Raw genomic sequence first — 57,671 nt, 5'->3', positions numbered from 1 at the left:
TTTACATATAGAGGGAGTTTTCCCCTGCGATGAGCTAAATGAAATTTACCAAGAAATTTTTTTCACAGATTGATTTGCACTTTCGTATTTAACATAAAATTCAATTTTCGATCACTATTTTCAGAAAAATCAAGAAATTAACAGAAAACATTAGAATGACCTACTTATTGTGGACGATATGGCTCTATAAACATCTGTATTTGGATCTATGTAAAGATTTGAACATTGAGCAAAATCTGTATTAGAACTATGATAATTCTGGTTTTAATTTCCAGAAAGGAAAGAAGGCGATCGGACCGTCATACTCACTGTCTTAGGCACCATGATATGCCCGCATGTAAATGTATCTTGCAGTTTTTACGTTTCGTAGGTTAGGACCGGAATTACGAATGGAAGTGCAGTCATGGATGTAGTGTGTCCTTGAACACAGCGAAAGGAATGTGAGTTTTTATGAAAAAAGTAGCTATAGTAAGCCCGTTGAGAACAGCGGTCGGTTCATTTAATAAAGCTCTTGCCCCCCTGAGCGCTCCTGAACTGGGAGCAACCGTGATGACAGCATGCCTTCAGCAAAGTAAATTAGAGCCTTCTTTGATTGATCAAATTTTTATGGGAAATGTTCTTCAAGCGGGCAATGGTCAAAATCCTGCCAGACAGGCGGCACTAAAAGCCGGTATCCCCATTGATGTACCCGAATCAACGATAAACACGGTTTGCGGTTCAGGACTTCATGCCGTCGCGTTAGCTTACGATTCCATATTGGCAGAACAAGGAAACATCGTCTTGGCCGGTGGCATGGAGAGCATGTCGAACGCCCCTTATCTGCTAAAAAATGCTAGAAACGGCTACAAGCTCGGTAACGGTGAATTGGTAGACTCCTTGGTGGCCGATGGCCTAACATGCCCGATCAACCATTACCATATGGGAATTACCGCCGAAAATGTTGCCGAAAAATATGGAATTTCAAGACTTGAGCAAGATGCATTTGCTTATGAAAGCCAGATAAAGGCTGTCGAAGCAAAAAACAACAAGGTTTTTGAAGAGCAAATTGTTCCGGTCATGATCAAAAACAAAAAAGAAACTACTTATTTCACAGAGGACGAACACATAAGAGGAAATACGACGAAAGAAAAACTTTCTCAGTTAAAACCTGCGTTTAAAGAAAACGGAACGGTTACTGCGGGAAACGCTTCGGGCATCAATGATGGTGCGGCGGCTATGCTAGTCGTGTCGGAAGACAAATGTAAGGAACATGCGTTAAAGCCGTTGGCATATATCAAAGGTTACTCGCTTGTTGGTGTTGACCCTGCATATATGGGAATGGGACCGGTAAAAGCCATTTCGTCACTGCTGAAGAAACAGGGAATGTCTATAGATGACATTGATCTCTTTGAAATTAACGAAGCGTTCGCTGCACAAGCTCTAGCGGTGCAAAAAGAGCTTGGAGTTAATCCAGAGAAAGTCAATGTCAATGGCGGCGCGATCGCAATTGGTCACCCTGTTGGTGCAAGCGGTGCTAGGGTATTGGTTACGTTGGTTCATGAAATGGTACGCAGATCTTCACGTTATGGCGTAGTCTCGTTATGCATTGGAACGGGAATGGGAATAGCCATGCTGGTTGAAAATGCTCTCATTTAAAGTGCTTGTTCAAGATAATTGTTGAAATACCTCTTAAAAAGGAAGGGAGATCGCTATGAATCAAAAAGATGTACTTTCACTCCAATCCATGCCTGCGGCCAGTGGTAGTTATGGACGTCCGCCATGCCGGTTCATCAACCGGGAATTCTTTATTATTACCTATGAATCCGATCCCGCAGCGATTAGACAGGCGGTCCCTGAACCTCTTCAGCCGGATGGAAGTAATACGGTTTCCTATGAATGGATCAAAATGCCCGATTCATCCGGTTTAGGAAGCTATGAGGAAAGCGGCATTGTCATTCCGTGTACTTATAATGGAGAACCGTGTAATTTTGTTGCCCAAATGTATCTGGATAACGCACCTGCTATTCTGGGGGGACGTGAAATCTGGGGATTTCCGAAAAAATGGGCGAAACCTCGCCTGATCGTTGAGGATACAGAGACGCTGACGGGTACCTTGCATTATAATAACGCCCTGGTAGCCATGGGAACCACCCCTTTCAAATATAACGTTCTTGATGAAAAGGAAACGGCTAAAGCCATTGCAAAAACGCAAGTTAATCTGAAATTAATTCCTGATGTGGACGGTACCCCTAAAATTGCTCAGTTAGTGGCGTATAATCTCGAAGATATTACTGTAAAAGGCGCCTGGTCAGGACCTGCCAGATTAAGCCTGATCCCCCATGTCAACGCTCCGGTGGCAGATTTGCCGGTTAGAGCTTATGTTGGCGGAAAACATTTTATTGCCGACCTAACACTTCCATATGGAAGAGTCCTATACGATTATCTCCAATAAAGCTTGCTTCCTAAAAAATAGATAAGGAGACAGAACCATGAATAAAAAAGTAAACTCCGCTGAAGAAGCAGTTAAGAAAATTAAAGACGGAGACACAGTGATGGTTGGAGGTTTTATGCAAGGAGGCATTCCGGAGGAGCTGGTGCGTGCGCTTGTCGACACCAATTCCGCTGATAATCTTACGATTATTTCCAATGACACAGGCACACCGGAATTATCTATTTATAGACTTGTAAAAAGTGGAAGAGTCAAGCGAATTTTCGCATCCTATATTGGCTCCAATCCCGAAACAGGAAGGCTCTTGATGACAAAAGAAGCGGACGTTCAACTCTTCCCGCAAGGAACGCTTGCTGAAAAAATACGCGCAGGTGGTGCTGGTTTGGGTGGTATTTTAACCCCTGTGGGTGTAGGCACCATTGTAGAGGAAGGAAAAAAGAAAATCAAAATTGACGAAAGAGAATATCTGCTCGAACTGCCGCTGAAAGCCGATGTGGCGCTTATCAGAGCCCATAAAGCTGATGAAGCAGGGAACCTTGTCATCAACGGCTCTTCACGCAACTTCAATTTGGTGATGGCTACCGCAGCCGAGTATGTAGTTGCTCAGACCGATGAATACGTTAAGGCCGGTGAAATTGACCCCAATCATATCAATGTTCCTGGAATATTTGTCGATGCGATTGTAAAGGTAGGTGGAGACAATGAATAACAGAGAATTGATTATTAGAAGAATAGCCCAGGAATTCAAAGACGGCGAAGTGGTCAACCTGGGTATAGGATTGCCTACCATGGCAGTGGACTATATCCCCGAAAACGTTAATATTATGCTGCAGGCGGAGAACGGAATTGTCGGCGTTGGTCCCAAAGCAGCTCCGGGAAAAGAAAGACTCGATTGTATCGATTCAGGCGGAAACTACGTTACAACCGTGAAAGGAGCCTGCTTTATTGACAGTGCGCTTTCGTTTTCCATTATACGTGGAGGGCATGTGGACGTTACCGTTCTGGGTGCCCTGGAGGTCGATGAGAAAGGCAACCTTGCAAACTGGATGATCCCAGGGAAAAAGGTGCCAGGCATGGGCGGAGCCATGGATTTGGTGGTTGGAGCCAAGAGAGTGATTGTAGCCATGGAGCATGTGAACAAAAATGGGGCGCCGAAAATACTGAAACAATGCAAGCTGCCCCTAACCGCTGTAAATGTGGTAAAGACCATCGTAACCGAAAAGGGTGTCATCGATGTTATTCCGGGTAAAGGGCTGATGCTCAAGGAGATTGCTCCAGGTTTGTCGGTGGAAGATGTTCAAATGGCAACAGAGGCTGAGTTGATGGTTTCTCCACATTTGAAGACCATTGCAGTGTAAAAACCAGTTCCACCTTCAAATTAACTTGTCTTGCGTTTAACTTGTCTCCCCAATCGCACTTATTATATAAAATAAGGTTCGCTAATTGCTCATTGAGCAATTGCGAGCCTTTTTAGGTTGGATTCCCTCTCCTATTGTTCTTCCAATCGATCCACACGAACGGTTTGTGTATTGCCGGGTCTGCTGCCGATCTGTATCGTTGCCATACCGTTCGCTTCATCTACATGCTCAATCCAAATCGGTTTGCCATCCAATTGGACGGCAATCGTTTCGGATGAATCATAAATGGCTTTTGCTCGTTCCACATTCATACTGTGCTCCTCCTGCTCCTTGTTTTTGTGCAATATTTAGAAAGGTCACTAGTCTTCGTCTATAATCCGTTCAACATCCAATGAAGGAAAGCTATGAGAAGGCGAAGTTGAAACTACAGCCTCCAAGTCCACATGAGCGACAGCTACAGGAAAAGGCGGCGGCGTTCCATGTGAAAGGGCAAACTCGGGTGGCAATGCATCCTGTTCGCCTGCAGCAGGCCCTCGAAAGGCAATCTGACTTTGCCCCACACGATGACTGATCTGCTGAGGATAAGGTTTTCTAGGCATCAATGGTGTACCTCCTTTTGAATCGGATATAACTTAACATTCACCAATAAAACCGAAACCATGCGCAAGTGAAGGCAATTCGTAGCCTACATTTGCACCTCATACATTCCTTTGTGCGAAGCATACTAAGTGAAAAAGGAAATGCTCACAGCCCGGGTGTCCGGAATCGAAATATGAAATATGCGGGTAAAAAAGGAGGACTGGCGGTATGCATACAGTCTGGAAAGGCGCGATCAGCTTTGGGCTGGTTCATGTGCCAGTTAAAATGTTTTCAGCTACTGAGGACAAGGATATTTCCATGCGTTATATTCACAAGGAATGTGGGAGTCCACTGAGCTATGTACGGAAGTGCCCTGTTTGTGATAAGGAGGTTGAATGGGAGGAAATTGGAAAAGGCTACGAATATGAAAAAGGAAGATTTGTCATGTTCGACAAGGAGGAACTGGAGCAAGTTAGCGGACAAGCCGATAAAAATATCGTGATTTTGGACTTTGTGGATTTACAGGAAATTGATCCGATCTACTTTCAGAAAACGTATTATTTGTCCCCGGATCAGGCCGGCTCCAATGCGTATAAGCTGCTCATGAATGCAATGAAGGATACCGGAAAAATCGGGATTGCCCAAATCTCCATCCGCTCGAAAAGCAGTCTGGCAGCCATTCGCGTGCTGGATGAATGCTTGGCGGTGGAGACCATGTTTTACCCGGACGAAATCCGTCCCATCTCTCAAGTTCCCAACTTACCTGGACAGGAGGAGGTTAAAGAGAAAGAGCTGACCATGGCAAAAATGTTGATTGAACAGCTATCTACCCCTTTTGATGCAGCAAAGTATACGGATCAGTACCGCGAGCGTCTGCTGGATCTTATCCAGCATAAAGTAGCTGGCGAAGAGGTGCGAATTGCCCCAACACAGCCTCAGACCAATGTGGTTGATTTAATGGCTGCCCTCCAAGCCAGTATTGAGGCAGTGAAGCCTGTCGTTACCGATCCTGGTCCTGCTGCGAAAAAACGTCCTGCGCGTAAACCAGCAGCCGTGACAGCACAACAAGCTGTGGCAGGCGACGCCATCTCTCCTGCTCCAGTCAAAAAGAAAAGGAGCCCTGCTAAACGAAAAGAAACTTGAGCTTTATAGAAAAGGCTGACTAAGGGGCGGCGCTGACAGTGCTTTGATACGAAAGTAGCTGACTGAACGCCCCCCGCTCCTCTTCTACCAGTTGGTGGTAGTTCCCCTGCTGTATGACCTCGCCTTGATCCAGAACAACAATTTGATCTGCATGTCTGATCGTTGACAGACGGTGAGCGATCACGATCAACGTCATTTGACCTTTCATCCGTTCCAATGCTGCCTGAATTGCAGCCTCGTGCTCACCATCCAGCGCACTTGTCGCTTCATCCAGGATGAGTACAGGAGGATGATGCAAAATAGCCCGCGCTAATACCAGCCGTTGACGCTCTCCCCCGGACAGACGAATCCCGCGATCACCAATGACTGTGTCCAGCCCTTCAGGCAGTCTGGATATAAAATTGTCTGCGGCTGCAAAATGCAACGCCTCCCATAGCTGTTGTTCACTAGCATCCTTATCGGCCAGCTTCAAATTTTCGCGGACGGTCGCATGGAACAAAAATGGGTCCTGTGACACGTAGCCAAACGACTGCCGCCACAGCGGCAGCAATTTGTCGTCCAACACATGACCATCGATTTTAATCTGTCCCCCAGTTGGGCGTAAAAATCCCATCAGGACATCGACCAAGGTGCTTTTGCCTGCTCCTGATTTTCCTACAATGGCGGTCATTCCCCGCGCGGGTATCAACAAATTAATATGACGTAGTGCAGGCACTGCTGCACCCTCGTAGCAATAATCCAAATGGCAGCATTCTATTCCCTTACGAAAGGATAGGGGTTGCCGTGCAGATGTAGATGACAAATGATTTACCGATGAATCGAATGGGACATGATTCTCAGAGGATGTAAGCCCAATTAAAGAAGGATCTGAGAAAGTCTCGCATTCCCGTTGCACTTTAGTTACACTCTCAAAAGCAGAGATCATAGACATGATATACTCGAGGCTCGCTTGAATGAGGGCAAACCTGGGCCATAAGCGGGAAAATATAAGGATGAGCACGATCAGTTTTTCAGGTGCAACATGCAGCCACTGGAGCGACACAAATAGGACACTAACGACAAAAACAGCTGCCGCTATGCGATGAAAAAACTGTGTGGTCGCATTTTGCCGAACAAACTGAGTTGTATTATCCTCCATGCGCTGCGTCAGGGAGCGAAACCAATGAATATTCGCTACTTCCAGCAGATTGCTTTTAATATCTTTCATCCCGTTCATATGATCCGTAATTCCAGCAAAATAAATCTGTGACAGCTCAGTGGTACGATCCCCTAATTGTTTGGCATTTCGGATAGAGCGACGGAACACGACAAACAACACCAATCCACTCAGAAACACCAGCCCGGTTAAAGAAGGGGATAACCAAAAAGCCAGCGCAATCTGGATTAGCGTAAACATGGCGGCCGTGGTCAGTTGAAGAAGCAAATTCGTTCCCTGACTGACACGCGCCAGCTCGGTCGTCATCACGTGGCTAAAATCAGATTTACGCTGACGCAAATAAAAAGCCCACTGCGCCTTCATAAAGGAAGTGTATACGTCTATTCGAAGGGAACGCATAAAACGCTGCTGAATCCGTGAGTTAAGAATGGATTGGTAACGCTGAAGCCAAGCCTGCCCGGTAAGCAGCATGACGAAAAACATTAACATTCCCGGCAACAGCCAACTTTTAGGAATGTACGGCAAAAAATAATCAAATCCATCCGACAGAAATGGCATCTCTGAATGACCGCCAAATACGCCGATGGCCGCCAGCATAGGAACAAGCATATAAATACCGACACCCTCCAGTAGGCTGACGATCATCATACATCCAATATTAAGAAATAACGCCGCGCCGTTCACGCTATACAGCTTGGTTATATATAATCGCAGGTGTGTCATCATGTACACTCCTTATCAGGTCAGTGCTTTGAAAATCGACGTTTTAGCCAAAGAAATGGACGTAAAGGAATATACAAAAAATGCAGCTGGCGAGGCAGTGGGCAAATGACTGAATCCCTCGTAGAAGGAAACAAACGGCTGATGAGATACCATAGTCTGTGTCTTGGCTCCTTTAAGGAAAGCAGGTAAGCGCGGCTAACCGGTTGAGGAGTAAACGCTGTTGTTGTAGCTCCAGCAATGGCTGGACTGGAGGCGACTGTAGCAGCACCTACAGGCTTGGCAAGGCTACTTACAGCAGTGTTCACTGTATTCACCGGGTCACCAAGGATGCTGCTGGCATCTTTCGATATGCCAGCAGCACTACTGACGGCGTACAGAACAGCTTCGCCCGAGGTTCCGTTAGCTGAAATACCGCCATCCGAAGGGGCGGTATTCATTGACTCGGTTAAAGCTACGTTAGGCAATAGCTCTGGCCGAACGAGTCTGCCTGTACCCGCCCCATTGGCAACCGGGTACGGCGCAGGGACGCTGGCCTGCATAAAGGCCAGCGCGCTCAGCGCAAGCCTGTGCGCCTGCCGGGTAGCCGATATCGGACGCATCGGCTCCGGGGTTGGCGTACCCAACAGCGCAGCGGCCAGTGCCCAAGCCTGCCCGCCCGCGGGCAGGCCCCCGTAACGGCGCATTAGCGGCAGTAGCGCCCCCCAATCGACAGCGCGTACCGCAAGCCTGTCGATGTCAACCAACCAGCGCAGCCTGAACCAGCCGTGACGCGCTCCGTGTGCGCTGAGGTACAGAAATTGATGCTCGCTGCCAAGCGTATACATGCAGGATGTCGTCACATTCCTGCTGTCGGCAGAAGTCGCTGGTGCCATCTGACTGGCTCGAACTGCTGGGGCTTTACCCATTTGCCGGCAGCCCCAAAGCTCATCAAAGGAGGGCTCCCGCCCCCCATCCGGGTGAAGCCGCCAGTGCAACTCGACTTCGACCCTCTTTTGCGGATGTAAGAAGGAGGCATGATGATCCTTCCACTTCCAGCTGCCAAGGACGCGCACTTCTCCGCTTTTGGACGCATACCCAGCTTCCTTCATCCAGTGCTCCGCTTCATCCATGTCATCCGGGGCAATAAGTAAATCAATGTCTTTAGAGGTACGCAGGGAAACATCCCCGTACAATTGCTGCGCCAGAGCAGGACCCTTCAACATCAGCACACGAATTCCATGAGCTGTGAGCAGCCTGGTCAGACGCTCGGCTTCTGCTTGAAGATGGAGCATGCGCAGCGTGTTTCGATGATATTGCGCCTGAAGGTTTCGCAGCAATTCTGCGGGAATGAACGGGTGATTCAACGTTTTCAGCTGGAGATACACCGTAGGTATCACACGATGGTGTTCTGTCAGACGCAGCAAGCGGGACCAATCGATCTCCTGCAACTGGGAAACAGTCATCGTATTCTGCCATAGATTGACGTCTTTACGAAGTAGAGAGAGTAACAACTTTAATTCTTGATCCTCATTCCAATTCGCAAGTTCCAAAATAGACTTGGTGGTCATGGATTCTTCTCCTTCGATTCTTTGAACGTTCTTTGTTCCTTTTATATCGCACTAAAACTAAAACAGAGAACTGCCTTTATCCGCTGTCCTCGTATTTGTAGCTGTCCCAGCACGTCTCCCGAATATTCCCACCACGGTAAACGCTCCCATCTCCCGTTCTCCCGTAACATAGATCGGCCCACTCCGTACCCATGCATGTGCTGCCAATTGTCCCGCAGCATTTTTGGCTGTGCCCAGATACAGTGTACAGTCCAGTTTTCTCCGTACCAGCAACGTCATAGCGGCAGCGGCTTGTACAAGACAGCTACTGCGCCAAGGAGTATAACGGCTGGCTACATCCACAGCTTGTGAAATGTGACGGATAGACTTCTCCTGCCCGATCTCGCACTGCCAAGAAGTTTCTTCCATACATGTCCCCCAAGCCCCTGAGTAATCTCCAAAAGAACGACGCTGGCGAAATCTCGCGCATCCCAGCTCCAGCCAGGCTTCCGGCAACAATCTCCCGACCTCTGGAGACAAGAGAAGAAGCCGTTGTATCCGCATGTTAGTCCAACTCCCGTAGGAGCCTCAGCAATCCTTCCCGCTCCAATTCAGCTACAAAGGTATGTACCTGCTGTCTGCACTGTTCCTCGTCCACTTCATATTCATTCGTCAGGACAGTTACAATATCTCCAAGTGAAGGACTGGATTCAGCTAGTTCCCAGATCCGTCCTCCTGTGAAGCCTAAATTATAATACTTTCCCGTATGAATACTCATCATCACTTTTTCTCCGTCCATATCACTTACATAGACTTCTTCACCATACGTGATGCGATAATGATCCTTAGCTGGATTAATGGCTGCCATAACTCTTTTCCTCCTTATGAATGAGTTCAAGTACGCGTTGTACAACCTCGGACGCCGTAAAGAAGGAGCTATCCCTCAGCAGCCGCCAGCCTTCCACTTTCCGAGCCATCCGGGCCGCTGTATCAAAATACCATTCACCCAAACCCATTCGCGAAATGATCGCCCTACGATATGTATGCTGTAGTAATGTATGCAAGCACTCCAGTTTGTTCAAGGGCTGTTCCGTAACCACCACTGGCTCCCCTTCACGCATCGACTCACGGTTGGGAGAATCGCTCACAAGCTCGAATACACCGCCCAGGGGAAGCGGATCGTTATAAAATTCGTCCACAGCAGGCACGGCATATTTATTGAGCTCACCTGCAATCCTACGCAAATCTTGGTATTGTGCCCTTACAGGATTACCGTCAGTTAGGGAAAGAACATGCTTTCTTTGCCGTACATGCTTGTTCTCCCGTAATGCCTCCAATTGAAGCAAGCTTTCCAGTCCCAGCTTCTGCTGCGGATATGCCGGATATACGATGGCTGCGGAAGCTGTCACGTTTATAGCAATCACATCATCACTGATCATCTGATAGCCAGCCTGTCTAAAGGCAGCAGCCAGCGTCGATTTTCCCGTGCCGGATTCACCTACAAATGCATAGACCCGACCTCCGATGACGACCGCACTTCCGTGAATAGGTAAAACCCGTTTTTGCAACAGTAGAACACCCATGCATGTGCCCAGTACAAACAACCGCACGGTGTCAGGATCAGCCCCAGGCAACATACTTACCTCGATTTCCTTGCCTCCCCTGATGGCATAAATGGCCGTGTCCGGTATTAGGAACATAAAGCGTTCACCCTGCATTACAAAATTGGCCTGCTCCAGTTGGTCCCTCCATGCTGACAAATCAACCTGCCGGATGACCACATCCTCTACCAATCCCGCTTCTGCTGGGATCAGCTCAGGCAGAGTCAGCTCACTGGCAATCCTGAGTCCAAAGGCTGTATATTTCACCCAACTGTTATGGGCACTCCTGTCATGCGCGATAGGACTCACTCCCTGTTCTTAAAATTCCGTCTTTATTTCTTCCGGTCCAACCTAACCCGAATGAAATAAAGACGGCTCGTGATCAGTAAGCTATCTGGATCTCAGCCCAACATCGGCTCATGTATAATTATCTTCCGTTAGCTCGGATTATACAGATCGGCATCATGGTCTGACACCCAATCAATCTGTTTCCAGCCTTTACCCGCCATAGTCTGGTTAATATCCAGCACCTCAATCGTCGGTTCCTGCCATTCTTTTTTACTCATCTCATCACCTCCCCTCCCACGAATGGCACGCCGTCTGATCGGTTAGATCCAAATCAGTTCAAACCACAGAGAAAACGGTACACGATCAGGCTGTGCATGAATAGTCGTATATTCGGATCGGATGCCTGGTCCGGACGGGGATGTCGGTATTTCGCCATAGCCGTCTTAATGTAGTCCATATTGAGATATTCGGCAGCTCGTAAATCATGACACATCACTTGCAGCTCTCCCATAAACGTGTCCCAGCAAGGAAGCATACGATGTAGCCAATCCGCAGGCTGTACGCCGCGTACTCGCTGGTTCAACCGAACATCATCGGGGAGATGATCACGCATAGCTTTACGAATGAGGGCACGGTCCCGGCCATTTTGTACATATTGTTCAAAAGGTACCGATAAGCAAAAGCGAATGACACGGCTGTCCCCGGTCGGATCACGTTCCCACAGGCCATAACGGAGTGAAAGTTTGGTCGCCATGACACCATTTTTGTTGGCAATCGCCAAATTTGAAAACTTCTCTTTTCTTGTCTGATCGGCATTTTTTCTCCAGCCAGTTCCACTCAATACGGGAATATCTTCTACATTCATCCGCTTGGCAAACTCCGGGTGAATCAGTGAAGGAATCGGACTTTGCTTGCCACGTCCCCACCATGTGCGAGCGTCAAGTGAGGTGGCTTTTTTCAACATCACGGGCAGTAAATGAGACATACGACTGCCTGTAAGCTTGCTATACTGCCTCACTCCCTGCCAAGATTGCAGCCAATGCAAACGGCGAAACTGACGGGCATAATAGTCCAGTGCAGGCCCCCACGATACGGTAAAATTGCCCCGTGCCCCAGTCAACAGAACTCCGACATTATGTTCCTGTGCTTTCTCATAAAAACCTCTAATCCAGAAGGAGTTTTCAAAATATTTGTAGGGAGCCTCCATCAACTCCAGCCAAATATCAATTTCAGAAAACGGACTTTTCCCCTCAAAATCCATATAATTTTCACGAATGTTGCCCACATAGCGAGCCGTGGACTGAATATAGCTGCGTTCATTTGCCAGCAATGTAGGCGGTGTCCAATCTGTAAAATCTTGAACAGGTACATAGCTGTAGGCATGTAGCGGCTTGTGTTGTAAGTGCAGCGATGGCGCGGCAAAGCTGGCAACCGCTCCGGAATCCAATCCCCCACTCAGGGCAGCCCCTACAGCGCGATGCGTCCGTAATCGGGCAGTTACCGCCTGGGAGAATACCTCGCGGAAAGCTTCTATGTATTCGCCGCCTGTTTTGAGCCGCAACGGCTCTACCTCATCCAGACATGCATATTTACAGAGCGATTGCTTTCCCTCTTCCATAGTGAACCAATGTGCAGGAGGCAGCTGGTTGATATGCTTGTAGGCGGTTGTCCCGATATCGACGGATTCCTGCATTGCACGGATAGATAAGAATTCGGCCAGCCATGGTTCATGCAGTTCTTTTCGCAGAGAGGAAAGAACCAATAGCGGAGCGACTACCGTGCTAAACGCAAATCCTCCGTCATGTTGGTAGGTGTACAGCGTACGATTGCCTGTCATATCTCTAGCACCATATAACCGATGTTTCTTGGCATCCCAAATGACAAAGGCAAAATCACCTATCAGATAACCTGCTGCATCAACACCCCATTTGTCGTATGCCAGTAAAATCAGCTCGCTGTCCGTGATATCTATCCGCCGCCCCTGCTCAACTGCTAGTCGTTCAAACAGCTCAGAACGGTTGTCAATGATCGCATCGGCCGTGATGGCCAAGTCTCTTAGCTCATCATAAAAGGGAAGACGCTCATGAACAGATTCTGGGGTCACATGCTGGGCATGACATCCCAAAAAAATCGAACCTTCACACCAAGCGCACACGCGGTCAGCGGGATATTTTTGCAGAGTTTGCATCATTTTTTCGCCTTCTTCAGCATATACAGACTCATGCCCAAATCTATAGATTCCGGCAATTGCACTCACGTTCTCCCCCCTTTTCTTTTCCGATACTTGATAATACTTCAGACGCCCAGCGCCCGAACTTACGGGCCAATAAATGGGACCGGAATCCTTGGCTTGGGCGCTGATAGCTTTGGAGCTGCGCGATCAGCCGGTTCCGTTCCTCAAAGCTATGTGCCAGTCTGTTTTCCAGTGATTGAATTCGTCGATCACTCACGATCTGTGCCATATCCATCCTTGCCGGGTTGTGAGGTGCAGCATGACAGGTTGCATTTGTCATGAATTCTTTGTTATCTGCATCCTGTTCTTCCAGCATTCGATAAGCTGCCTTCCATTCAAAGCCACTTTGTTGGAGGAACTGGTGTGTACGTCGACTCAACAGCTCTACATCCGGGTCATCCTCAAACCGGACTCCCGTCAACTGCTCAGCCTGTTCCAGCGCTTCTCCGTAACCAAGCTGCCTAAACAAGCGAGCTCCAATACTTCTGCAATACAGTTCAATTTCCATTGTACTCAACAGATGTTGCCAGCTATGTATCGAATTCTGATGCGCCTGTTCATGCTCCATGACAAACGGATCACCCGCTCCCATGCTATAAAAAAGATTGGATTGGGGCGTATCCGCAAAGTTCCCGTACCTTTCCATCCCCGGCTCATAATGGATCTCCAGAAAATGACACAGCTTCTCAATCTCCATCCTTGGATTGGCTACGAGCTGTTCATACATCAGCGGGTATGCAAGTGGATGAGGTGTGGCAAAATAATGAGCGTACCGGAACAAACCAACCGTAATATCTGTCATTTTCATATTAAAATGCGGACTTCCCAGTTCCTTCAGCAGGTGAAAGTTCCCATTTCGGAGCTGATTGACCTTTTTAAACGAGGCCACGATGGACAAAGGATTGCGGATAAGCCACACTCGACGGGCAGCCGGGAACAAACGGTCTACAAATTCAAGCACTGTATAGTAACGCGGTGATTTGTCGATAAGCATATCAGCGGTCGTCCCTTGAAGCAGGCCATTATATATTTCAAGTGCATACGAACGAGCGGCCTGCTCCAATACATGTGGAGGGACCATACCTTTAAAAAATTGCCGGAGTATTCCTGTTCCTCCATATGGCCGTGCATGTGACTGAGGAAGATCATATAAACTGAGCAGAAACCACATTTCCTGCGTGGCAAACAGACGGGAATGGTTTTGCAAAATGGCGGTTAGCATCGAGCTTCCACTTCGAGGGACACTCAACAGAAATACTAGCTTTCCGCCCTGCTTTTCAATCAAGCACACTCCTCCTCTACCTCTGCTCAAGACGTTTTAATAGATACATATCGTATTTTTATTATAATTTATGATACATAATGTATCTTGTCAATCCCTTTGATGGATAAATTCTGTGCTGCACGCTCATGTTAAACCTTATGTAGATGTAGAAATGCTGCCAGTTGTCTGTAAATAATGATCTTGCTGCATGTTAACCAAAGGAGCATAGCACTATGGGACGAGCTGTTAAAGGTACGATTACGATTGAAGGTCATGAAATTGCAATCACAAACCCGGATAAACCGCTGTGGCCCGAAGCAGGTGTAACTAAGGCGCTATATCTTCGCAAGCTTGCGGTATTGGCCCCCTACCTGCTCAAATATTGTCATCAGCGTCTATTGACTGTCATCCGTTGGCCACATGGTATCCATGGAGATTTTTTTTATCAGAAAAATGCCCCACATCCTCGGCCAGACTATATTGAAACCGCTCTGCATGATGGCATTGAGTATATCGTGCTTGGCAAGCTGCCCCAACTACTCTGGCTCGGTAATCAAGCTGCGTTGGAATTTCATCCCTCTCTGCACAGAACAGGAAGCCAACTACCCTGTGAATGGATGATTGATCTGGATCCATCCAGAGAAGTCGAGCCACGTATTATGGAGGCCGCCTCCATTGTAGGCGAAGTATTGGCTTCGCTTGGGTTGGACTCTGTCCCCAAAACCTCCGGGGCCACAGGTGTACAAATTATCGTCCCGATCCGTACAGGCATCACCTTTGACGAGCTACGCAGCATCGGACTGTTGGTTGGACAATTTGTGACGGAAAAGCACCCGCATCTGTTCACACTGGAACGGTTAAAGAAGGATCGTGGAACAGCCATCTATTTTGATTACTTGCAGCATTATCAGGGAAAAACCCTAGCCGCTCCTTATACTCCACGGGCACGTCCCGGTGCTACGGTCTCGACTCCGCTAACCTGGGAAGAGGTACGGCAAGATGTGTCACCACTTGATTACCATTTGCTAAATATTGAGGAACGGTTAAACCAGGTAGGCGACTTGATCGACAAGGTGCCTCCCCAGCCCGTAGAGGACCTCCTCAAACATATGCGCTCCAAAACACACCCAACCTGATCCATGCTTTGAAGCACAAAAAAGGGGACGAACCCCGCAGCCATAGGCTGAGAAATTGTCCCCTTGCGCTAGTGTATTCCTTTTTTCTTAAAACGTCCGCCCTTCACATCGTGAATATTACCAATTGCAATGAAGGCGTGCGGGTCCCAATCCTCAACGATGCTCTTGAGTTTCGCTTCCTCCAGTCGGGTAATGACGACGAAAATCACTTTTTTGCTCTCACCTGTAAAGCCGCCTTCACCTTCCAGGTAAGTTACCCCCCGTCCAAGACGGTCCGTCAGGGCATCTCCGATATCACGGTATTTATCACTAATAATCCAGACCGATTTGGACTGATCCAGACCCTCAATTGTAATATCAATCATTTTCATAGCAATATAATAAGCAATCATGGAATACAGGGCATTCGGCCAACCGAATACAAAACCCGCACTTCCCAGAATGAAAATATTAACGAACAATACGATCTCACCGACCGAAAAGGGAGTTTTTTCACTGACGAGAATAGCCACGATCTCTGTCCCATCCAGCGAGCCGCCGGACCGAATCACAAGACCCACTCCCACGCCGAGAATGACACCCCCGAAGATAGCGCCAAGCAGCGGTTCCCCAGGCGTCAATGCACTTACATTGTGAAGTAACGCAGTTCCGATGGACATAACGACGATGCCGAATAATGTGGATAAAGCGAAGGTTTTACCGATTTGTTTGTAGCCGATAAGTAAAAATGGAAGGTTCAACAGGGTCAGGAAAATACCGAGCGGATAACCAGTAATCTTGGAGGCCATAATGGAAATACCTGTAACGCCGCCGTCAATAACGCCGTTAGGAACCAGGAATATTTCCAATCCCACGGCCATCAGCGCTGCACCAACCACGATCATGGCTGCACGCTGCAATAAGCGTTTTACTTTGTTCTTTGGATTAGCTGGAATTTTGCTGATCTTGGTCAACTCTCCGGTTACATCTGTGATCTCAGACAGATTTTGGACTTCCTTGCTCACTACACTCATATATAAATCCCCCCGTTACAGTATGGTATATTGGACCGAAAAAGGGGCTGCTCTCCGCAGTCCCCTCTCCTTTACGGCGCTTAGTTATGTGATTAGTATATCATAAAACTGTGATTTTGCGCAAAAAAGTTAGCAAAGAGCACATAAATCACAATAAAGCGGGATTATATTGATAAAAACGGCGAAAACCGCCTCTAAAGGAGGGGAGAGAGCATGCGAGTTAGAATTTCAGCTATTTTTTGAGATCGAGGGCGTCTGCGGAACACGTTCAAATCTATTTTGGAAGAGTTGGAAATGTCCTCTACAAAATCTGCCGAAAGCCGTTCCAACGCCGAAGTTGCAAAAAGTACAGCGGTCAACTCAAAATTATAGAAAAAGCTACGCATGTCCATATTGGCGGTCCCAACCGAGCCGAGCAAATCATCCACAATCACCACTTTAGCGTGAATAAATCCTTTTCGATATTGGTAGAACTCCACTCCTGCCTCCAGCAGTTCTTGCACATAGGAAAGTGACGCCAGGTGGACCAGTTTCGAATCTGATTGGTAGGGAATAATAATTTTCACATCTATGCCGCTGACGGCCGCCAGCTTCAGTGCCTCATAAATCCCCGGATCGGGAATAAAATACGGCGTCGTTATCCAAATCCGCTTTTTGGCAACCGTAAGCGCTCCAAAGCACAATTCCTGAATCGTATCCCATACCTGATCGGGCCCACTGCTCAAAATCTGTACTTCCTCATCCCCTGTGCAGGTATGTGGAGGAAATAAATTCACGTCCATTAGCCTCTCTCCCGAAGCCAGCTTCCAATCGCTAAGAAACACATTTTGCAGAAAATAAACGCCATCTCCTTCAATCTGCAAATGCGTATCCCTCCAAAATCCCACTTTGGGGTACTTTCCGAGATAATCGTCGCCTACATTGATTCCCCCCACAAATCCGATCGTGCCATCCACCACCACGATTTTCCGGTGATTGCGATAGTTAATCCGGCGGTCCAGCGTGGCGAAAAACGGCGGTAGAAAATAATGAAATTCGACCCCAGCCTCATTGCAGGTGCGAATAAATGAATAGGGTAAATGGTAGCTCCCTACGCCGTCCACAATGAATCGTACCTTAACTCCCTCGCGTGCCTTACGGATCATGACCTCCTGAAATTTTTTCCCGATTTCGTCTGCCCGAAATATGTAAAACTCCACATGGATATGATGTTGTGCCTGTTCCATCGCTTTCAGCATGGCGTCGAAAGTCTCTTCCCCGTTCGTCAGCACACGTGTACGGTTGCAGCCAGTCAACGGGTTTTCCGACATACGAATCAACTGGTTAAACAGACGCTCCTGATGCTTGAAATGGGGATTGTGCATTTGCTCTACATTTTCAATCACCTTGGTTTGCGCCCACAGATGTTCACGGAATTCACGAAATAGCTGCGATCCTGCTTTACGAACCACTTTACGCTTCTGGTAATCCTGAGCAACAAAATAGTACACCACAAAACCAATAAGCGGGAAGCAAAACAAAATAAAGAGCCAGGCTACCGCTTTGGACGGCTTGCGAAATTCAAAGAGCAGAATCGTCCCGGTCTGAAAAATAAAAATAATTAAAACCAACAGCAACCACAGCATGTCTAAGCCTCCTTATATATCTACGTTTTATACAAAGCCCCAATTTTTTTGACATGTTTGCCTCTTAAGCTGAATAGATAGTAACCAAGCACTATAGGAGCGATGTCCGGAAAGGAGCGATTATGAAAAAAGGAAGCCTAAATCGCCGGATGACCCTGCTTGTCATTCGGGATGCACAGCAACCGCCCAAGCAGCTACAATGCTCCGTAGCCGCTGTCATTCTCGTCCCGACCCTTGTGATCGCATCAATCTCTACGCTCGTGATCGGGCTGCAAATCCGTTCTTCCCATATTATTTCCCAAATGGAAACCAATCTTGCTGTCCAGAGTTTGCAGATGGAGGTCACGGTAGCAGACAAAGACGCAGCCATTGGGCGACTGCGGCAGGAAGTCATGGAGCTGACGAATCAAGCCACCAGTATTCGCGAACGTCTCCAGCGTGTAACTGAGCTGGAACAACAAATGCAGCAATTCATTCGTAAACACGGAAATTCCTCCAGCGCCAGCAGTAATAAATCAACCATCACCCCCCTCTCCTGGGATGCTTCCGGCCATACCGGGGGTGAATTGATCGCAGTGCATGAAAATACAGCTCTTCTAGCCCGCCAGGCCATGGATGATTTTCAGGAAATCGAAGCTCTGCTGGACACAGTGGAGCGCACGGTTCCGCGCTCTATTCAACAGGCAAACGCCGTACAGCAGAACCTGGAGCGCCAACAAGCCGCGCAGCTGCTCCAGACCCGAAGACTGGCACTTGCTGAACAAGGCAGGCCCTCCATTTGGCCTGTTGGTTCGCGGCGCATGACCTCCAGTTTCGGCTATCGCAGCGACCCATTTACAGGGAAATCCGCTTTTCACTCAGGCGTGGACATTGCCGGTCAATCCGGTGATCCTGTCTATGCAGCAGGGGCAGGCACTGTGCTGGAGGCCGCTTCCAGCGGAGCACGCGGCAAGTGCATCATCATTCAGCATCCTGACGGACTCCAAAGCTGGTATATGCACCTAAGCGGTATGCAGGTGGCTCCGGGGGACCGTGTTCACAAAGGACAGACCATTGGCCTGCTGGGAAGTACCGGGAGAAGCACAGGACCTCATCTTCATTTTCAGATCGTCAAGCATAACCAACCTGTCGATCCATTGCTGTATGTACAATAAGGTTTTTGCAAAATACCGACAATAAAGGATTGGAGGAAAACGATCATGTTCAAGGAATCCAAAAAAAAGCTCTCCACCCCGGCGACGGATACACTGCTCGCGAACGGCACCAGCTTTGAAGGTACGATTGAGGCAGAGGCCAACATTCGCATTGACGGTCATTTTCAGGGCGATATCTACAGCACTCGCACTGTCGTCATTGGAGAATCAGCAGTTGTACGTTCGGACATTATTGCACGGGACGTCATTCTTGCCGGCAAGGTATTCGGCAGCATCACCACAGAAGGACGGCTGACCATTACATCGACAGGCGAACTGTACGGAAATACGGCGACCCCTACATTGGTCATTTCTGAAGGCGGCGTACTGAACGGCACAAGTCAAATGAACCAAACTATGGATGCAGAGTCGCCAGCTGCTATAGAGAAATCAGAGGATGAAAATCAATCCAGTTTCAGCCAAGACATAGAGGACAGCCAAGCCTCCCTACAACCTGAAGCGGGATAGGGCCGGCTTATACTCCTATATATCCAGTACATCCTCCAATCACTCCATAATATCCTCCACTCTGCGTTCCAAAAATAAATGGTACACCTTGCGTATGACGATTTTGCCGCACATATATAATGGAATAACCAAAATGATACCCAAGATCCCGAGCAGGTCGCCACCAACTAGCAATAAAATGACGACAGTCAACGGATGAATGTCCAGCTGCTTGCCAAAGACAATCGGCGACAGCCAATTATCCTGAATTTGCTGTGCAACGATCACCACCACCAGCGACCAGAGCGCCATGGAAGGCGATTCGAGAAATCCAATGATAACCACAGGTATAGAAGCAGCTACTGCCCCCACATAGGGAATAAAATTAAGGAAAATCGAAATAACGGCAAGCAGCAAGGCATAAGGCAAACCAATAATCAAAAATCCAAGGAACATCATCAAGCCCAACGCGACATTGATCAGCACTCGACTGACGATAAAGCTGCTGAGCGCATTATCAATATCCTCCATAACTTCCAGCGCGTCCTTATGATACTTTTTAGGAAAGAAGTTAAGCATTTTTGGACCAAACTTGCTCCCTTCCTTCAACATGTAATAGAGCAATATGGGAAAGGTAGCCAATACGATAAAAAAGTAGGATACGAACGATACCAGCTTTACCGAGTAATCTGACAGCGTTGAAAAAGCTTCGTTTAACGTATCTGACAGTTGTGACAGCGGGTCTTCACCCGGAGGCAGTACTTGTCTCAAGGATTGATTATGCCGCCATTGGCTCAATTGATCAACCAGACTTTTAATAAGCTTCGGCGCGTTCTCAAATAAATTGGTTACCTGATCACGGAGCGTAGGCCACACTCCCCATGAGAAGAGGAACAGTAACACGCCAATAACCAAATAAATCAGCAATATGGAAATTGATCGTTTGATTTTTCTCCGTTCCATGACATCTACGATCGGTCTCAATAAATAATAGAGGAAAAAAGATAGCATCAACGGTACAACCAGCAAGCTGACCAAGGATACAAGAGGACTGAATATAAAGCTTACTTTGGTGCCCAAGTAAATAATGAGCAATAGCATGACGATTCCTGAAGTCAGGCGAAAAAAACGATTATTTTGCAGCATATCATACGCCCCCCTGTTCTGTTTCTCTCTACTTCTTTAAACGCAAACCGACCCTATTGATTGATTCTTGCTGAAAATAGATTACAATATCCCCACACTTACAGAATATGTAGCAAAAATGACATAGATACTGAATAAAACAGTGCCAACATAGCAAAAAAGGAAGTCCAAATGGCTAGGCATTGGACTTCCTTTTTGTGATCTCAGCATTTTGCCAAAATCCTCGTGTCATTCAATCACACATGCTAAGAGATACGTGTTTAGGTGGAGACATCGCGTTTTACGAAAACCACCCAGGCAATCGCGATAAAAACCACATAATAAGCGGCCAGCACGGCGAGCGAAAAGGTTAGATTGGAACTTACTGTACCCGGCGGCATATCTAGATATTTTTTCAGATCCATATGCGTAAAGAGTACGTATTTGGTCCATTCAAAACGATCTGTGCTGAACAAGCCAATAGAGTTATAAATCGTTTTGGTGAACATCATAAACAAGGACAAACCAATCGCCAAGGCGCTCGAACGAAACACCGCGGATAACATAAATGCAAAAGCCATGGTCACGAATAAGGCGATATAGCTATACAAGAAGTTCAGCGTTACGTAAGATATCGGATCACTGAACAGCGGAACAGAGCCCGCTGGTGCGTCCTTAGATAACATCAGCCAGGAGGACAGCGTAACCATCAAGACCAAAACGATTGTTCCGAGCAAGCTGAACAAAATCACCGATATATACTTGGACAACAGAATTTTGCTGCGAGTCCAAGGGCGAATGAGCAGCAACTTAATCGTTCCCCATGTAAATTCGCCAGCCACCGAATCAGCAGCTACAATGACCGTAAACGTCGTATTGAGGAAAAATGTAAACAACGTTGTCAATGCGATGCCATCCCACACACTAACCTGATCAGAAACTAGAGAAATCAGCATCGGAATCACAGCGGTGATGACCGCCAGCAGCCCCAGCATGATCCATGTGCGCACACGCAAGTAGATTTTAAGATTTTCATTATGTACCAGCTTGAAGAAATCAGCCAATGGACCCGCCTCCCGTCACTTCCAAAAATTGATCTTCCAACGTACGGGCAACCGGACGAATCGCATACACCTTGACTCCATTTGCAGCCAGCAGACTGTTCATCTCTGCAATCTGTTCCCGCTCCAGGTGAAGCAGTAGTTGATTGCCTTCGACGCGTCCGGCTCCAGCAAGCGTATAAGCTTGCTCAGCATCATTGACTTCAAAAGCAATTTCCGCCGTCTGCACTTCTCCCTCTGTATACTTCAACTGCTTAATATCAACCAATCGCCCGCTCTGAATAATGGCCACGCGATCGCACATCAGCTCCATTTCGGACAACAAATGGCTTGATACAAACACGGTAATTCCTTCGGTACGGGTCAATTGACGCAAATAATCCCGCAGTTCACGAATACCCTGCGGGTCCAAGCCATTGGTCGGCTCATCCAGCACAAGCAGCTTCGGTCGATGTAAAATCGCCTGAGCTACCCCGAGTCGCTGCCGCATCCCGAGCGAGTAGGTTTTGACTTTATCATGAATTCGGTTTCCGAGTCCCACCAGACGAATCGCTTCATCTATACGTTCTTGGGTCACCCCAGGCGACATGCGCGCAAAATGCTGCAAATTTTGATAGCCTGTCAAAAACTTGTACATCTCCGGGTTCTCAACAATCGCACCGACATGGGAAACAGCCTTTTCGAAATCGGTATTGATGCTGTCTCCGCATATATGAATATCACCCTTGCTGATCGAAATCAGGCCAACCATCATACGAATGGTGGTCGTTTTTCCTGCACCGTTCGGTCCGAGGAAACCAAATACCTGTCCTGCCGGAACCTCCAGTGTCAGATTGTCCACGATCGCTTTTGAGGAAATGATTTTACTCACACCCTCCATCCGTATGACGGGAACCTGCCCTGTCGCTTGCTGCATGCTATGAAACTCCTTCCACCCGGAGTGAAGCTGTCATCCATTTTACTGTACATTTCCGGTTTTGGAAGTATTGTACCATATTTATCCTGCCAGAAACACCTTTGGGAGCACCTTATCACGTCTGTTCCTTCTCCTTGTATATCCAAAGCACTCTCCACTCCTCATCTTCCTGCGTCACATAACAAGGCTGTACGATATCAAAAGTACCGAATCGGGTCTTGTAGTGCTGAGTGACCGTAATACGGTAGACCTTCCCTAAATCTTCCCCATTCGAATCGGTACGAATGTCATATTCAGCCTGCGGCTCCCCCAGTTCAAACGTAAACGTATCCGTCCCCATATCCTGCATAAAAACGTGCGCACGCTGCTGCACATACGTGGACTTCTCGAATTTCTTCTTCATTTGTGAATGAAAAAGCTCCCATGAGCCGCCAAAATTCCCCGATTGCTCCATCGTGTAGAACTCGTTCAGCGCTTCTACGGCTTGATCCCCTTCCCCTGTAGACATCACCCCACGTAGACCCATCCACAGCAGCCATAGCAATCCACATATGATTGCAAAATACAGTAGCTTACGGACGAACGCCGAAGCCGCTCTCCTTCTAAGCAGCACACCTGTCCCTCCTTCTGTCGGACTGTACCGAATACTCTACAGATGTATGTGGGACAAGAGGAGTTTAGAAGAGAATAACAGGGTCTCCCTAAAGGACATTCGCCTATATAAGGGATGCCTAAGGTGATGCGGGAGTGGTGAGCAAATGCTTCTCCAGCACTCCATGGATACGTTGGCGTTCCTGCTCATCTACGATGTAATAATAAACACCGTTGATTTTGCTCCCATGTCCCTTTATCTCAACGGTATCCGTCTGCTTAAGAGACGGGCCGATCCGGGTCAGGAAGGTCTTCATATCGTCAAAGCTAATGTCTGTGCGAATCTGCTCCCCCGCTGCCTCCAGTATCGGTTTTACTCGCAATAGCCCTTCCTTGCTGATGGACTGGGCAAGAATTTGCTTGAGCAGCTCTCGCTGGCGGGCGTTTCTTCCGAGATCCCCACGCGGATCATCAAATCGCATACGGGCATAGGCCAATGCTTCAGTTCCGTTCAAGTTCAAATTCCCCTGCGCAAAATGATGCCCCTCATACTGAAAATCAAGTGGATTGTAGACCTCCACTCCTCCCACAAGGTCCACCATTTTCGCAAACCCTTCCATATTCATTTGTACATAGTAATCTATCGGATGGTTCAAAAAATGCTCTACCGTACGGATCGACATATCCACGCCCCCAAAAGCAAACGCGTGATTGATTTTGTCCTCACGCCCTCTACCGACCAACTCTGTTCGCGTATCACGCGGAATGTTGAACATCAACATCGAACCATTGGCGGGATTCACAGATAGAACGATCATCGTATCCGATCGTCCTGGATCGTGCGGTCGCCGATCAACACCCAGCACCAGCACGGTGAACGGCTTGAACTGAGAGATGGATGCCGGATTGGGTGTACTTGATCCAGTGTCTGTACCTACGGAGCGCCCTGCTCCGCCCGTTGCAAGGGTAGAGACCGCTCCGGGCTGCACGATGCTGCGCGGATGATACATCGCATTTGCCGCTGTTTTAAAGGAATGATACACATAGACGGTATAGGCGGCACCTCCTACAACCAATAACGCCACAGCCCCCAATGTCACCTTCAGCCATCGTTTCATACGCAGCCTCCCTTTACGGATTCACTACAGACTGATGACGATCTATATCCAGATTGTTCATCTGTGGCCTGCCGACAGAATAGTATGCAAAGGCAGATTGTCTGATTTGTTCTTCGCTGTACACATTGCGCCCGTCAATCATAATGGGATACTTCATCAGCTCGTTCAGCTCACCCAGTCCGACCTCACCAAACTCCTCCCATTCCGTCAAGAGACATAATGCATCGCATCCTTCTGCTGCTTCTCGTGCGCTATCGGCCCACTTTATTTCCGAGCTGTCCAGTAATCGGCGGAAGTTAGCGGTAGCGATCGGGTCATATGCACGAATGTGTGCCCCTGCCTCCAGCAGCGACTGTATGATATCCAGCGCCGGGGCATCTCTTACGTCATCTGTATTTGGTTTAAAGGCCAGCCCCCATATGCCAATCGTAGCCCCTTCCAGCTCACCCAGTGCCTCTTTCAGCTTGCGAATCACGTTAAAACGTTGTCCCTGATTCACCTCTACCACGGATTTCAGCAGCTTAAATTCATAATCCACGTTGCCTGCAATTTGAATTAAAGCCTGCGTATCCTTGGGAAAACACGAACCACCATAGCCGATACCAGCAGACAAAAAGGAGGAACCGATCCGCTGATCCAGTCCCATACCGTGTGCCACGCGTGTAACGTCTGCACCCACCTTTTCACAAATATTCGCAATCTCATTAATGAACGAAATTTTGGTCGCCAAAAAAGCATTCGAGGCATACTTAATCATCTCGGCCGAATGGATATCCGTGGTTAAAATATTCGTTGTCAGCGGCTCATGCAGAGTAGTTAGCACTGCGGATACATGCGGATCGGAAGCTCCAATGACGATTCGATCAGGCTGTAGGGTGTCCATGACCGCCGAGCCTTCTCGTAAAAATTCAGGAACCGAAGCGACACCAAAAGGATAGTTCGTGCGGCTAGCGATCCAATTTTGAATACGCTCGTTCGTTCCGACAGGCACCGTGCTTTTGGTAACTATGATCTTGTAGCCATTCATGGCAGTTGCCACCTCGCACGCTGCTTCTTCAATATAAGACAAGTTGGCTTCACCGCTCGGCAATGAAGGCGTACCCACCGCCAAAATAACAATTTCAGCTGCCTGCACTGAAGCTGCGGTATCTGTTGTGAAGCTTAGCCGGCCCTGCTCGACATTATCTTTAATTAGAGCCTTTAAGCCTGGTTCATAAATCGGTACTCCGCCTGCACGCAGCTGACGAATTTTGTCTTCATTCTGATCGATACAGACGACGTTATTGCCAAGCGCGGCAAAACAGACCCCTGACACCAGTCCGACATACCCGGCACCTATAACACATAGTTTCAAACCAATTCCCCCTTTTACATGCTGTCTCATTTCACTGTACTTTTGCCCTGCTTCACTTCTCTACGCCTCTCCCTGTATGCCGATTATGATAGAGCGTGAGCCTTTTATTATGCCGATAGGATTTGAGAAAACGATATATATACATTGGATTGTTATAGGCATACCTCTTCCATAAACGCTTTGGCTCACAGAGCAGACGGTACAGCCACTCCAGTCCCAACCTTTGTATCATTAGCGGCGGTCTGCGAACCTTGCCTGTAATATAGTCAAAGGCAGCCCCTACTCCAACCATCACGCCACGGATACGATCCTTGTTGCGATGCATCCAGATTTCCTGCTTCGGACAGCCCAGACTGACGAATATGAGATGCGCACCTGAAGCATTGATTTCCTCAATGATCCGTTTCTCCTCCTCTGGCTGAAGTTCACGAAATGGCGGTGAAAAGCTGCCCGCGATACGAATTCCAGGGTAATCCTGTCCTACCCTGTCTTTTAAGCTATCCAGCGTATCCGGCGTACTGCCGTAAAAATATACGCTCACCTCCGTTTGTGGCGCACGTTCGCACAGCGTGAGCATCAAACTGGGACCATCTACTCGATCCTGACGCTCGAACCCGTACAGCTTAAGGGCCCAAACCAGTGGCATACCATCTGGAGTACACAAATCAGCCTGAGTGAGCGCTTCGTGGAACTCGGGATGATTCCCGGCCGTGACAATGGAATGGGTGTTGCAAATACATACATAGCTGTCCTTTCGTCCGACTGCCCATTGTTCCAGCGTATGTACCGTCTCCTGAAACGTCAGCGCTGCAACATCTGTGCTCGCAATCCTTCCGACTCTATACTGGGGCAGCTGCTTCATCATCACATTCCTCCATGGCCTCGCTATATATCGCCAGCAGTTGCTTCACATTCACTTCTTCCGTATAGTGTGCTGCATAGTTTTCCGCCACTTTCTGTCTCATAGCTGCATAGTTCTCATAGGCTACTGCACGGCGAATCACGGTCTTTATATTTTCCAGATCATCATGTTGAAAATGGAAACCCGTCACTCCGTCCTCCACGACTTCCTCCAATGCGCCAATTCGGCTGCACAATACCGGCGTTCCCACGGAATAGGACTCTACAATCGTCATCGGAAAACCTTCATACCAAATGGAAGGCACCATCACATACATGGCTCGGCTCATACAATCCAGCACCGTGTCTCCATCCTGCTTGCCGAGAAACTGAATGTCTTCCTGCGAATAAGCAGCAGCCAGTTCAGCCTTTTCCGGACCATCGCCAATGATGACCAGTCTCAATCCACCTCGATCTTCCAGCTGTGACCAGGCTTGCAACAGATTGCGAACCCCTTTTTCAGCTGAAATCCGGCCCACGAACAACAAATAACGATCATTGGGGTCATACTTGGCTTTGGCTGTTTGATGATGGATAAAATTCGGTTTTACTGCGATGCGATCCAGCGGAATGCCGCTTTCGGCAAATTTGTCCCGTGCAAACTCCGTCAGCGCAATATAGCGACTTACCTTGTGCTGCCATGTGCCGATCAGCTCGTTGAACTTAATCATCGCCGCCACCGGAATCGTCTGCAGCTGTGAGCCTCGGTAACATCCATGACGGATGGAGTGCAGCAGCGTGCCGTGCAGGCATTTTTCACAAACTTCATTCCCTCGCATAAAGGTTGCCGCCGGACAAATCAGCCTGTAATTATGCAGTGTCTGGACAACCGGAACCCCCAGCCGTTCACAGGCATGATAGACCGATGGGGATATGACCGGGAAAAAATTATGCACATGTACCACATCCGGTTTCACCCGCAAAAGCAGCTCTTTGATCCTTTTGAATTCTGGGAAGGACCAGGCTGCCTCTACCGCCAGCTTGGCCATGTTGGCCAATCCTTTGCTTTGAATGCTGTCGTTATGCACATAGTAATGCTCCGTCTCTATTCCTCTGGAACGCAGCATAGCCGATTCCTGCTCGACAACCTTGTCTTCTCCCCCTCTTTGCTGATAAAAGTTATGGATGATCAGTACTTTGCTTACAGGCGGGGTCATTCGTCTGCTAACCTGTTGACTCACGTGGCCGCCCCACTTTCCTGTGTTGATTGCATAGCGTGATTGGAGCTTATGGGTTTGATCCGCTGCTGGCTTATGATTTCATCCGCAATCCGATCCCACGACATACGCTCGAGCGTAAGAAACGCTTTCTCGGCCAGACTTCGTCTAAGCCCAGCATCATCCAGCAATGTGCCTATACGACCAGCCCATTCCTCCTCCGAAAAGCTTCTCAGCATCACTCCGCTCACTCCGTCCTCAATCAAGGTAACCGAGCCACCGTTCACCGAAGAAATAATCGGGACACGGAACAGCATGCTTTCCAGCAGCACCATGCCAAAAATATCGTATTGGGTCGGAAACAGCATCACATCCGCTGCTCCGTAAATCTGCCACAGATGACGTTGCTCCACTCTTGGAAAATGTATAATACTATCCGTCAACCCCAGTTGCTCAGCATAAGCCCAATAACGATCCGTATCTATCTTTCGTCCATCCCCAACCATTAACAAAAGGCAGCCGGGATGCTTTTGGAGTACTCTTTTGAACGTATTCAGCATAAAACGTATATTTCTCCGTTCCTCCAGCACACCGACATACAGCAACACCGGGCGATTACCGATCCGACGCAGTTCATTCGCAACCTCACGGTTTTCCTCACGCTCTCCGCTTTGGTCGTCACTGTTGAATTCTCTCTCTACATTGCTGCGATCCAGTCCGACCCCAATCGTTATCACGTTGTCAAAGCCTTTATTCTCCAGATAGCGCTTGGCAAGATCGGATTTGACATAGGTTCGGCGTAGAGACTTTGTCACCTTAGGCAGCAGCATAACATCGTACAGTTTGCGGATCAGCGCATGCGTATTATCCCGGTATGGACCGTGATACAGCGCCAGCTTATCGGGACATTTGCGGGAAAGCAGGTAGGTCATGATCTGGTTGTATTCTGTAGTAATAACCAGATCATAAGCTGCCAGAAAAGAATCTTTGAGAACATCTCTGTAGATGCTGTTGCTTAAGAACTTGAAACCGTGCAGCCAGATAATGCGCAAGGTGCAGCCTGCGTGACGATAGACTTGTTCCAGATGGGTCTCCTTACGATCGTTGTAGTAAACAATATCGCAATCGTAACCTTTACGGACGAGCGCTTTGCCCAAGCCGACTTCCTGCAAATTGTATGAGGCTCCATTCACCTTGCTGGCAAAGTTGCGAAGATACAATATTTTTGGAATCATCATCAGTACTCCTGCCATTTCATATTGGGTGAGTTATGGCACGCGGGGGTTAGAGTCCGCTACGCGGATGGATCATTCTTCCGATCGCTGTTATCCCCGGATTTCATCTGATTTATATAAACCCTTTAAAGGGTAAAATCCGGGGATAAAGGCGAACGCTATCGCTTCTTCAGAACGATTCCATCCACTCCGCTGCTGACCGCCGTTTCCATAAAGTCACCCCATCTTAAAAAAGGGAATGCTGTGCATGAAGTGCCATCGCTGCGGATATACGCGTGCGAATGCATGCAGGGCGTTGACTTCGTCAAACAACTTGTAAGCATGGCTATACTCTGCTGGGCTGACCAAGATGCCTTATCTAGGCTTGATTGTTGCTTACCGTAAGTACTATTCATCAAGCTCTTTCGCCTTGAGAGAGAACTATGCAGAGCATTAATTACACCGGTTGCATGCTCGGTGTGAAGTTCGCGGCGATAGGGCGCAGCTATCGCCAGGCGGCCCTTACCTCCCCCACCTTATAGGCAGGGAGAAATTCTTTTTGGCGGCGGTGAAACGTAGCGGAGGGTAAGGATTTGAATCTGAAGAAGCGTTAGCGTTCGCCTCAAAGCTTTCCGAAGGAAAGCTCGCTTCGAAAGCATATTCCCCGTGGGATTCCGCCCGCTTACAGAGCTTATTTAATCTAGGGAATCCCTCGTCAACAGCGATCGGAAGATCAAACCCGCCCCGAAGCGGCCTCTCCCCTCCAACTTGAATGTTCCCCCTGCCGCTGTCTTTCCTCCATCATCTGCATATTAAAATGGTCTGCCCCTTTGATCTGGGCAGCTGCCATATCCGCTACCAGTGTCACGCTCGATTCCATCGGTACAAAGCGATATTTGTAGGCTGTAAGCCGATGGTCCGTTTCATGAAATAAAATGTCCTGGGCATAATTGCCCCATCGGTCCTTAGGCATCAAATCAATCGTCATACCTGCATGTGCAGAAGGCAGCAGCATATTGGAGCCATGAATACCAATGACTAATCGGCTGGCTGCGTATACCTCGCATACCCGCTTTTCACTATCCCGATCGAAGCGTGAGACGCGCTCGTCAGCAATCCATGCTGGGAAGCTTCCCGTGCGCCCAAGTCCCGCAACTGTAAAGCAATGATCAGGGAAGCTTTCTCTCAGTCTGCGGAACAGTCCAATGATTTTGCTGCGTTGATGATAAATTAGCGGTTTCAGGCCACGTTTGAGCTTCGGAAATTTTTGCACTGCTCTGGCAATATGATGGCTGCCGCTCCACAAGCGGTCTTCCCTCCATACAAAGGTAATGCGTGGCTTCCGCTCACGTTCCTCGTCATAACGGGAGATCCCTGTAAATTGTTCAATCTCAAATTGGCTGGGATGTGAATATGACGGACTGACATACACCTCATCAAAACGTATCAATTCCTCAATCATCCGATGATGTAGCAGAGGATAAAAGTTTCGCGCCTTGTTGAACGGGACATCGACAGTCCAAATTTCTGACACATATGCCGGCACCATCCACTCCAGCGACTTTTGCACAATAACGATGATCCCCAGTTCCGGCGATTGCTCATATTCACGCTGAACATTCAGCAGCTTGAGCAACGCATGACCATATAAATAATCTATAGTGTTGATGATGATCACACGCGAAGAAGCTTTCTTTTTATGCACGGTCATACCGACTGCCAAATCATAGGAAGGATTCATCAACGATTGCCGCAGAGGCTCTCCGAGCCATTTTCTTGACTTCGCATTACCGGTCAGGATATAGTCAGGCATTTCTACACGATAAGGTGAATACGTCGCATGACCAACCCTCATGTCCTCGAGATATTCACGTCCGCAACCCTCACACTTAGTACTGACACATACGTGGATTCCCTGCCACAGCACCTCTCCAGCACGTAACGTGTCTCCACAATGCGGGCACTGTTCCTCATGCCGAACAAATGGTTTAATCGGTATCATGATTGTTCTCTCCAACTTTCGGTACTGTAATATGAACATGCCAGAAGGTCAGGATAGACTTCATCATCCAACCCAAATTGGCTTTGACTTCCTTAAACAACAAATCCAATAGAAATACAGATATCGTAAAAGACAAAATCGTCGCCACTAAGGATCCTCGGACACCAAGCCATGGAATCAGCGCGTAATTGAAGGCTATATTCGTAACCGCACCTATTATCGAGGTCAGCAGCGTGTATTTGAACAAATTTTCATTGGTGATAAACAAGCTTTTGGCGACACTAAAGTTGGTGAAAAATAGACGAATCGCAAACAGTGACAACAGCGAGCCTGCTTCAGCAAACTCTCTCCCATACAGCACAACGACTACCCATTGAGATAGAAAAAATAAGGGGACTGAGGTCACAAGAAAGCATATAAACATCAGCCGATACACGTTAGACAACGTCTGTCTGTATTCGTCGCTTCCTTTCTGCTTGGAACGCGTCACCACCGGGGCATAAGCTGTCGTTAGCACGACCGGGATAAAGCCCAGCACCTCGATGAGTCGGAGTGCAACAGAGTATTGCCCGACCGCTTCGTTTCCCAACAATTCTCCGATAATGACCTGATCAATTCGTGCCTGTACATATACAGCGGAGGAGGACAAAATAAGCGGCCAGCTGTGATTCATGATTCGCCGAGCAGTTGTGAAGCGGAACGTCCACTTGTTCACACGCCGCCCTTCCTTATGGAAGAAATACAGCAGCAGCAGGCTTCCCAGCAGAAACTCTCCATGGGCACACAACGCCACTACCCAAACTGGAATACCGGACAATAATAGAATGATTTTGACGGTGGAACCGAGGACAAAGGCGGTATTCTTGGCAACAACCGTATATTTGGACAACATCTGCGCACGGAACCAGTAGTCGATAATATCAAACAACTGAAATACCGAGGCCGTAGCCAGGATCAGATTGATTAACCGCACTGAACTGTCTTCCGGTCTGAGCAGTGAAATAAAGGAATAGGACAGTACAATGGCTACCAAAGTACCTAACAACTTCAGCAGAACCGCCGTACCCAATAGCTCGTGCTCATCCTTGGGGTGTTTGACAAGATCGCGTACTAATATAGAATCAAAGCCAAGGGTCGTGAAAATCAGAAACATCCCGAAAAAGGATTCCGCATAATTCCATTTTCCCAGTTCCTCTGGTCCCAACACTCTCGCCATGATGATGCTGACTGCCAGCCCGAACACCATGCGAATCATTTTGTCACCGAATAGCCAGGATGTATTCACCAGCAAGCTTCTGCGCGGTTTGGCACGTTTCTTGACTAATGTCATAGGTTCTACTCCATCTTGAAAAATGACCTCAAACATTGCTTTATGATCTGTTGATCTGTCATACAGCTGAAATCATGTACAACGAAGAGACCCCCCGGCCAGGCGGGCGGCCTCTCCACCTCTTACACGACGACAGAAGCTTCAACTGCAGCCTGCCTTTTTACACGCTCCAAGTCTGCATCCACCATCATACGAACGAGCTGGTCGAAGCCGACTTCCAATCGCCAGCCCAGCTTTTCTTTCGCCTTGGCACAATCGCCAAGCAATAGATCTACCTCTGCCGGTCGAACAAATTGCGGATCAATCACGACATAATCTTCGTAATTTAAACCTACATGAGAAAAAGCAATTTGCAGCAGTTCACGCACAGAATGCATTTCTCCTGTAGAAATCACGTAATCATCTGGTCGATCCTGCTGAAGCATCAGCCACATCGCCTTTACATAATCCCCTGCAAAACCCCAGTCTCGCAGTGAATCCAAATTCCCCATGCGCAGCTCCTGCTGCAATCCCAGCTTGATACGAGCTACTGCATCCGACACTTTGCGTGTTACAAACTCCAGCCCTCGGCGAGGTGATTCGTGATTGAACAAAATACCGGAGCAAGCAAACATATCAAAGCTTTCGCGGTAGTTGACTGTAATCCAATGGCCGTACACCTTGGCTACACCATAAGGACTACGTGGGTAAAATGGGGTCGTTTCTGTCTGCGGCGTCTCCAGTACCTTACCGAACATCTCGCTGCTTGAAGCCTGATAAAAGCGTGCATCCGGCTTGGCAATTCGAACCGCCTCCAGCATATTGGTAACAGATAATGCTGTGATTTGCCCTGTAGCCAAGGGCTGCGGCCATGAGGCCGCTACAAAGGATTGAGCAGCCAAGTTATAGACCTCATCCGGGTCGGACTGACGGACGGCTTCGATCAGCGAAGCCAGATCGGTCATATCACCGGAAAGCCAGTGAATGTCATTCTGGATATGCGCTACATTTTCAAAGTTCGGTGTGCTGGTTCGTCTGCGCACCCCGTACACCTCATAATCCTTGGACAGCAGCAACTCAGCCAGATAAGACCCGTCTTGTCCGGTAATCCCAGTGATCAGCGCTTTTTTCATTCCAATTCCCCCACCGTTATTTATTGTTCAACCAGATCCAGACCTTGAAACGCCTGGTATACAGACCTTAATCCTTCTTCTAGTGAAATACGCGCCGACCAGCCTAGCCCGGAAATCCGGGATACATCTACCAACTTACGCGGCGTTCCGTCAGGAACGGATGTATTAAAAGTAATTTCGCCCTCATAGCCGACTACATTTTTGACTCGTTCAGCCAGCTCACGGATGGAAATATCCTCACCCACACCGATATTTACAATCTCATTCCCCTCATAGTTATTCATCAGAAATAGACAGGCATCAGCCAAATCATCCGAATGAAGAAATTCTCGCCGAGGCGTACCGGAGCCCCATACTTCTACAGTTGGAGATTGATTCAGCTTAGCCTCATGAAACTTGCGGATCAGCGCAGGCAGCACATGAGAGGTTTGGAGATCAAAATTGTCGCCCGGACCATATAAATTCGTAGGCATCACCGAAATAAAACGGGTTCCATACTGACGGTTGTAGGACTGACACATTGTAATCCCGGCAATTTTAGCAACCGCATAGGCCTCATTGGTAGGCTCAAGCTCACCTGTAAGCAGATATTCTTCTCGCAACGGCTGTGGAGCAAATTTGGGATAGATACAGGTAGAGCCTAGAAATAACAGCTTGCTTACATTCTTCCGGTATGCCGCATCAATCACATTTGTTTGTATAAGTAGATTGTCACGGATAAAATCGGCTGGATATTCGTTATTTGCCAAAATCCCGCCCACCTTGGCTGCTGCCAGAAATACATAATCCACGAGCTCTGTATCAAAAAAATGATCTACGGCCTCTTTATTGCGCAGATCCAGCTCATGGCTTGTGCGAGTAGTAATATGACGATATCCCGCTTTCTGAAGCGCTCGAACAATAGCGGAACCCACCAGCCCATTGTGTCCTGCCACATAGATGTTGGAATGAAGCTCCATCCTTCTCTCCTACCCCTCTTTATTAAAATTGACTTTAATAAGCATCCTTGGAGCCCAGCAGCACACGAAATGTTTTCAGCATGATGATCATATCCGTGCGGAAACTGCGTCTAGATATGTACTCCAAATCCAGTTCTACCATCTGGTCAAAGCTTAGATGATTGCGACCGCTGATCTGCCATAATCCGGTGCAGCCCGGTGTAACCGTCAGACGCAGCTTATCCCTCATGGTGTAATCATGGACTTCTCTTGGCAATGGGGGTCTGGGGCCTACAAGGCTCATATGCCCACGTAGTACATTGAAGAGTTGCGGTAGTTCGTCGATGCTCGTTCTGCGAAGAAAGCGACCCACACGGGTAATTCGGGGATCGTCCCGCATTTTGAACATCGCACCCTCAATTTCATTTTCCACCAGCAATGCAGACAATCTGGCTTCGGCATCAGACACCATGGAACGAAATTTGATCATGCGAAACGGTCGCTCATGTTTACCAATACGTATTTGATAAAATAATGCACTTCCTTTGGGGTCCTCCAGCTTGATCAACAAAATGACGAGCAGAAATACCGGGCACAGTACGATGATTCCAATAAAAGACAGGATAATGTCCATACTTCGCTTCACGAACGGATATACGCTCCATCCTTGTCGTCGTTCAAGCCCATGAGCGACCGAATATACATCTACTGACGCGCCCAGCACTTTGGCCTCGTTCGAGCGGGAAGAAGACACGTCTCATCACCTCACTCCTTATTGATAAGTATTATTTATTCATTGTTAAAAGAATCTTATATACTTTTATTTTCCCCGATTTATTCATGTCAGATTGCGTTCCTCCATACCACGCTCGGCGCGGCGCTTCACGTTATTGAGCACTACACCTAGAATGCGCGCCTTAACTCTTTCTAAATTTGCCTTCGCCTTCTTAACGACATCCTTTTTGACCTTCCCTGCCTGTACTACCAAAATGACACCATCACACATGGCACTTACAATGAGGCCATCCGGAAAAGGCAGCAGGGGTGGCGTATCCATCAGAATCACGTCATAATGTTCTTTGAGCTCAACTAGTAGAGCCTTCATTCTACGGGAACTGAGCATCTCGGACGGATTGGGTGGATTCGGTCCAGCTGTGATTGCATGCAGATGATCAATCCCGGTTTCCTGAACCACATCCTGCCATGTCTGTTGATTGGCAAGTACCCGTGTCAGCCCTGTATGATTGCGCAAACCAAACATATGATGCAAGGAGGACCGACGCAGATCCATATCCATAACCAGCACCTTTTTTCCCTCTTGCGCATAGGTTACAGCCAAATTGCTAATCGTGACTGTTCTGCCTTCACCCGCCTGAGCGGACGCCACCATCATCACCTCAATCGGCTCGTCTATAGAGGAAAACTGGATGTTAGTGCGAAGCATGCGGTACTCCTCCGACACGGAAGACTGAGCATGCAAGGATGTAACAAGCTGATTATTGATTAATCGCGGCATATTGTCCCTCACCTACCTGTTTAGGAGTTGTAGTAGAGCTGTCAGAGCGTCTATCTTCTTTTTTCATTTTTGTAATCAGGGATAGGGTAGGCAGACCGAGTTCTTTTTCAATATCCTCCTCATTTTTAAATGTATCATCCAATACCTCCAGCAAAAACGCCAAGCCTATGCCCAGTAATAAAGAAATGGTAAAAGCAATAAAAATTTGTATAGCGGGATTATTGTTCACGGGAACTGCTGGGTCATTCAGACTGGCTTCGCTTAGGATGGTGACATTGTCCATTTTCATGATAGAGGGGATTTGCCGTTTGAATACTTTGGCTACCGCATTGACGGTTTTCACAGCCTTCGTATACGATAAATCGCGGACTGTAACATCCATGACCTGTGAATCACCTGCGGTGTTTACTCTTAATTTTTGCGCCAAAGCTGACGGAGTAACCTTAAGATCGGGGAAGCTGGCGACCACCTGATCCATAATCGCCGAGGAGATCATAATTTGCTTATAGGAGTTCGTTAGAGCTATATTGGTTTGCACCACACTGTAATCGACGACACCTGCACGGTCCGGTCGTGGCGTCTGATTAATAATGAGCTTGGCGGTAGCTTCATAAACCTGCGGGGTAAAATATACATTTTTTATGCCTACTACAGTACACACCAGCAGTACAATGCTACCAATCAACCACATTCTTTTGCGGATCAAACGGATGTACTCTTTCAACTGCACAAGACCAGTCCTCCCTGCTTGACTTGTTTTCGATGAATAACGCTTGTACTGATCCTCTGCATGACGGGGAAAAGAACGATGCATGACCCTCTAATCTATAGTAAAATGTTGTATAATAGCGCATAGAAGGTCTAGCCAGCGAATAAGCACACAATGCTCAATCATCGTTGGCCTCTTAAGGGTATATAAATGAAGATATAAGTGAAAACTATGAAATAAGGATACGTTATGTAACCTACATAATTAATTTATGATACAAATTGTATCTTGTCAAGCGTAAAATTGCTCTTTTTACCTTTCTTAACCTTGCCTTCAGGAGGAAAAACAGATGAATTATGGAACCCGCATCGCTGAATTACGAGAACATAAGGGATTAAAACAAGAGGAATTAGCACAATCCCTCGGAATTACGCGGGCGGCTCTTTCTCACTATGAAAAAAATAGACGCAAGCCAGACTTTGAGATCCTGACCAAGCTCGCTGATATTTTCGGGGTAACCATCGATTATTTGGTGGGACGTACGAGCCAGCCGACAGCCATATTAGATTCAGGTGTGAGGGAATTTGTGGATCAGCTTGAACTGTCCGACGAGGATATTCTGCGACGTTTTAACCTGACGATTGACGGACGCACCTTGACTGAGGAAGAAGCCAAGCGCTTTATCGCGTTTGTTCGAATGGAACGAATGATGGAATAATGAAAGCGCTACTGCTCGGTGTTTGGATCAAGTAGGACCAGCAACTGAAATTTACATGCGCTTGTCCTCCCGGCACTTGATATCATCTACATCGCCATTTAGCCATTCCGGTGTCGTGATCCCACATTGGAGCAAAATGTTCCGTATGTCCAAGTGGATAGCCGCTTTGCCTGCTTTTCGTGCGTTGTTTTGAATAAGAGGGCTGTTCTCCCCTAATTCTGTTTCCTTATTCATTCAGCATTAACCTCACTTTATTATTCTTGGTCACCGGAAAGAAATTCCTTACAAACCATGTATGTATAGTCATGAACAAAACTATTATATATGAATACATAGCTGCAATGTTGTCGTCTTATGACGAGAATATAAAAGGATTTTCTTATTTTTTTCTCCATTATACGTAAAGTATTGGCAATTCAGAACGATTTACAAATAAAAAAGAACCTGTCAGGTCCTATTTTTTCCTGATAGGTTCTTCTTTGTTTTTTTTCGAAATGATATTAGATATTCATTAGGTAAGGTCCTACATGCATTCCGGTGTAACTAAGCGACCTCGGCTGCCTGAGAAACCTGAGTACCTCCGGTCGCTCGGACTTTGTAGACGTAATGACTTCCAGCTTTTACAGTGCGGTCCGTATACGTGCTTCCTTCTACTTGCGAGGCAATCACCTGATAGGCACCGTCTGTCCGGTCAGCACGCAGCACATCATAGGAAGATATGCCTTCTGCTTGAAGCCAATTAATCTTTACCACCCCATCCTGAATAGAGGCTGCTTTCACCTCTGTTGGGGCAGAGGCCGTGGTTTGATCTGTACTTTTTAATTCCAAAATATATTGTACCGATTCGCCAGGGCCCAGCTTTTCTTCAAAATCAAGGGCAGGAGAAGCCTTCAGCCCTGATATGGAACGCTGCGCCTGACTGTAGGTGGAACCCGCCCCAAAACGTTCCCCCGTGTACAAACCAGCTTTTGGCATCGTCACCCGTACACGAACGGTCTGCGTAGTGGATTCGAAGTTCACTAGGTTCACCAGCAATTTGTTCGAGGTAGCGCCGCTACCTGCCAGCGGTTTAAGCTTGGACGTATCCACCGCGCGAACATAAACCATCTTATCCTTGGTTTCCTCTGGATTCAGTATGGTATAAGTCAGCGGTTTGCCATGCGTGGCATAGGCTAGACTTAAGCGTCTCATGATCTTAACGCGGGTGTCCTGCCCTTGCCCAAACGGATAGATTTCCGTGTTAGCCGGATTGTGGCTTTGCAGATCAAAGCCTGTTTTAAACAGCGTGTAATCCTTATAAAAAGCAGCGTGCTGGATAAACATATCGGCAAACCCGATTTGCGATCGCATAATCCGATCGAATGCAGCTGCTTGTGGCTGACTAGCCCCGTAATCAGGATTGTCTCGATGCGTATCGTTAGTACCGAACTCCGTGTTTAGCATCTTTTTCGCCAGTCCGTTGCTCGAACCACCGAAGGTTTTCAAATTCTGAACGAAGCTGCCCCCGCCCTCTTCATTATACGATTCACCGTAGGCGTGTCCGTTGGTCAGGTCGGTGACTTCCTCCAGCTGTTTACGCTGCGCTGGGTCCCGTTCCCATCCATCCGGATCACCGCATTTCTGCGTACCTCCGGTTTGATTTTTGCACGCCTTGGTAGAATAAGTCGGCCAGTAAGCCCAGCCCGGCGCTACGGTTTTGAGATGCGGTGCCAATTGCTTGCCTTCCGTATTCAACCACTTAGCCACAGCTAGGTCTACTGCCTTGGAACGGTTAAACAATCCAGGCTCATTATCTACTTCATAATATTGAAGGTATGAACCATATTTTTTTACATAATCGCGCAACTTTTGCTTGGCCGTCTCTGGCAGAGTACCATCTATTTGCAGCTTAATATCACCTGTATATAGATACAAAGCAGACGATTGCATATTATACTGCTTTAACGTTTGATAGTAATCATCCACGTCTGTGCATGCCTTGCCCACATTACTGGCACAGGTGACCCTCATGACGTTGCCGCTATAGGCAATTCCCAGCCATTTGAGCACGTATGGTAGATGCTTAACTGCACCCTGATCATAATAAAATTCTTTATTGTTTACATTCGTACCAGTCAGTATATATTTCCCATGTACCGGTTCGGCCGCAGGGGAAGCTAACGTCTCCAAGCTCAAGTCATCCCAAGTCCACCACACATTTTTATCTTCTGCAGAGGAGCAGTATAGGCAGCGCGCTGTCTTTAGCTTGAGTACGTTAACACCGCTTTGCAATTGTTCTTTGGGGATATACAGCTCGTAGTTATTTTTGAAGTTATAGGTACTCCCAGTACCGGATACCCCGGCAATCTGAATAATTCCGGACAGCTGATGATTTGAAAAGACAGCCATCTGCGGCACCGCTTTGCCCGCATCCAAAATCCGAACACGGAATATCATACCATTGGGAGGAACCTGATTCAGCTTATATTGAAGTGTTAGTTCTGGATTCGTGGATGCATTCAAACCGGGAGGAATATCTCCACTGCTGAGCAATACCGGAACTGTTGTACTTTCTGCTTCCGACAACGCCGAAAATGCTGCTTTAGCAGATAATTCGGAAGAAGCTGCTGCTGCAGAAATATCGATATTATCCCTACCGACCACTCCTTTAAATTCCGCTGAGGAGTCATCCCTCTGGCCCAGCTTCCATACTGGACTGGCCGCCGCTACCTTATCTGTCTGCAATTCTACACTTTTTGAAGGCGTGTATATAAACCAAGCGATCATGGCTAGAGCTGCGACCCCTAGTAATCCGGATAATACGACCGTATACCTATGGGTCAACCATTTTTTCATCATATGATACACCCTCTCTCCTCAAAATTTTTGACCGGGAAAGAGTATCTATCAAGGAAGAAACAAAGCGTTTCCGGGAACCACCGCTTTCGCTTCATGCTGACTTTCCCACATCAGACGTGCCATCGCATCGCCTTTTTCATCATAGTATTCTACTTTTAGATCTACCATTTTACCTGCTTCCAAAGCGATACTGCCTTTTCGTTCTGTCCAGCTTTGTTTGAACCAACTATCGATCACTAACTTGCCGTCTACCCATACACGAATACCATCATCGGATATGGTTGTGAACGTATAGGTCTCGCAGTATTGTGGCTTGATTTTACCCGTCCAGCGAACCGAGAACTGGTCGGCATTTACCTTTGGATCAGCAGCAATGGCACGCCAGTTGTAGTCCAGCTTGCTGTCTGTACGGATCAAAACAGGACTGCCGCTCACATTCATATTGTTGAAATATTCGCCCCGTAGCCCGTTCACATATACTACATCAGGAACGGAAGGAGGAGTCGGAGCTGGAGGAGCAATCACTACTGGTGGAGCTGGGAGAGGCTCACTTTGTCCCTCATCCGGTAAGGTCGGTACATCTCCGGGTTGTTGGATGGCCTCCAGCCCATTTTTCACATCATCCCGTGTCAAACTCTTCGCATCGTTCATATAATCCTGTATTTGAGTGGTTGTGTTATTCTCGGTCAGCATCTTGCCCCAAGTCATGGAATACACCCATTTTGGCTGAGCCTGCAACACCTCAGAACTAGGTATCTCACCGTGCTCGCCAATGGCAATCGGCTTATTCCGTGCCAACTCGAGCAGTCCTTCATAATGACTTTGCTTAAAATCATTGTTGTAGATGTCTACTGCCAAAATATCCACTTTGTCATCCCCCGGATATTTTGGGGTATACGGGACAGTGTAGGAATTGGGAGCATTGGGACTCCACACCCACAGCAGATTGTTCAATTGATGCGTGTTAACAAAACGGTCGTACATGATATTCCATAGCTGATTGAAATTGTTTTTGTTTCCCCACCAGAACCAGTCACCATTCATTTCGTGATAAGGTCTCCACAATACCGGAACCCCTGCATCACGAAGCTGCTTTAACGATACAGCGACCTTATCCAGATCGGCAATGAGGAGGTTATACTGCGCAGTGCCTGGTGTGACATATTTATTGAACTCCGCCTGACTTACTTTGGCCTGCACATTGGCCCAAGTCAGCGGTCTACCCGGCAGCGCTTCATGAAAAGTCATCGTCACAATGCCACCTGCTCTACTCCAACGAATAGCGCTATCGACGACATTTTTACGTTGTGCTGCTTCTGTAGCGTCAGATTGACCAGAGATGGCTCCCATCTCATAGCCGTGCAGACCCACATACGCCTGGCTGATTTTTTGGACCTTGTTGCTTAATTCATCTGGACTTTCCAAATAATCATGCTGACCAGTGACTGTTTTCTTTCCAGAGATGCTGAGTAAATAATTGTATAGTTCACGGGCCTGAGTACAAGCGTCCGAATTAACAGGTTGTAATGAAGCGGCATTCACCACAGACAGAGAATCACCAAATCCGACGGGAAACAAAGAAAAAATTATAACTACGGGGAGTACATGACGTATCAGTCGATACAGAGGAATAAAATTGAATCTCACTTTTGCTCTTCCTTTCGGTAGCCAGGCTGCCATCCTTACGGGAAGGCCCTTTAGCTTTGCGTACCTGCCTTTCGACAGGGCTGCGTTTATCGTTGGAAGGAGTTTGGATTCCTTCTTAACCTAAGTATCGACTTTTTTTTACCAAAATTTAATAGGTCATGTTCATGAATTTACAGGTTTTCGCCCAATTTCGACAGTTTGGGCTATAAATTTTCATCAAATCTTCTTTATTTCGTTTTTACGAAAACGATTATGAGATAAATTGATGACGGGCAATTTCATTCCAATCCATGCAAAAGCGTACAATATCCTCTTCAACCAACTCAGTGCCAGTCTGCACCTCTATAAAATCCACATCGGTTACAGCCAAAATACTATGCTTGGTTCCTTCAGGGATACGGACTACGTCACCGGCCTTCACTTTGTGCAGCTTCTCATTCAAAATAATTTCCGCTTCGCCGCTAATAATGGTCCAGATTTCGCTTCGTTTGAAGTGAAGCTGGTAGCTGATATTTTTACCTTTGTGTACGCGGATTCGTTTGGTCAGTACCTCATTACCCTCGTCATACTTTACATAGTCTACAACTCGATACTGCCCCCAACGACGTTCTTCATACATTGGACGCTGATCATGAGCCTTGAGCACTTCCTTGATGCGTGGGCTTTCTGCCTTATTGGTCACAAGAATACCATCTGGGCTAGCGGCTACAATCAGATCATTCGTTCCAATGATCGCTACCGGAATGTCCAACTCATTAATAAGGCTTGTATTAACACAATCCTCCGTTACTACACCTCTGCCCACTTGCTGATTAGACATTTCTTCTGTGAGCGTATTCCAGGTGCCCAAATCCTTCCAAAAACCATCATAAGGAAGAACAACAATGTCCTTCTCCTTCTCAACGACTTCGTAGTCAAAGCTGATTTTCTCCAGAGATGCGTATTGCTTTTGCATTTCTTCATAATTCAGCGGCAAACCCTTGGATGCCAGGATATCCAGCAAATAGCTTAATTTGAATGCAAAAACCCCGCAGTTCCATAGAGCATTGCGTTCAATCAGACGCTCCGCCTGCTCCCGGTCGGGTTTCTCTTGAAAATGGCTCACTTCGCGGTAGCCTGTGCTACCTTGAGTGGCATCGTTTTTCGGAATAATATAACCGTATTTCTCTGAAGGATAGGAAGGGACAACCCCGATTAATGCAAGCTTGCCTTCACTCTCCTGAAGTGTATGCTCCAGTTGGGCAACGGAAGCAAAGAAAGCATCCTCTACATAAGGATCTACAGGCAATATAGCTATAATTTCATCAGGCGAAACACCCGCAATGGAATATAGATAAGTCGCTGTCAGCGCAATCGCAGGAAAGGTATCTCTGCGTTCCGGCTCAACTATGATGCGCGTATTCGATCCGATCTGACTCTGGATCATTTCGACCTGCGCTCTCCCTGTCGCAATAAACGAGGATTCGGATAATCCGTTGTCTCCCAATTGTCTCCATACCCGCTGCACCATGGATTCCGAAATCCCTTCCGGGCTCTCCAGTACCTTCAAAAACTGTTTGGAACGGGAATCGTTGGATAACGGCCATAATCTTTTACCGGAACCACCAGACAAAAGTACGAGCTTCATAACTCTCCACTTCCTCTCTATTATGTGTGGGTGATCGTTCTGATGATGAGTTGCTACCCGCTACGGTATGGATTTGATCTTACGATCGCTGTTGCCGTGGGATTCTTCGGATTGTGTAAGACATTTATATGTAAGAATCCCACGTCAAAGGCGAACGCTCCGCTTCTCCAGATTCAAATCTATTCCTGCGCTACTCAAAAATGCATCATATCGATCATACCTTGTGGTGCAAAAGGCACGACCGGACATTATTAAGTCTGGTCAGCCTGTTAAAATCTCACACTTTCGGGGCTTGCCCGCTGGGCTTGCAAGCTTCTAGTAATCGAGGTTTCGTAACGCCTTGCCAAGATTGCTGCGACAACCGCGATGGCAGCTTTGCTCCGCAGGAGCAACATAGCGTATCCGCATGGTAGGCTTGCTCCACAGGGGCGCCGCGGTACAGCGCATGGCGCCTTAATCGGAAGGAGCGGCTTCAACTGTGCCGCTCCTTCCGATACGCCCTTACTACTCCCATCCCCTAAGATGGGAGATTAAACATCGTGACTTGGTGCGGCAAAAGCAGCGGAGCGGGCAGAATTGTTCTGAAGAAGCGTCAGCGTTTGCCTTTATCCCCGGATTTTAACCTTTGAATGTTTTATACAATCCAGAAAATCCGGGGGTAACAGCAATCGGAAGAACAATCTGCACGCGCAGCGCCTTCAGCGCCTCCCACATCACCACAGTCACTTTTTAATCTGTTACTTTTTAAACTTCCACTTTATCTCTGTTCCATCCACTCATCCGCGGACGACCCACGGAGTAGTATTCCAGTCCAGAGCCTTGAATCTGTTCCTCGGTGAATACGTTACGACCGTCAATCAGAACTGGCTTGTGTAGAATAGAGCCCAGTTGCACGAGATCAACTTCTTTGAACTCTTCCCAATCCGTCAGCAGGCACACAGCGTCGCTTCTTTCGGCGGCTTGCTGCGGGGAGGAGCACCATATAATATTCGGGTGATCCACGCGCTCCTTGAATTTATCCATCGCAATGGGATCATACAGCTTGACAATAGCACCTGCCTGAATGAGCGTTTCTACGATTTCCAGTGCTGGAGCTTCGCGGATGTCATCTGTATTAGGCTTGAAGGCGAGGCCCCAAATGCCAATCGATACGCCGTTTAGCTGACCCAGCGATTCACGCAGCTTGGATACAATCATAAAGCGCTGGTCAGTGTTCACCTCGACCACCGATTTTAACAACTTAAATTCATAGTCTACATTACCCGCAATTTGGATGAGCGCATTCGTATCTTTCGGGAAGCAAGAGCCCCCGTATCCGATCCCTGCTTGCAGGAAAGAGGAACCGATCCGTTTGTCCATGCCCATACCTTCTGCCACACAGGTAACGTCCGCGCCAACCTTTTCGCAAATATTAGCAATCTCGTTAATAAACGAAATTTTAGTTGCCAAGAACGCATTGGAGGCATATTTGATCATTTCAGCACTGCGGATATCGGTCACATAGATTTTATCCGTGAATACCTGATGCAGAGTGACCATTGTTTCACGCAAACCTGTATTGTCCAAACCAATAATGATGCGATCTGGATGAAGCGTATCATTGATGGCTGAGCCTTCTCTCAGGAACTCCGGCGCGGATACAATATCAAAAGACAAACTCGTATGTCGAGCCACTACGTCCTTAATCTTTTCGTTCGTTCCGACAGGTACGGTACTCTTGGTCATAATAATCTTGTACCCGTTCATGGCTTTGCCGACATCGGCAGCCGCCTGTTCAATGTAAGACAAATTCGCCTCGCCGTTAGCCAGTGAAGGCGTACCTACCGCTAAAATAACGATATCCGAGCGACGTACCGCATCGGCCAAATCCGAGGTGAACTCCAAACGGCCAGCTTCCAGATTCAACGCGATCAATTCCTCAATACCCGGTTCATAGATCGGAGATTCTGCCCGATTCAACATGTCGATTTTGTACTGCTCCAGATCGACACAAATCACCTCATTACCTTTTTGCGCAAAACACACACCCGAGACGAGTCCAACGTATCCAGTACCGATTACAGCCAGCTTCATTCCGTTCATCCTCCTTTTAGAAAGTTCACATAGGCTTGTTCTACATACTTTTTCAATTGATCCTTGAAGTTATCTTCATCAAATTTGCGGGCATGGGTAATGATATCGTCCACATTCCATGCATGTTGCTCGACCTTTGCGACGGCCTCCAGCACATCGTCTACCTGATGCTTGCGGAAAAATACGCCGTTCACATGAGGAACAATCGTATCCAGCGCTCCCCCGCCCTGAAAAGCGATAACTGGCCGTCCAGCCGCATTCGCCTCCAAAGGCGTAATACCGAAGTCCTCTTCCCCCGGAAAGACAAGCGCCCGGCATTCGGCCATCAGCTTGTTAACCTCTTCGTCCTCAAGCCTGCCGAGGAACTCAATGTTCGGGCCAGCCATGGCTTCGAGTCGTTTACGATCTGGTCCTTCACCAACGATGCGCAGCTTGAGACCGTTACGTTTGAATGCCTCGATCGCGAGATCAATGCGCTTGTAAGACACCAATCGGGATACGATCAAATAATAGTCACCGATGCTTGTAGCACGTTTGAAACGGGATGTATTGATAGGAGGGAAAATAACATCTGCCTCCCGTTGGTAATAGTGCAGAATTCTCCGTTTGACGACGGAAGAATTGGCGATAAACTGGTCTACGTTGCGAGAAGTTTTGGCATCCCATGTTTTCAGCCTGTTCATGTACAGCTTTAGCATATTTTTGAGCAGGTTGGATTTGGACTGCCGGGCCATATATGTATCGTAATCCCAGGCAAACCGCATCGGTGTGTGACAGTAACAAATGTGAAACGTATGTTTGGGTACCTGGATGCTTTTCATAAATGCGCTGCTGGAGCTTAAAACAATGTCGAAATCCCTAAAATCAAAATCACGGATAGCGATGGGATACAGCGGCAGCACTCCTTTGAAATTGGTCTTCACTCCTGGGACGTTTTGTAGCCAAGTGGCTCTAATGTCCGCATCCTTCAAGTTGCGCGACAGGCGCTCGTCGCTGAACACCGTTGTGAAGATGGGAGCCTCCGGATACATATCATGGAATACCTCTACTACCCTTTCCGCTCCGCCCATTTGGATTAAGTAATCATGTGCTATCGCTATTTTCATCTGAATCATCCTTTAACGCGAATGTCGGTCAGACTCCTGCCAACAAACCCTTATAGTAATGAACTATATCCTTAACAGTGTTCTCGATGACAAAATGCTTCTTGACCCGTTCCATCCCTCTCTCACCCATCTGCTGACGTTCCTGTGGATGCTCCAGCATCCAGCGGATGGCTTCTTCCAGCTTGGCCGGGTCTCCCGGTTCAATGAGCAGCCCGGTTTCATTAGGTACCACCGTTTCCTTGGGACCACCTTCGTTTGAAGCGATCACTGGCAAACCTGCAGCCATTCCCTCAATAATGACTTGACCGAATGGCTCCGGTGTAATGGAAGTATGAATTAGCAGGTCACAGCGCTGCATCAGTCCCTGAATGTCATCGACGTGTCCCATCAGATTGACGTTGGTCAACCCATATTCGCGCATCGTGGATTCCAATCGTTGTTTGTATTCCTCTTCTCCGAACAACGCATCTCCAGCCAGCCAGAATTTCACACGCTGATCTGGTAAAAAAGAACGTGCCGCTTCCAATAAAATATGTTGTCCCTTCCATTCCGCCAATCTGCCGACCAATACGACGTTAAACGAGTCATCGCCACGCAAATGCGCAGCCGAATCACGAGCCGTAATTGCTTTGGCAAAAGCGGAGTAGACGACGAGCGTCTTTTTGTCCGGGGGTAATTCCAATGCACTCAGCGTGGATTTGGAATTGGCAATCACACCGTTAGGCAAAAAGCGGGACATCAGCCGAATCCCTTTGGCTACAATCGGCTTCAGATACGGCGGACCGATGTGGTCACGGATATGCCAGATCAACGGCAGCTTCGCCGATTTGGCGGCTACTGCACCATACAGTGCAGATTTGAGTGAGTTCGTATGCACACACACGACTTTTTCCTCACGCAGCAATGGCGCGAGTTTTCTGCCGTAAGCCAGCAATCGAAAGGCTGCTGCAGGCGCACCCAGATTAACAGCATTTCGTCCTCGATTGCGAATCGAATCATCTAGTGGAACGATGCGCACATCAATATCACGCTGCCGAAGCCGATCCGCCAAATCGCCCTCCTCCGCCAAAATAACGAGCGGGTCGATATGTTCCCCAATATTCGTCAGGATGTTATACAAAGCGACTTCGCCGCCGCTCCATCTTGCCGTATGGTCAATATAAGCTACTCTCATCATTTCGCCGCCGCCTTTCTGTCAAGGACCTGTCGGAACACCTCTTCTACCTGCTCCGCTACATGTCCCCATGTGTATCTGCTCAGGACATGGTCCCGGCATTCCCGTGCATTCGGTAGAAGTTCACGATGATCCAGCACACGCAGCAGCCCAGCAGCAATGGCTTCACTGTCCGTCCCCTGGAACAAAAGCTCAGGACGGAATCTTCTTAAGATTTCCTTGTTGCCGCCTACAGGAGTGGCCAGCACCGGTAGTCCCGAGGCCATCGCCTCGACTGTAATCAGACCGAAACCCTCTAGTGCCTGTGTTGGCACAACGAACAAGTTCGAGGCTTGATGGTACAGGGGCAGCTCCTCATCCGACACATAACCAAGCAATCTTACGTGATTATGAAGATTGTATTCCGCCACCTTGGAAGCCAATTCCTCCATCAAGGGGCCCTTCCCACCAATCAGCAGCAGATGATCAGGGTGTCGCTCGGTTACTCGCCGCCATGCTTCAAGCAGCTGTAGCAGTCCCATGCGATTAACAAGACGACGAACGGTTAGCACAATCGTCGCATTTTGCGGCAAATTCAGCCGCTTCCGTACGGCCTCCTGATCCTCTGCCGGATGGAACCTTTCTACATTCGCCGCACCAGGAATAATATGAATTTTACTAAGTGGAACTTTATAGTGCTCATGTAAAATATCCCGAAAAGTCTCGCTTAGCACTATAAATTTATCCGCCAAACCATAAGCTTTCATTTCAATGGATTTGGCCAACGTCGTTTTAAGAAAATGCTTAATTCCCTGTCCTTCAATCTTCATTTCCTCCGTCCACGGTCCGTGGAAGGTGGTAACGACCGGGATTCCTCTTTTTTTCGCCTCCAGTGCCGGTCCGACACTATAGGGAGCAAAGTGGGAATACAGCACATCTATCGGTTGCTTGTCGAACAGTTCTGCTGCATATTTTTGCATCAGCTCTCGACGCTTCCAGATGGATTGCTGCTTGCTACCAATTGAATGAATACGAATACGTTCAGGCGCCTGAGGCTGCTCATCACTACAGATTAAAGCATCCAGCGTATTGCGCTCTAGCGTAAGCTGCTCACAGATGGATTTGAAATATGTGTTGAGACCTCCTGGCTGCAAGGACGGCCAGCTCAGCCCGGTTGCCGCAATACGAAATCCGTTATTGTACGACATAGCTGGTTTCTCCTTTCTGCTCGGTTTGTCCGCCATCCACAACTTCAATCTTTTTTCGCCGCTTGGTTAACTCATAATGCTTGAAGCAGACGAGAAACTCATACATCACCCAGAAAACGGCTACGGCAAAACCCGCCAACCCCTTGCGGTATAAGCCTTGAACAAAATACTTCTGTACAAAGCGGGCAGGCGGCCTCCACAACAGTCTGGTAATCCGAAAGGATCTTCCTTTGTTAAATGCCGTCTCTGCTTCCAGATCCGTATATTTGTTAAAACGGGTCATATGATCGCTGATGCTGCGGAAGCCATAGTGCCATAACACGCCCTCCAGATTGATGATCTGGGAAGAGGCTACATCCGGCATTTCATGAACAAGACTATTCGTAATGCCATAAATTCGCCGATTGTACAAACGAACCAAATACTCGCCTTTGTTCATCCATTTGCCGAGAAAATCGCCAATGCGAAATACAGAATAGGCTTTGGCCGGATCGTGGAGCGTTTCCTTTACTTTCAACAAGTCACCAAGCAACTCTGCATCCACTACTTCGTCTGTATCAATCAGGAAAATCCAATCAAATTCCGCTTTATCAACACCAAACATGCGCTGTTTGGCATAACCAGGCCATGGGTTGGAAAACACCCGACAGCCCAATGATTCAGCTACCTGAATCGTATTGTCTTTGCTCCCTCCGTCAATGACGACGATATCGTCCGCAAAGGGCTGACAGGATTTAATGGCGGCTGTAATTCGAGTGCCATCATCCTGAGCGATAATAACTACGGATATCCGGTTGTCCGCGGGAACGCTAGACATGTGGTTCATTAGCGGGTGCCTCCTTCTTTATCTAACCGTTAACTGGCTTTTTCCGGATGTAGTGTGACATCGTTGATCGGAGCCATTGAAAATCTTGTTTGGAAATAAGCAGTCTTGGAATTTTCATTTTTAGAACGAACTTAACATTACATAAAATGAAAACGAACCGTAAAATCCCCGAAGACAGCATTGCTATCCCTGCACCCGTCAATCCATATCTCGGCACGAGTATGGACAGCAATGGAATGACGAGCGCCAATCCGACACCCTGTAGAATGGTAACCAGTTTGGGCTTACCCAGCGCCATAAATTGTTGTGCCAGCACCATGGTACCTCCACTGATAGCAACCTCAAGCACCAGAAACCGGAATACCGTAAGCGCTTGTTTAAACTCTTGACCATATAACAATGTAAATACGAACGGAGCAACCAGCATTAACATCACCGCAGCCAAAAAGGTTGCCGTTGAAGTCACTCTAAATGCCCGGAATGTTATGGCCACTGCCTCTTCCTTATCCAGACCAGAGGCTTTGGGAAACAACACGACAATGATCGAGGTTGAAAATACATTCACCATCCGGGCCAGGCTGACCGCTACCGCATATAAACCGAGATCAGCAGGTCTGAGCAGACCTGCAATCAAAATCTGGTCAATGTAAGTGGAAACCTGCCCCATGAGATCATTCCCGTATGAACCCATACCGTAGGTAAAGAGATTTTTAAATTGCGTCCAGCTGTTCTTCACCTTTGGTTTGTACAGCCGAATCATTCGTATCGTGACACCGATATAGATCGGCAAGCCTGGCAGTAAGTAAGCCAATGCTGAGGTGTACGGATTCATTGTCCCCGTCAGGATCAGAATCGCCAGACCCAGCAGTGTACTTAGTGGTACCAGGTACCGGAATAAATTGTATTGTTTATATTCCGAGCGAACTTGAAGCAATGCATTATTGATCTGTGAAATCGCTATGAGCGGACACATCATCATAGAACACTGCGCGAAAAGTATGACCGATGAAGAAAAAGAGCGCAGCCAATAAGGAATTAGAAATACTCCGACGAGTGTCGCCATTCCCCCGAATACCGTAGCCAGCAGCAAGGCCAGACCATACAGCTTACCCGTTTCCTCAGGTTTCCTTTTGGCATTGTATATCAATGCAGATGGAACACCGAAGCTCATGCAGAAGGCAAGAAATTGGGACCAGTTCACCATCGCTGTCTGTTCCCCGCGTCCAGTAGGACCCAAGAATCGTGCCGTCAGCACACCAGTCAGCATATTCACGACGAGAATCAGCATACTGAATATCATCGTTTTTACTGCTGCAGAGCTGTTATCCTTGCTTTTGGCAAACCGAATCACCGTGGACCATAGTGTCCGGACAGGTGCGGATAATGCTTGTAAGTTTTGCACAGCCTTTACCTTCTTTCCGCGATGACATCTTTTGCCCATAGTCCTATTCCGATCATCATCCAGATCAAATAGCCGCGCATACCGGGGAAACCATTATCCGATATGAGACTGGCTACAGCTCCGGCCCATGTAGCCAACGCCAGTCTGATATAAGGCTGACTGGAATTCCGTTCGGCAATACGGACGAGAAGGCGCTTGATGATAACGAACAGACCACCGAAGAAAAAGAATGCTCCGCAAATACCGAAGGTGAGGAAAATGGCAATATATCCATTATCCATAATCCCAAGTTCACCGAGATCGCCGCCGTTATCAAGCTTGGTTCCGATACCTACACTCCCGATCCCCTGCCCGACCGGATTGTTAGTAATCGCCGGAAGCATTGTATGCAGTAGATCCAAACGTTCATTGTATGAATGATCCTGTTGAATATCTGTCAACGTCTGCATGCGAGCCACCAAACCTTCTGCCCCCGGAAGTTTTGGAACGATGATATAGAGAAGAAGACCGACGATAGCAAGTTGAAACAGGGTCTTCCACTTTCCTTTGGAGGATGAGCTGAGGATGTAAGCCAGCAACATGACGAATGCAATCAGCCAGGCTGAACGTACGAGCGTGACCAAGAGACAAACGACTGTTAGCAGGACTCCAATCCATCCCAATGTGCCTCGCCACCGTTTCTCCATCAGCATTGGTACAAGTGCCATTGCCAGGAAAATAGCGCATGGGCCGGGCGAGTTCATGGAAGAAAACACTCTAATTTGAAGCGGTTCTGGCACGCCAATGGAATTCATTTCCACATGATTCATCCAAAATGCATCCCAAGGAGGCACCGTCAAGTACTGAATAATGCCGTATATCGCTACTAGAACAGCAATGTTGGCGTATGAATACAGCAGTCGGTCCAGCTCCTTGGCTTTCATAGGCTTAATCGCAAGATAAGGCAATAGAAGCAATGGAACCACATAATTGGCCAAATCATAAGCAAAAACAATACCATTTTTGAATAACCCGACCACACTTCCGTAGGCCAACTCTATGCCGAAAAATACAGCAATCCGGGTTAATGGCTTTTCCGCCAGATGAATCCCCCGCAGCACAGGAATGATCAGCATGCTGCTTACCAGCAGCGGCGCTACGCTCAACAAGGAAACCGAGTGATACGTTCCCTCCAACCAATCTGCAATGCGGCGGATTTCCGGGCCTACTGCCCACACCACCAATGTGTAAGAAATCAATAGCCGTGATTGCAAGATCGCCAGCAGGAAGGCTGGAAAAACGATCGCCAGCAATATGGCTCCTTGCTGGCTCGTGGTGGGATTCATCTTGGCGCTGACAAATCCGATGGCGAGTGGTAGCATACAAGCCAGCACCCCCATGCCGATCATGCCGATTCCACGCCGACTTCCTAGCCAGAAGGAAATCTGCTGATCTGCCAACCGACTCATGTTTCTCACCCCTGGCCTCCCTTCATCCGCTTCCGCTTGAACATCTCTTTAAACAGCAGAACGAGGAACTGGGAATCCTCAATCAAATATCTTTTCCACAATCGTTTAGGCTCCTGAGACAACCTCCAAAACCATTCAAATCCTGTCTTCTGCATCAGCTCCGGTGCTCTCTTTACATTTCCCGACAGGAAATCAAAGGTCGCTCCCACCCCAATCGAAACTGGAGCGCGGTAAGTCTCATAATATCTGTAAATCCATTTTTCCTGCTTCGGTGCTCCTACACCTACAAAAACGATGTCTGGGCGAGCCTCTTGAAGCAACTGGATAATGTATCTGTTCTCCTCTTCGTTTTTCTCAAAACCATAAGAAGGAGAATAGCAGCCTACTACATTCATGTTTGGATAGGATTCCTGGAGATTAAGCATAGCCTTCTCAGGAATACCGTCAGCTGCACCCAGAAAAAACAAGCGATAGCCCCGATCCTCAAAAGCCTCTCCCAGTCGGGTGAACAAATCGGACCCTGACACTTTTTGTTTGAGGGGCTTTTTCAGCAACTTAGACGCCCAAATGATAGGCATTCCATCAGCCACTACAGCTCCGGCATCCGAATATACCTTGCGGAATTCATCATCCTTACGAAGCTTGATCACATGATCGACATTACAGGTCAAAATGTAGGAATGACGCTGATGCTCAATAGAAGTATCTATAAATTCGAGTAGATCATTAAAATCGTAATTATCAAAGTTGACATCGAACATGTTCACTCTGCTCATCGTATCACTTCTCTTTGCGAAAATCGGTTTGAGTAGATGTCTGGTATAATGCGTTCAAATACCAGCAAAACGGAATAATCATCTGAACCGTCGACAACGTATTATCTGAAAACGAATAGATCAAAAAACCTGCAATTAAAGTTGCAAAATAAGGTTTGATAGACTTGGCAAGTGACCGGTAAATGAGAGCGAACACGATCAGTAATGAAAGCATTAATAGCCCGCAACCGATATATCCGGTATCAAAATAAAATCGTATATACTCGTTATGCGGTACAACAAAACCATTGAATAACGTCCCGTCGTTCGCAACCGTTACCGCGCCAAGGCCTCTGCCTGACCAAGGGTAATCATGTACTCTGTTCAAAAAATATTCCCATGCCTCCGAGCGTCCCGATAGGTCAATGCCTGTGTCGGTCTCCCGTTCGAAGGAGCGTTTTTTTAAATTGTTCCATTGTAGGGCCACCGCCCCCAGAGCAACCAAAAACGATCCGGCCAGCGGTAGCAAATAATTGACTTTTCCCTTGAGGTACTGACGGGCAATATCAAACAGATACACAGCAAACATTAATAGCAATGCCAGAATCGGCCCACGTGTACCGGTGGCGATCAGGATTAGAAAGTTCAGGGCCAACACCGTGTAATAAAAAGCAGCTTGCCTAGGTTTGCGCTTGACCTCAATCAGAGAGACGGCAATTCCGAGAAAGGAGAGCATTGCCAAATGCGGCGGTATGTTCGCTCCTTGTACTCTGACTGCGCCCGTAAATTCCACATCCGTAAATGAGTGCAATCCTAAAACCTGCAAGCCTAATCCAATGATCACACTAATAATCGGCAACAGGCTGATCAGTCGAATATGCTTTTCCGCCACATCCTTTTTCCACTGGATCAGTAAAAAAAAGAAGGGCAGTGATAGTCCCACGAACGCCTTGACGGCAATCGAGGTCGTTAACAAAGGCAGCCATGCTGAAAATCCAAATGTAATCCCCAGCATGATCACCAATGCCCAGACTGGATAGCTGAACTTGAGACGAATGCCATACACGAGCATGCAGGGCACTAGCAGAGCCAAAATGCCCAATTTGTACAATGACAATATCTCAATGCCGAACACGCCACCCTGATACAGAGAATCGACCGAGACCGCTGTGCTTAGCAAAACCGCATAGCTAATGCGCTCTGGATGATGGATAGAGACAGCCAACAAAAGCAGTAAGCATACCGCCGCAATACTGACCACAGGTTGATAGGTAGCTGCAATTCCTACAGCAAGAGCGCCTAGTAGAAAAATAAAAACATGCTGTATCGTGTTTATTCTGGAAGTCCAAGGATAGTTACTCATGTTCAATCTTTCACCCCGCAGCTGACTCGCTTTTCCGGTTGCGCAGTGTATCCAGCGTTCCGCGGATATTTTCAAGCCTGCACCGATTCAACAGCTTCCTGCCCTCAGTACGTGCCAGCAGGGAATCCACCGTGATGTATAACACTTTGGCTGCCACTTTTGCCATCAGCACCGCGTTGCCGCGCAGACCTGTAGCCTGAGCAGCATTAGACATGCCCTGACAATAGTAGCGATTCAAGATCCATTCTCTCGTTAAGCGTGAAGCCGGAACAAAATGTTCTACAGCCATGTGCGGATGATACATAATCGTTCCACCATTTTTACGGATTTGCTCAAATACCCACGATTCTTCACCAGATAGGAGGATATCTCCCTTTCTGCCCAAGTGAAGCGGGAACATGACGGCGGCGAAAGCCGTTTTGCGCATAGCCATATTCGCCCCAAATGGATTCAGGCCCGCCGGATATTCCCGAACGGATTTCCCCAGATCAATAATCGTGTAGGGCAGTTCAAGCGGCCCTGTCAACCAGTTCGGCCGTTCCGTCTCAAACTTAGGATCAATCTTCCCACCCATAGCCGTTAGCTCGGGATTGTTCCCAAAGGCCGACATAATCGTTTGCAGCCATGTAACACACGGAATTGCATCATCATCCAGAAAAGCAATGACGTCTGCTTTTGATAACGTAATGCCAGCATTACGAGCGGCAGACAGTCCTTGTTCGCGCTCATAATGATACCGAAGATGAATATGCTGACCATGCGCAACGGTGAATCTTTTGATCGTCGCTGCTGTATGATCGGTGGATCGGTTATCGACCACAATGATCTCAGCCAGTGCAAGGTCTTCCAGCTTCAGTAGAGACATTAACGTTTTCTCCAGCAGGTCCGCCCGGTTATAGGTGCAAATAACGACGGACACTGCGGGACATCGCTTAAATGCATCCATCAGTAAGCATCCTTGGAGAACAGCATTTTAACGCCTGTTTTCATGATGATTTTCAGATCGAGCCACGTATTGCGAACATGAATATACTTCAAATCCATTTGCACCATTTCTTCGAAGCCTACACTGTTACGTGCGCTCACCTGCCAGTAACCCGTACATCCCGGTGTTACAATCAGGCGCTGCTTGTCATAATCGGAGTATTGCTCAACCTCGCTGGGCAACGGCGGACGCGGACCGACTAAAGTCATGTCTCCAACCAACACATTCCACAGCTGCGGAATCTCATCAATACTCGTCTTGCGCAGAAAACTGCCAATTTTCGTGATCCGAGGATCGTTTTTAATTTTGAACATGGCGCCGCTCACTTCATTCAGCTCCATCAGGTCCTTTTTCAGTTCCTCGGCATTGGACACCATTGAACGGAATTTATACATATCGAATAACTTCTCATTCTTGCCCACCCGAGTTTGCTTGAAAAACACACTTCCCTTTGGGTCTTCGAGCTTAATCAGAATGGCCACCACTGCAAACAATGGAAGCAAGACAATTAAGCCCACAAAAGACAGCAGCATATCAAGGAGGCGTTTTGTGACCAGGTAGGACGTTTTATCCTGAATTTGTGTATTTCCGTATGGCATGTAAAACGCTTTACCTGACATGACAGCCTCGCCATCCTCCGGTAAATTTTCCATGCTCATGCTGACGTACCTCCTCTCAACCCGCTGTGGTTGCTTTCTCGGTTTTTTTCAGCCATTCATTCATGGCCTCCATAACCGGATACTTCAAATCATCGCTGGCAAGTGCAAATTCAAGAGTGGTTAAAATATATCCAAGACGTTCACCTACGTCATAACGCGTGCCTTCAAAGTCGTAGGCGTACACACGTTCACTCTGATTCAGCTTTTGGATCGCATCCGTCAACTGAATTTCGCCGCCAGCTCCTTTTTCCTGAAGATCAAGATATTTGAAAATTTTCGGTGAGAACACATAGCGACCCATAATAGCCAAATCGGATGGGGCTGTGCCTGGAGCCGGTTTTTCAATAAAATTATTCACTCGGTACAATCGTCCGTCCTGTTGGTCCGGTTCAATGATGCCATACCGGTTCGTGAATTCCTGTGGTACCCGCTGCACACCGATCACAGAGTTTTGCGTTTCCTCATATTGATCCATCAGCTGGCGCAGGCAAGGTTTTTGACCTGTTACGATATCGTCGCCCAGCAGCACACCAAATGGCTCGTCCCCGATAAAGCGTCTTGCGCACCATACCGCATGTCCAAGACCTTTGGGTTCTTTCTGGCGAATGTAATGAATTTCCACACCTGAAGAACGCTGTACTTCCTCCAGAAGCTTCAGCTTACCGTCCTCGAGCAGTTTGGATTCCAGCTCAAATGCGTTGTCAAAGTGGTCCTCAATGGCACGTTTACCTTTACCCGTAACGATAATGATGTCCTCGATACCAGAAGCAATCGCTTCTTCCACGATATATTGAATCGTAGGCTTATTGATAATCGGGAGCATTTCCTTAGGCATTGCTTTGGTGGCAGGGAGGAAGCGCGTTCCCAATCCTGCTGCTGGAATAATGGCCTTTTTCACTTTTTTCATCATCGCACTCATTCTCCTTGCTTCATCGAATTTTGGTGTTGCTTACTTCACCTGATTCATCACAATTCCAACCAGCGTCGCGCTAGCCTGCTCCATGAGTTGCTTCGTTTTGCGTAGATCTTCCCGTTTGGTCCGGCCATGTTTGGCAACGAGAATCACACCATCCGTCAAGCCTGCAATCAGGCGAGCATCCGTATAAT

Annotated in this window: 55 protein-coding genes and 1 riboswitch (1 of these 56 only partly in view); of the genes, 9 read left to right on the top strand and 46 right to left on the bottom strand. The window is 47.7% G+C overall.

From position 1 onward, the window contains the following. Positions 1 to 450: 450 nt before the first annotated feature. The 4 genes from HFE01_RS01280 to HFE01_RS01265 are packed head-to-tail and all read left to right on the top strand — an operon-like array spanning position 451 to position 3,786. Positions 451 to 1,635, top strand: coding sequence for an acetyl-CoA C-acetyltransferase (locus HFE01_RS01280; RefSeq protein ID WP_016821208.1), 1,185 nt, complete (start codon positions 451 to 453; stop codon positions 1,633 to 1,635). A gap of 55 nt (positions 1,636 to 1,690) precedes the next feature. After that, complete coding sequence (locus tag HFE01_RS01275; RefSeq protein WP_031463089.1) at positions 1,691 to 2,431, top strand: acetoacetate decarboxylase; 741 nt, start codon at positions 1,691 to 1,693, stop codon at positions 2,429 to 2,431. Positions 2,432 to 2,468: 37 nt separating this feature from the next. After that, on the top strand, positions 2,469 to 3,137 hold the full coding sequence (locus HFE01_RS01270) for a CoA transferase subunit A (protein ID WP_025364277.1): 669 nt from the start codon (positions 2,469 to 2,471) through the stop codon (positions 3,135 to 3,137). Continuing rightward, the gene (locus tag HFE01_RS01265; RefSeq protein WP_013369865.1) at positions 3,130 to 3,786 is read left to right on the top strand and encodes a 3-oxoacid CoA-transferase subunit B; all 657 of its coding nucleotides are present in this window, start codon (positions 3,130 to 3,132) and stop codon (positions 3,784 to 3,786) included. Before HFE01_RS01270 ends, HFE01_RS01265 begins: the two co-directional genes overlap by 8 nt. Positions 3,787 to 3,917: 131 nt before the next feature. Here HFE01_RS01265 and HFE01_RS01260 read toward each other — a convergent pair whose 3' ends face one another. Beyond that, positions 3,918 to 4,097, bottom strand: coding sequence for an H-type small acid-soluble spore protein (locus tag HFE01_RS01260; RefSeq protein ID WP_025364276.1), 180 nt, complete (start codon positions 4,095 to 4,097; stop codon positions 3,918 to 3,920). A gap of 48 nt (positions 4,098 to 4,145) precedes the next feature. Further along, positions 4,146 to 4,385 carry a hypothetical protein gene (locus HFE01_RS01255; RefSeq protein ID WP_016821216.1) on the bottom strand — a complete coding sequence of 80 codons (240 nt, stop codon included), beginning with the start codon at positions 4,383 to 4,385 and terminating at the stop codon, positions 4,146 to 4,148. 208 nt (positions 4,386 to 4,593) lie between these two features. Between HFE01_RS01255 and ku the strand changes: the two genes are divergently transcribed. After that, entirely contained in the window at positions 4,594 to 5,508 is a 915-nt protein-coding gene (gene ku, locus HFE01_RS01250) for a non-homologous end joining protein Ku (protein ID WP_107734017.1), read from the top strand. 19 nt (positions 5,509 to 5,527) lie between these two features. Here ku and HFE01_RS01245 read toward each other — a convergent pair whose 3' ends face one another. The 8 genes from HFE01_RS01245 to HFE01_RS01210 all read right to left on the bottom strand — a co-directional run bounded on the left by HFE01_RS01245 (position 5,528) and on the right by HFE01_RS01210 (position 14,320). Beyond that, a complete protein-coding gene (locus tag HFE01_RS01245) occupies positions 5,528 to 7,387 on the bottom strand; it encodes an ABC transporter ATP-binding protein (RefSeq protein ID WP_107734018.1) in 1,860 nt (619 codons plus the stop codon). A gap of 20 nt (positions 7,388 to 7,407) precedes the next feature. Next, on the bottom strand, positions 7,408 to 8,934 hold the full coding sequence (locus HFE01_RS01240; RefSeq protein WP_167438277.1) for a nucleotidyltransferase family protein: 1,527 nt from the start codon (positions 8,932 to 8,934) through the stop codon (positions 7,408 to 7,410). 57 nt (positions 8,935 to 8,991) lie between these two features. Beyond that, the gene (locus tag HFE01_RS01235) at positions 8,992 to 9,477 is read right to left on the bottom strand and encodes a lasso peptide biosynthesis B2 protein (protein ID WP_016821220.1); all 486 of its coding nucleotides are present in this window, start codon (positions 9,475 to 9,477) and stop codon (positions 8,992 to 8,994) included. A gap of 1 nt (position 9,478) precedes the next feature. Then, positions 9,479 to 9,781: a lasso peptide biosynthesis PqqD family chaperone gene (locus HFE01_RS01230; RefSeq protein WP_016821221.1), complete on the bottom strand. Its 303-nt coding sequence runs from the start codon at positions 9,779 to 9,781 to the stop codon at positions 9,479 to 9,481. Beyond that, a complete protein-coding gene (locus tag HFE01_RS01225) occupies positions 9,768 to 10,823 on the bottom strand; it encodes a dephospho-CoA kinase (RefSeq protein ID WP_107734020.1) in 1,056 nt (351 codons plus the stop codon). The genes HFE01_RS01230 and HFE01_RS01225 overlap by 14 nt, the downstream gene beginning before the upstream one ends. A 128-nt stretch (positions 10,824 to 10,951) precedes the next feature. Further along, positions 10,952 to 11,080: a paeninodin family lasso peptide gene (locus tag HFE01_RS01220; protein WP_013369856.1), complete on the bottom strand. Its 129-nt coding sequence runs from the start codon at positions 11,078 to 11,080 to the stop codon at positions 10,952 to 10,954. Between the two features lie 53 nt (positions 11,081 to 11,133). Beyond that, a complete protein-coding gene (locus HFE01_RS01215; RefSeq protein ID WP_107734021.1) occupies positions 11,134 to 13,059 on the bottom strand; it encodes an asparagine synthase-related protein in 1,926 nt (641 codons plus the stop codon). Next, entirely contained in the window at positions 13,034 to 14,320 is a 1,287-nt protein-coding gene (locus HFE01_RS01210) for a sulfotransferase family protein (protein WP_107734022.1), read from the bottom strand. Before HFE01_RS01210 ends, HFE01_RS01215 begins: the two co-directional genes overlap by 26 nt. Positions 14,321 to 14,532: 212 nt before the next feature. Here HFE01_RS01210 and ligD point away from each other — a divergent pair, with 212 nt between their 5' ends. After that, positions 14,533 to 15,435 carry a non-homologous end-joining DNA ligase gene (gene ligD, locus HFE01_RS01205; protein ID WP_016821225.1) on the top strand — a complete coding sequence of 301 codons (903 nt, stop codon included), beginning with the start codon at positions 14,533 to 14,535 and terminating at the stop codon, positions 15,433 to 15,435. 68 nt (positions 15,436 to 15,503) lie between these two features. Here ligD and HFE01_RS01200 read toward each other — a convergent pair whose 3' ends face one another. Together HFE01_RS01200 and cls are read right to left on the bottom strand one after the other, a co-directional pair. Next, positions 15,504 to 16,448 carry a YitT family protein gene (locus tag HFE01_RS01200; RefSeq protein ID WP_013369852.1) on the bottom strand — a complete coding sequence of 315 codons (945 nt, stop codon included), beginning with the start codon at positions 16,446 to 16,448 and terminating at the stop codon, positions 15,504 to 15,506. 194 nt (positions 16,449 to 16,642) lie between these two features. Continuing rightward, positions 16,643 to 18,073, bottom strand: coding sequence for a cardiolipin synthase (gene cls, locus HFE01_RS01195; protein ID WP_019686424.1), 1,431 nt, complete (start codon positions 18,071 to 18,073; stop codon positions 16,643 to 16,645). A 122-nt stretch (positions 18,074 to 18,195) separates the two neighbouring features. Between cls and HFE01_RS01190 the strand changes: the two genes are divergently transcribed. Continuing rightward, the gene (locus tag HFE01_RS01190) at positions 18,196 to 19,227 is read left to right on the top strand and encodes a M23 family metallopeptidase (protein WP_107734023.1); all 1,032 of its coding nucleotides are present in this window, start codon (positions 18,196 to 18,198) and stop codon (positions 19,225 to 19,227) included. Positions 19,228 to 19,272: 45 nt separating this feature from the next. Beyond that, positions 19,273 to 19,734: a bactofilin family protein gene (locus HFE01_RS01185; protein WP_107734024.1), complete on the top strand. Its 462-nt coding sequence runs from the start codon at positions 19,273 to 19,275 to the stop codon at positions 19,732 to 19,734. Between the two features lie 39 nt (positions 19,735 to 19,773). On the opposite strand, the gene HFE01_RS01180 is transcribed toward HFE01_RS01185, so the two are convergent. From HFE01_RS01180 to HFE01_RS01105, 17 genes are all read right to left on the bottom strand, one after another. Beyond that, on the bottom strand, positions 19,774 to 20,859 hold the full coding sequence (locus HFE01_RS01180) for an AI-2E family transporter (RefSeq protein WP_107734025.1): 1,086 nt from the start codon (positions 20,857 to 20,859) through the stop codon (positions 19,774 to 19,776). A 260-nt stretch (positions 20,860 to 21,119) separates the two neighbouring features. Next, positions 21,120 to 21,902, bottom strand: a complete 783-nt coding sequence (locus tag HFE01_RS01175; protein ID WP_107734026.1) for an ABC transporter permease — start codon at positions 21,900 to 21,902, stop codon at positions 21,120 to 21,122. Continuing rightward, positions 21,895 to 22,815, bottom strand: a complete 921-nt coding sequence (locus tag HFE01_RS01170; protein WP_107734027.1) for an ABC transporter ATP-binding protein — start codon at positions 22,813 to 22,815, stop codon at positions 21,895 to 21,897. Before HFE01_RS01170 ends, HFE01_RS01175 begins: the two co-directional genes overlap by 8 nt. Before the next feature lie 115 nt (positions 22,816 to 22,930). After that, positions 22,931 to 23,428, bottom strand: a complete 498-nt coding sequence (locus HFE01_RS01165) for a hypothetical protein (RefSeq protein ID WP_016821231.1) — start codon at positions 23,426 to 23,428, stop codon at positions 22,931 to 22,933. 118 nt (positions 23,429 to 23,546) lie between these two features. Further along, on the bottom strand, positions 23,547 to 24,524 hold the full coding sequence (locus HFE01_RS01160) for an LCP family glycopolymer transferase (protein ID WP_167438278.1): 978 nt from the start codon (positions 24,522 to 24,524) through the stop codon (positions 23,547 to 23,549). 13 nt (positions 24,525 to 24,537) lie between these two features. Further along, positions 24,538 to 25,878 (bottom strand): UDP-glucose dehydrogenase family protein, encoded by a 1,341-nt coding sequence (locus HFE01_RS01155; protein ID WP_167438279.1) that lies wholly within the window; start codon positions 25,876 to 25,878, stop codon positions 24,538 to 24,540. Positions 25,879 to 25,930: 52 nt separating this feature from the next. Then, the gene (locus HFE01_RS01150; protein WP_167438280.1) at positions 25,931 to 26,743 is read right to left on the bottom strand and encodes a WecB/TagA/CpsF family glycosyltransferase; all 813 of its coding nucleotides are present in this window, start codon (positions 26,741 to 26,743) and stop codon (positions 25,931 to 25,933) included. Continuing rightward, positions 26,718 to 27,959: a glycosyltransferase family 4 protein gene (locus HFE01_RS01145; protein WP_167438281.1), complete on the bottom strand. Its 1,242-nt coding sequence runs from the start codon at positions 27,957 to 27,959 to the stop codon at positions 26,718 to 26,720. Before HFE01_RS01145 ends, HFE01_RS01150 begins: the two co-directional genes overlap by 26 nt. Next, entirely contained in the window at positions 27,956 to 29,170 is a 1,215-nt protein-coding gene (locus tag HFE01_RS01140; RefSeq protein WP_167438335.1) for a glycosyltransferase family 4 protein, read from the bottom strand. Before HFE01_RS01140 ends, HFE01_RS01145 begins: the two co-directional genes overlap by 4 nt. Positions 29,171 to 29,328: 158 nt before the next feature. Then, on the bottom strand, positions 29,329 to 29,565 hold the full coding sequence (locus HFE01_RS27015; protein ID WP_167438282.1) for a hypothetical protein: 237 nt from the start codon (positions 29,563 to 29,565) through the stop codon (positions 29,329 to 29,331). 317 nt (positions 29,566 to 29,882) lie between these two features. Then, positions 29,883 to 31,151 (bottom strand): zf-TFIIB domain-containing protein, encoded by a 1,269-nt coding sequence (locus HFE01_RS01135; protein WP_167438283.1) that lies wholly within the window; start codon positions 31,149 to 31,151, stop codon positions 29,883 to 29,885. After that, a complete protein-coding gene (locus HFE01_RS01130; protein ID WP_167438284.1) occupies positions 31,138 to 32,481 on the bottom strand; it encodes a flippase in 1,344 nt (447 codons plus the stop codon). The genes HFE01_RS01135 and HFE01_RS01130 overlap by 14 nt, the downstream gene beginning before the upstream one ends. Before the next feature lie 122 nt (positions 32,482 to 32,603). Further along, a complete protein-coding gene (gene gmd / locus HFE01_RS01125) occupies positions 32,604 to 33,593 on the bottom strand; it encodes a GDP-mannose 4,6-dehydratase (RefSeq protein ID WP_025364263.1) in 990 nt (329 codons plus the stop codon). A 20-nt stretch (positions 33,594 to 33,613) separates the two neighbouring features. After that, positions 33,614 to 34,552, bottom strand: a complete 939-nt coding sequence (locus HFE01_RS01120; RefSeq protein ID WP_167438285.1) for a GDP-L-fucose synthase family protein — start codon at positions 34,550 to 34,552, stop codon at positions 33,614 to 33,616. 34 nt (positions 34,553 to 34,586) lie between these two features. Continuing rightward, on the bottom strand, positions 34,587 to 35,285 hold the full coding sequence (locus tag HFE01_RS01115) for a sugar transferase (protein ID WP_016821241.1): 699 nt from the start codon (positions 35,283 to 35,285) through the stop codon (positions 34,587 to 34,589). A gap of 84 nt (positions 35,286 to 35,369) precedes the next feature. Then, the gene (locus HFE01_RS01110) at positions 35,370 to 36,047 is read right to left on the bottom strand and encodes a CpsD/CapB family tyrosine-protein kinase (protein ID WP_016821242.1); all 678 of its coding nucleotides are present in this window, start codon (positions 36,045 to 36,047) and stop codon (positions 35,370 to 35,372) included. Then, positions 36,028 to 36,777: a YveK family protein gene (locus HFE01_RS01105; protein ID WP_016821243.1), complete on the bottom strand. Its 750-nt coding sequence runs from the start codon at positions 36,775 to 36,777 to the stop codon at positions 36,028 to 36,030. Before HFE01_RS01105 ends, HFE01_RS01110 begins: the two co-directional genes overlap by 20 nt. 328 nt (positions 36,778 to 37,105) lie before the next feature. Here HFE01_RS01105 and HFE01_RS01100 point away from each other — a divergent pair, with 328 nt between their 5' ends. After that, on the top strand, positions 37,106 to 37,474 hold the full coding sequence (locus HFE01_RS01100; RefSeq protein ID WP_167438286.1) for a helix-turn-helix domain-containing protein: 369 nt from the start codon (positions 37,106 to 37,108) through the stop codon (positions 37,472 to 37,474). A gap of 51 nt (positions 37,475 to 37,525) precedes the next feature. Here HFE01_RS01100 and HFE01_RS01095 read toward each other — a convergent pair whose 3' ends face one another. The 17 genes from HFE01_RS01095 to HFE01_RS01015 form a co-directional block, all read right to left on the bottom strand. After that, positions 37,526 to 37,708, bottom strand: coding sequence for a hypothetical protein (locus HFE01_RS01095; protein WP_167438287.1), 183 nt, complete (start codon positions 37,706 to 37,708; stop codon positions 37,526 to 37,528). A gap of 309 nt (positions 37,709 to 38,017) precedes the next feature. After that, positions 38,018 to 40,312 (bottom strand): PD-(D/E)XK nuclease family protein, encoded by a 2,295-nt coding sequence (locus HFE01_RS01090; RefSeq protein ID WP_167438288.1) that lies wholly within the window; start codon positions 40,310 to 40,312, stop codon positions 38,018 to 38,020. A 48-nt stretch (positions 40,313 to 40,360) separates the two neighbouring features. After that, positions 40,361 to 41,959 carry a glycosyl hydrolase gene (locus HFE01_RS01085; RefSeq protein ID WP_167438289.1) on the bottom strand — a complete coding sequence of 533 codons (1,599 nt, stop codon included), beginning with the start codon at positions 41,957 to 41,959 and terminating at the stop codon, positions 40,361 to 40,363. A 13-nt stretch (positions 41,960 to 41,972) separates the two neighbouring features. Next, positions 41,973 to 42,054, bottom strand: a riboswitch (cyclic di-GMP riboswitch). Positions 42,055 to 42,209: 155 nt separating this feature from the next. After that, the gene (locus HFE01_RS01080) at positions 42,210 to 43,586 is read right to left on the bottom strand and encodes a sugar phosphate nucleotidyltransferase (protein ID WP_167438290.1); all 1,377 of its coding nucleotides are present in this window, start codon (positions 43,584 to 43,586) and stop codon (positions 42,210 to 42,212) included. A gap of 744 nt (positions 43,587 to 44,330) precedes the next feature. Continuing rightward, positions 44,331 to 45,659, bottom strand: a complete 1,329-nt coding sequence (locus tag HFE01_RS01075) for a UDP-glucose dehydrogenase family protein (protein ID WP_016821249.1) — start codon at positions 45,657 to 45,659, stop codon at positions 44,331 to 44,333. Positions 45,660 to 45,664: 5 nt separating this feature from the next. Next, positions 45,665 to 46,765, bottom strand: coding sequence for a glycosyltransferase (locus tag HFE01_RS01070; protein WP_025364260.1), 1,101 nt, complete (start codon positions 46,763 to 46,765; stop codon positions 45,665 to 45,667). A 28-nt stretch (positions 46,766 to 46,793) separates the two neighbouring features. Beyond that, positions 46,794 to 47,942 (bottom strand): glycosyltransferase family 4 protein, encoded by a 1,149-nt coding sequence (locus HFE01_RS01065; protein ID WP_016821251.1) that lies wholly within the window; start codon positions 47,940 to 47,942, stop codon positions 46,794 to 46,796. Beyond that, on the bottom strand, positions 47,939 to 49,126 hold the full coding sequence (locus HFE01_RS01060) for a glycosyltransferase family 4 protein (protein ID WP_107734034.1): 1,188 nt from the start codon (positions 49,124 to 49,126) through the stop codon (positions 47,939 to 47,941). Before HFE01_RS01060 ends, HFE01_RS01065 begins: the two co-directional genes overlap by 4 nt. Beyond that, positions 49,113 to 49,952: a glycosyltransferase family 2 protein gene (locus HFE01_RS01055; protein ID WP_016821253.1), complete on the bottom strand. Its 840-nt coding sequence runs from the start codon at positions 49,950 to 49,952 to the stop codon at positions 49,113 to 49,115. Before HFE01_RS01055 ends, HFE01_RS01060 begins: the two co-directional genes overlap by 14 nt. Before the next feature lie 22 nt (positions 49,953 to 49,974). Beyond that, the gene (locus HFE01_RS01050; protein ID WP_016821254.1) at positions 49,975 to 51,354 is read right to left on the bottom strand and encodes a lipopolysaccharide biosynthesis protein; all 1,380 of its coding nucleotides are present in this window, start codon (positions 51,352 to 51,354) and stop codon (positions 49,975 to 49,977) included. A gap of 5 nt (positions 51,355 to 51,359) precedes the next feature. Then, entirely contained in the window at positions 51,360 to 52,802 is a 1,443-nt protein-coding gene (locus HFE01_RS01045; protein ID WP_025364259.1) for an O-antigen ligase family protein, read from the bottom strand. Between the two features lie 5 nt (positions 52,803 to 52,807). Next, positions 52,808 to 53,578, bottom strand: coding sequence for a WecB/TagA/CpsF family glycosyltransferase (locus HFE01_RS01040; RefSeq protein ID WP_014599532.1), 771 nt, complete (start codon positions 53,576 to 53,578; stop codon positions 52,808 to 52,810). A 4-nt stretch (positions 53,579 to 53,582) separates the two neighbouring features. Next, complete coding sequence (locus HFE01_RS01035) at positions 53,583 to 54,920, bottom strand: O-antigen ligase family protein (protein ID WP_107734035.1); 1,338 nt, start codon at positions 54,918 to 54,920, stop codon at positions 53,583 to 53,585. A 10-nt stretch (positions 54,921 to 54,930) separates the two neighbouring features. Continuing rightward, positions 54,931 to 55,866, bottom strand: a complete 936-nt coding sequence (locus tag HFE01_RS01030) for a glycosyltransferase (protein ID WP_019686405.1) — start codon at positions 55,864 to 55,866, stop codon at positions 54,931 to 54,933. Next, positions 55,866 to 56,564, bottom strand: coding sequence for a sugar transferase (locus tag HFE01_RS01025; protein ID WP_013369815.1), 699 nt, complete (start codon positions 56,562 to 56,564; stop codon positions 55,866 to 55,868). The genes HFE01_RS01030 and HFE01_RS01025 overlap by 1 nt, the downstream gene beginning before the upstream one ends. Before the next feature lie 16 nt (positions 56,565 to 56,580). Further along, a complete protein-coding gene (galU, locus tag HFE01_RS01020) occupies positions 56,581 to 57,471 on the bottom strand; it encodes a UTP--glucose-1-phosphate uridylyltransferase GalU (RefSeq protein ID WP_025364257.1) in 891 nt (296 codons plus the stop codon). Between the two features lie 42 nt (positions 57,472 to 57,513). Then, on the bottom strand, positions 57,514 to 57,671 hold the 3' end of the coding sequence (locus tag HFE01_RS01015; RefSeq protein WP_107734036.1) for a CpsD/CapB family tyrosine-protein kinase. Its footprint extends 481 nt past the window's final position; the window shows 158 of its 639 coding nt (coding positions 482-639); its start codon lies off the right edge, out of view — the gene reads right to left on this strand; its stop codon occupies positions 57,514 to 57,516.

It is taken from the genome of Paenibacillus sp. EKM10P, assembly GCF_011800655.1.
Taxonomy (GTDB): domain Bacteria; phylum Bacillota; class Bacilli; order Paenibacillales; family Paenibacillaceae; genus Paenibacillus; species Paenibacillus polymyxa.
The sequence above is the reverse complement of the archived record's forward strand: the minus strand, read 5'-3'. Positions and strand labels throughout refer to the sequence as shown.

What these genes read in the sequence shown, in the direction of transcription:
- HFE01_RS01280 (WP_016821208.1), top strand. Translation starts at nt 451, where the DNA reads ATGAAAAAAGTAGCTATAGTAAGCCCGTTGAGAACAGCGGTCGGTTCA.
- HFE01_RS01275 (WP_031463089.1), top strand. Translation starts at nt 1,691, where the DNA reads ATGAATCAAAAAGATGTACTTTCACTCCAATCCATGCCTGCGGCCAGT.
- HFE01_RS01270 (WP_025364277.1), top strand. Translation starts at nt 2,469, where the DNA reads ATGAATAAAAAAGTAAACTCCGCTGAAGAAGCAGTTAAGAAAATTAAA.
- HFE01_RS01265 (WP_013369865.1), top strand. Translation starts at nt 3,130, where the DNA reads ATGAATAACAGAGAATTGATTATTAGAAGAATAGCCCAGGAATTCAAA.
- HFE01_RS01260 (WP_025364276.1), bottom strand. Translation starts at nt 4,097, where the DNA reads ATGAATGTGGAACGAGCAAAAGCCATTTATGATTCATCCGAAACGATT.
- HFE01_RS01255 (WP_016821216.1), bottom strand. Translation starts at nt 4,385, where the DNA reads ATGCCTAGAAAACCTTATCCTCAGCAGATCAGTCATCGTGTGGGGCAA.
- ku (WP_107734017.1), top strand. Translation starts at nt 4,594, where the DNA reads ATGCATACAGTCTGGAAAGGCGCGATCAGCTTTGGGCTGGTTCATGTG.
- HFE01_RS01245 (WP_107734018.1), bottom strand. Translation starts at nt 7,387, where the DNA reads ATGACACACCTGCGATTATATATAACCAAGCTGTATAGCGTGAACGGC.
- HFE01_RS01240 (WP_167438277.1), bottom strand. Translation starts at nt 8,934, where the DNA reads ATGACCACCAAGTCTATTTTGGAACTTGCGAATTGGAATGAGGATCAA.
- HFE01_RS01235 (WP_016821220.1), bottom strand. Translation starts at nt 9,477, where the DNA reads ATGCGGATACAACGGCTTCTTCTCTTGTCTCCAGAGGTCGGGAGATTG.
- HFE01_RS01230 (WP_016821221.1), bottom strand. Translation starts at nt 9,781, where the DNA reads ATGGCAGCCATTAATCCAGCTAAGGATCATTATCGCATCACGTATGGT.
- HFE01_RS01220 (WP_013369856.1), bottom strand. Translation starts at nt 11,080, where the DNA reads ATGAGTAAAAAAGAATGGCAGGAACCGACGATTGAGGTGCTGGATATT.
- ligD (WP_016821225.1), top strand. Translation starts at nt 14,533, where the DNA reads ATGGGACGAGCTGTTAAAGGTACGATTACGATTGAAGGTCATGAAATT.
- HFE01_RS01200 (WP_013369852.1), bottom strand. Translation starts at nt 16,448, where the DNA reads ATGAGTGTAGTGAGCAAGGAAGTCCAAAATCTGTCTGAGATCACAGAT.
- cls (WP_019686424.1), bottom strand. Translation starts at nt 18,073, where the DNA reads ATGCTGTGGTTGCTGTTGGTTTTAATTATTTTTATTTTTCAGACCGGG.
- HFE01_RS01190 (WP_107734023.1), top strand. Translation starts at nt 18,196, where the DNA reads ATGAAAAAAGGAAGCCTAAATCGCCGGATGACCCTGCTTGTCATTCGG.
- HFE01_RS01185 (WP_107734024.1), top strand. Translation starts at nt 19,273, where the DNA reads ATGTTCAAGGAATCCAAAAAAAAGCTCTCCACCCCGGCGACGGATACA.
- HFE01_RS01180 (WP_107734025.1), bottom strand. Translation starts at nt 20,859, where the DNA reads ATGCTGCAAAATAATCGTTTTTTTCGCCTGACTTCAGGAATCGTCATG.
- HFE01_RS01170 (WP_107734027.1), bottom strand. Translation starts at nt 22,815, where the DNA reads ATGCAGCAAGCGACAGGGCAGGTTCCCGTCATACGGATGGAGGGTGTG.
- HFE01_RS01160 (WP_167438278.1), bottom strand. Translation starts at nt 24,524, where the DNA reads ATGAAACGATGGCTGAAGGTGACATTGGGGGCTGTGGCGTTATTGGTT.
- HFE01_RS01150 (WP_167438280.1), bottom strand. Translation starts at nt 26,743, where the DNA reads ATGATGAAGCAGCTGCCCCAGTATAGAGTCGGAAGGATTGCGAGCACA.
- HFE01_RS01140 (WP_167438335.1), bottom strand. Translation starts at nt 29,170, where the DNA reads ATGATTCCAAAAATATTGTATCTTCGCAACTTTGCCAGCAAGGTGAAT.
- HFE01_RS27015 (WP_167438282.1), bottom strand. Translation starts at nt 29,565, where the DNA reads ATGAATAGTACTTACGGTAAGCAACAATCAAGCCTAGATAAGGCATCT.
- HFE01_RS01135 (WP_167438283.1), bottom strand. Translation starts at nt 31,151, where the DNA reads ATGATACCGATTAAACCATTTGTTCGGCATGAGGAACAGTGCCCGCAT.
- HFE01_RS01130 (WP_167438284.1), bottom strand. Translation starts at nt 32,481, where the DNA reads ATGACATTAGTCAAGAAACGTGCCAAACCGCGCAGAAGCTTGCTGGTG.
- gmd (WP_025364263.1), bottom strand. Translation starts at nt 33,593, where the DNA reads ATGAAAAAAGCGCTGATCACTGGGATTACCGGACAAGACGGGTCTTAT.
- HFE01_RS01120 (WP_167438285.1), bottom strand. Translation starts at nt 34,552, where the DNA reads ATGGAGCTTCATTCCAACATCTATGTGGCAGGACACAATGGGCTGGTG.
- HFE01_RS01110 (WP_016821242.1), bottom strand. Translation starts at nt 36,047, where the DNA reads ATGCCGCGATTAATCAATAATCAGCTTGTTACATCCTTGCATGCTCAG.
- HFE01_RS01100 (WP_167438286.1), top strand. Translation starts at nt 37,106, where the DNA reads ATGAATTATGGAACCCGCATCGCTGAATTACGAGAACATAAGGGATTA.
- HFE01_RS01095 (WP_167438287.1), bottom strand. Translation starts at nt 37,708, where the DNA reads ATGAATAAGGAAACAGAATTAGGGGAGAACAGCCCTCTTATTCAAAAC.
- HFE01_RS01090 (WP_167438288.1), bottom strand. Translation starts at nt 40,312, where the DNA reads ATGATGAAAAAATGGTTGACCCATAGGTATACGGTCGTATTATCCGGA.
- HFE01_RS01080 (WP_167438290.1), bottom strand. Translation starts at nt 43,586, where the DNA reads ATGAAGCTCGTACTTTTGTCTGGTGGTTCCGGTAAAAGATTATGGCCG.
- HFE01_RS01075 (WP_016821249.1), bottom strand. Translation starts at nt 45,659, where the DNA reads ATGAAGCTGGCTGTAATCGGTACTGGATACGTTGGACTCGTCTCGGGT.
- HFE01_RS01070 (WP_025364260.1), bottom strand. Translation starts at nt 46,765, where the DNA reads ATGAAAATAGCGATAGCACATGATTACTTAATCCAAATGGGCGGAGCG.
- HFE01_RS01065 (WP_016821251.1), bottom strand. Translation starts at nt 47,942, where the DNA reads ATGATGAGAGTAGCTTATATTGACCATACGGCAAGATGGAGCGGCGGC.
- HFE01_RS01060 (WP_107734034.1), bottom strand. Translation starts at nt 49,126, where the DNA reads ATGTCGTACAATAACGGATTTCGTATTGCGGCAACCGGGCTGAGCTGG.
- HFE01_RS01055 (WP_016821253.1), bottom strand. Translation starts at nt 49,952, where the DNA reads ATGAACCACATGTCTAGCGTTCCCGCGGACAACCGGATATCCGTAGTT.
- HFE01_RS01045 (WP_025364259.1), bottom strand. Translation starts at nt 52,802, where the DNA reads ATGAGTCGGTTGGCAGATCAGCAGATTTCCTTCTGGCTAGGAAGTCGG.
- HFE01_RS01040 (WP_014599532.1), bottom strand. Translation starts at nt 53,578, where the DNA reads ATGAGCAGAGTGAACATGTTCGATGTCAACTTTGATAATTACGATTTT.
- HFE01_RS01035 (WP_107734035.1), bottom strand. Translation starts at nt 54,920, where the DNA reads ATGAGTAACTATCCTTGGACTTCCAGAATAAACACGATACAGCATGTT.
- HFE01_RS01030 (WP_019686405.1), bottom strand. Translation starts at nt 55,866, where the DNA reads ATGGATGCATTTAAGCGATGTCCCGCAGTGTCCGTCGTTATTTGCACC.
- HFE01_RS01025 (WP_013369815.1), bottom strand. Translation starts at nt 56,564, where the DNA reads ATGAGCATGGAAAATTTACCGGAGGATGGCGAGGCTGTCATGTCAGGT.
- galU (WP_025364257.1), bottom strand. Translation starts at nt 57,471, where the DNA reads ATGAAAAAAGTGAAAAAGGCCATTATTCCAGCAGCAGGATTGGGAACG.